The sequence below is a fragment of the Serratia sp. CY52157 genome (assembly GCF_052168495.1).
GTDB lineage: Bacteria > Pseudomonadota > Gammaproteobacteria > Enterobacterales > Enterobacteriaceae > Serratia > Serratia ureilytica.
Window position 1 is genome coordinate 226,854 of record NZ_JBJNMO010000006.1, and the last position, 55,110, is coordinate 281,963.

Sequence of the window (55,110 nt, forward strand, 5' to 3'; positions counted from 1 at the left end):
TGCACGCCGACATAAGGCCGCCCGGTGGCCAGCACCACGTGCACCCCTTTGCGCCGCGCCGCCGCGATAGCCTGCTTTACCGCCGGCGTGATTTGATGCTGCGGATCCAGCAACGTGCCGTCCATGTCGATCGCAATCAGTTCAATAGCCATTCAACGCTTCTCCCAGTGGTTTTTATTCATGCTAACGCGTTTCAGCCTCGGCTGTCAGCGCCAAAAAAGGCCAAAAAAAATCCGCGCGGGTCGCCCGGCGCGGATTTTCACAGCCATTAACGCATCAGATATCGATGTTCGCCGCTTTCAGGGCGTTTTCTTCGATAAAGGCGCGACGCGGTTCAACCGCATCGCCCATCAGCGTGGTGAACAGCTGATCGGCAGCGATGGCGTCCTTGACGGTCACGCGCAGCATGCGGCGGCTTTCCGGATCCATGGTGGTTTCCCACAGCTGCTCCGGGTTCATCTCGCCCAGACCTTTATAACGCTGTACCGACAGGCCGCGGCGCGACTCTTTCACCAGCCACTCCAGCGCCTGTTCGAAGCTGTCTACCGGCTGACGGCGTTCGCCGCGCTCGATGAACGCGCCCTCTTCGATCAGCCCGCGCAGCTGCTCGCCCAGCTGGCAGATCTTGCGGTATTCACCGCCGTGGATGAAGTCGAAGTCCAGCTTATAGTCGGTATCCACGCCGTGGGTACGGATGCGCAACGCCGGCTCGAACATCTGGCGCTCGCGATTCTCGAAGATCACGAAGTCATAGCTGCTGCCGTGTTGCTCTTTGTCGTTCAGCGCCTGCACCAGCGACGCGATCCAGGTTTTCACCTTGGCTTCATCGCTGAGATCGCCTTCGTTCAGCGTCGGCTGATAGATCAGGCTGTTCAGCAGCGCGCGCGGGTAGCGGCGCTCCATGCGGCCAATCAGCTTCTGCACGCCGTAGTGCTCGGCCACCAGTTTCTCCAACTGCTCGCCGCCGAGCGCCGGTGCGCTGGCATTGGTGTGCAGCGTAGCGCCGTCCATCGCGATGGCGATCTGGTACTGATCCATCGCCTCGTCATCTTTGATGTACTGCTCCTGCTTGCCTTTCTTCACCTTGTACAGCGGCGGCTGTGCGATGAACACGTGGCCACGCTCGATGATTTCCGGCATCTGGCGGTAGAAGAAGGTCAACAGCAGCGTACGGATGTGCGAACCGTCGACGTCGGCATCGGTCATGATGATGATGCTGTGGTAACGCAACTTGTCCGGGCTGTACTCGTCGCGGCCGATGCCGCAACCCAGCGCGGTGATCAGCGTCGCCACTTCCTGCGAAGAAAGCATTTTGTCGAAACGCGCTTTCTCGACGTTGAGGATTTTCCCCTTCAGCGGCAAGATAGCCTGATTCTTGCGGTTGCGCCCCTGCTTGGCAGAGCCGCCCGCGGAGTCCCCTTCCACCAGGTACAGTTCTGACAGCGCCGGATCGCGTTCCTGGCAGTCCGCCAGTTTGCCCGGCAGGCCGGCCAGATCCAGCGCGCCTTTGCGGCGGGTCATCTCACGCGCTTTACGCGCCGCTTCGCGCGCGCGCGCCGCGTCGATGATTTTGCCGACCACGATTTTCGCGTCGCCCGGATTCTCCATCAGGTAATCCACCAGCTTCTCGTTCATCAGCGTTTCAACCGCGGTTTTCACCTCGGAAGAGACCAGCTTGTCCTTAGTCTGAGAAGAGAACTTCGGATCCGGCACCTTCACCGACACCACGGCGATCAGGCCTTCACGCGCGTCATCGCCGGTGGCGCTGACTTTGGCCTTCTTGCTGTAGCCTTCCTTCTCCATGTAGCTGTTCAGCGTACGGGTCATCGCGGTACGGAAACCGACCAGGTGCGTGCCGCCGTCGCGCTGCGGAATGTTGTTGGTGAAGCAGTAGATGTTTTCCTGGAAACCGTCGTTCCACTGCAGCGCCACTTCCACGCCGATGTCGTCTTTCACGGTGGAGAAGTAGAACACGTTCGGGTGGATCGGGGTTTTGTTCTTGTTCAGGTACTCGACAAACGCCTTGATGCCGCCTTCGTAATGGAAGTGGTCTTCACGGTCGGTGCGCTTGTCCTTCAGGCGAATAGACACGCCGGAGTTGAGGAAGGACAGCTCGCGCAGACGCTTGGCCAGAATGTCGTACTCGAATTCGGTCACATTGGTGAAGGTCTGGTGACTCGGCCAGAAGCGCACCATGGTGCCGGTCTGCTCGGTTTCGCCCACCACGTTCAGCGGCGCCTGCGGCTCGCCGTGGCTGTAAGTTTGTTCGTGCACTTTGCCTTCGCGGCGGATCACCAGCTCCAGTTTCTCCGACAGGGCGTTAACCACCGAGACGCCCACGCCGTGCAGGCCGCCGGAAACTTTATAGGAGTTGTCGTCGAATTTACCGCCGGCGTGCAGCACGGTCATGATGACCTCTGCGGCTGAAACCCCTTCTTCCGGGTGAATGCCGGTCGGAATGCCGCGGCCGTCATCCTGCACCGATACCGAGTTGTCGGCATGGATGGTGACCTGAATGTCACTACAGTGGCCCGCGAGCGCTTCGTCGATAGCGTTGTCCACAACCTCGAATACCATGTGGTGCAGACCGGTGCCGTCATCGGTATCGCCGATATACATGCCCGGGCGCTTGCGCACCGCATCCAGCCCTTTTAATACCTTGATACTTGAGGAGTCATAAGAATTCGACATCAACGTTTCTCGCTCATTTTAGTCCTGTGGTTGAACCTCTATTTTACCCTGTTCCACGCGGAACATCTTGCCCTTTTCACCGGCCATGTCGGTCACTTGTTCAGCGCTGACCGCGCTGACAAAAACCTGGGCCTGGGTGGCTTTCAGGCGATCGGCCAGCAACCGGCGACGGCCGGTGTCCAGCTCGGAGGCAAAATCATCAATCAGATACAGGCAACGCCGCCCGCTCTGCCGGGTGAGAAACTCACCCTGCGCCAAGCGCAACGCGCACATCAGCAGCTTAAGCTGACCGCGCGATAACAAATCCTCTACCGGCGTGCCGTCGGCACGAATGCGAAAGTCCGCTTTATGCGGCCCCACCGCGGTATAGGTCAACGCCCTGTCGCGCTCAAACTGGCGCTCCAGCAGCTCGCCGTAGTCGCTCTCTTTGTCCCAGCCGCGCTGGAAGGAGAAGCTCAGGGCGAATTCAGGCAGAAACTGCGCACAGGTCGCGGTGATATCCGCGGCGATCGCGTCGCTGTATTCCGCCCGCCATTCGCTGATGCGCTCCGCGAGCGGGATCAGTTCCTGATCCCAGGCGCGGATCTGCGCATAGCGACTCACCTGGCGCAGCGCGGCATTGCGCTGCTTCAGTAACCGTTTCAGGTTGCTCCAGGCGGTGAAAAAACCGGGTTCGTTATGAAAACAGCCCCAGTCCAGGAAAGCGCGCCGGAATTTCGGCCCGCCGTTCAGCAGGGTAAAACCTTCGGGGGTGATCAGCTGCATGGGCAGCAGCTGCGCCAGCTCGGCCACCTTGTGGCCGTCGCTGCCATCGATGCGTACTTTGCTGTCACCCTGACGGCTCTTGCTCAATCCTACCGACAGCTCGCGCTCCGCGCCGTCGATGCGGCCATGCAGCACGAACTCCGGTTGGTCGTGGCGGATCACCCGACCGGCCTGCAGACTGCGAAAGGCGCGGCCATGGCCGAGCGTATACACCGCCTCCAGCACGCTGGTCTTGCCGCTGCCGTTAGCGCCGACCAGGAAGTTGAATCCCGGCGCCAGCGCCAAATCCGCCGCCTCGATATTGCGGAAATCTTTAATCAATAAACGCGTCAGAGCCATGCAATCTCTTTACCGATGACGGTGCTGTAATTCAAGGTAACGAGACTACAACCGCATTGGCATGACAACGTAGGCCGCCGCCTGGCTGGCGCCGTCTTCGATCTGCACGCTGGAGACCGAGTCGGTCAACAGCAGGCGCACGTCTTCACACTTGAGCGCGTTCAACACGTCCAGCACGTAGCTGACGTTGAAGCCGATCTCCATCTCCGCGCCGTCGTAGCTGACGTCGAGGATCTCTTCCGCCTCTTCCTGTTCCGGGTTGTTGGCGGTGATCTTCAGCTGATTCTGGCTGACGTACAGTCGCACGCCGCGGAATTTCTCGTTCGAGAGAATGGCCGCGCGGGCGAACGCCTGCTTGAGCAGATCGCAGCCGGCTTCCAGCGTTTTGTCCGGGTTCTTCGGCAAGACGCGGCGATAGTCCGGGAAACGGCCGTCAACCAACTTGGACGTGAAGATGAAATCGCCGACGTGGGCGCGAATGTTGTTGCTGCCGATCTGCAGCTGCAGCAGCGAATCGCCGCCGTCTAGCAAGCGCACCAGCTCCATCACCCCTTTACGCGGCACGATCACCGAATGCGACGGCAGCTGCTGGCCGATCGGCATCGAGCACACCGCCAGGCGGTGGCCGTCGGTCGCGACGGTGCGCAGCTCTTCGCCTTCGGTTTCAAACAGCATGCCGTTCAGGTAGTAACGCACGTCCTGATGGGCCATCGAGAACTGAGTGGCTTCGATCAGGCGCTTCAGCGTCGCCTGCGGCAAGGTGAATTCCACCTCGCTCTGCCAGTCGTCCAGGTTCGGGAAGTCCGCCGCGGGCAGCGTGGACAGCGAGAAACGGCTGCGGCCGGATCGCACCAGCATGCGCTCGCTCTCCAGCGTGACGGCGATCTCCGCCCCTTCCGGCAGGCCACGGCAGATATCAAAGAATTTGCGCGCGGGCACGGTGGTCGCGCCCGGCTCGTGCGGCTGGGACAGGGCGACGCGCGCCACCATCTCCATCTCCAGATCGGTGCCGGTCAGCAGCAGGGAGCCTTCCGTCACCTGCAACAGCAGGTTGCCCAGGATCGGCAAGGTCGGGCGGCCGCCCAGCGGGCTGCTCACCTGTTGCAGCGGTTTTAGCAGATGCTCACGTTCAACGATAAATTTCATAGCGCTATGAAGATAATGTTCTGATTAAATTGGAGAAATCTTCTTTGATGTCGTGACTTTCCTCACGCAGCTGCTCGATCTTCCGGCAGGCGTGCAACACCGTGGTATGGTCGCGGCCACCAAACGCATCGCCGATTTCCGGCAGGCTGTGGTTGGTGAGTTCCTTCGCCAGCGCCATCGCCATCTGGCGCGGGCGGGCAACGGATCGCGAACGCCGCTTGGACAGCAAATCCGCGACTTTAATCTTGTAATACTCCGCCACCGTCTTTTGGATATTGTCGATGGTGACCAGCTTTTCCTGCAGCGCCAGCAGATCGCGCAGCGCTTCGCGCACGAAATCGATGGTGATGGCCCGGCCGGTAAAGTTGGCGTTGGCGATCACGCGGTTCAGCGCCCCTTCGAGCTCACGCACGTTGGAACGCAGGCGCTTGGCGATGAAGAACGCCACTTCGCCCGGCAGGCGAATGTCGTTTTCGTCGGCCTTTTTCATCAGGATCGCCACGCGGGTTTCCAGCTCCGGCGGCTCGATCGCCACCGTCAGCCCCCAGCCGAAGCGGGACTTCAGACGATCTTCCACCCCGTTGATCTCTTTAGGGTAGCGATCCGAAGTCAGGATGATCTGCTGATTGCCTTCCAACAGGGCGTTAAAGGTATGGAAGAACTCTTCCTGCGAACGCTCCTTGTTGGCGAAGAATTGGATGTCATCGATCAGCAACGCGTCGACCGAACGGTAGTAGCGCTTAAACTCTTCGATGGCATTGTTCTGCAACGCTTTGACCATGTCTTGTACGAAGCGTTCCGAGTGCATGTAGACCACTTTGGCGTTGGCCTTGCGCGCCATGATGCCGTTGCCGACCGCGTGCAGCAGGTGAGTTTTACCCAGGCCGGTGCCGCCATACAGGAACAAAGGGTTGTAGGCGCCGCCCGGATTGTCCGCCACCTGGCGAGCCGCCGCGCGCGCCAGCTGGTTTGACTTACCCTCGACGAAGTTGTCGAAGGTGTGTTTGGGGTTGACGTTGGAGCGGTAAGAGAGCTCGGGCTGCGCCGCCGCGTTGTCCCAGCTCGGGCGCGAAGGCGCGGCCGTGCGCGCCGCCGGGGCCGCAGGGGCGCTGCTGACGCTGGCGGTCACGGTCTGGCTGATCACCTGCGTGATCGGCTTGCTGCCGACTTCAAAACGCAGCAAAGGCGCATCCGTGCCGCAGAAATCATTCAGCAGACCATTGATATTGTTTAAGTACTTATCGCGAACCCAATCCAGCACAAAACGGTTAGGCGCGTACAGCGCCAGGGTGTTGTCACTCAGTTCCGCCTGCAATGGGCGAATCCACATACTAAATTCTGTGGCAGGTAACTCATCCTGCAATCGGGCAAGACACTGCTGCCAAAGCGAAAGTGACACGGCGGACTCCACTCGAACAAGATCAATAAAGAAAAGAAACGGGCAACTTTTTTATAACTCATGATTTTTGACACATACCCGGCATCGGCTGTTTGCCTGTGGGGGATGCGAACCGCCTTTCACGGTTTGTGTCCCTCACGATCCCGGCATGAGGGATCGCGATCGGAATGACGGATCATAGCGCAATCCGCGCAAGAGATCCTCCCCTTCCTCACAGATTAGATCCATTTTATCCACAGGCCGCGGCCGGCGGCGATCTTTTCGCCGCCGGCGCCGCATGACCACGCAGATCCCGGCCTCTGCGCCGCGTTTTTTACATTGTCAACCGGTTATACCCTGTTATCCACGTCGGATCCTGGGATCGCGCGCAAAGGATCTCACGGGGATCCTTGCGATTTCACCCCGAGTCCGTATAATCTTCGCCCTACGTGTGATACCTGGTTCCTTATGGTGCGTCATTAGCCAGACAGGATTCTGCGGTGACCACGGGCCAAGACCGGATTTTGTTCCGTTATTGGCAGACAACCAGGTAGGCTGGCGCGATGCGAATTGACTCAGGACTGTACAATTATTACAATCCCGCTTCTTTATGTATTGCGATTGAGGCGTCGGTCATCTTCACGCCGAGTAGCCAAACGCGTTTACTGATCAGTAATTATTTTAAGTTTAGGTAGAAATCGCTATGAAACGCACTTTCCAACCGTCCGTATTGAAGCGCAACCGTAGCCACGGTTTCCGTGCTCGTATGGCCACCAAAAATGGTCGTCAAGTTCTGGCCCGCCGTCGTGCGAAAGGCCGTGCTCGTCTGACTGTTTCTAAGTAATAAAGCTAACCCGCTGAGTGGTTAAGCTCGCTTTTCCCAGGGAGTTACGTTTGTTAACTCCCACTCATTTCACTTTCGTCTTCCAGCAGCCACAACGGGCTGGCACGCCGCAAATCACCATCCTCGGCCGCCTGAACCAGCTGGGGCATCCCCGCATCGGTCTTACCGTCGCCAAAAAACACGTCAAACGCGCGCACGAGCGTAATCGGATCAAACGCCTAACCCGCGAAAGCTTCCGCCTGCGCCAGCACGAATTACCGGCGATGGATTTTGTCGTGGTGGCCAAAAAGGGGATAGCGGATTTGGATAACCGCGCGCTGACGGAAGCTTTGGATAAATTATGGCGTCGCCACTGTCGCCAGGCTCCCGCATCCTGATCGGGCTGGTGCGGGCCTATCAGCTCGTCATCAGTCCGCTGCTAGGGCCTCGTTGTCGCTTCCAGCCGACATGCTCTCATTACGCAATTGAGGCATTAAGCAGGTTTGGCATGATAAAAGGCAGTTGGTTAGCATTGAAACGCGTATTAAAATGCCACCCTTTGAACCCAGGTGGCGATGATCCGGTGCCGCCAAAAACCGACGATAACAGAGAACACTAACGATGGATTCGCAACGCAATCTTCTCCTCATCGCTCTGCTGTTCGTGTCTTTCATGATCTGGCAGGCATGGCAAACGGACAACGCTCCGCAGCCGGCCGCACAGACCACGCAACAGACTTCGAACGCAGTAGCCGGTGATGCCGCCAGCCAGGCCGTGCCAGCCAGTGGTCAGGGTAAGCTGATTACCGTGAACACCGACGTGCTGTCACTGACCATCAACACCCGTGGTGGCGATATCGAGCAGGCTAAACTGTTGGCCTACCCGGAAACTCTGGGTTCATCGACTCCGTTCCAACTGCTGGAAACCACTCCGTCGTTCGTCTATCAGGCGCAAAGCGGCCTGACCGGTAAAAACGGCCCGGACAACCCGGCCAACGGCGAACGCCCGCTGTACCAAGCGGCGCAGGACAGCTACACCCTGCCGGAAGGCCAGGACGAGCTGCGCATCCCGCTGACCTACACCGATAAAGACGGCGCGGTCTACACCAAGACCTTCGTGCTCAAACGCAACCACTATGCGGTCGGCGTAGATTACAGCATCGACAACAAAGGCGCGGCGCCGCTGGAGCTGACCCTGTTCGGCCAGCTGAAGCAGACCACCGAATTGCCTAAGCACCGCGATACCGGCAGCAGCAACTTCGCGCTGCACACCTTCCGCGGCGCGGCGTACTCGTCCAGCGAGGACAAGTACCAGAAATACGCGTTCGACAAAGACGAAAACCTGAGCGTCACCACCAAAGACGGTTGGGTCGCCATGCTGCAGCAGTACTTCGCCACCGCGTGGGTACCGGCGACCAAGGGTGACAACACCTTCTACACCGCCAAACCGGGTGACAACCTGTCCACCATCGGCTTCAAATCTACGCCGGTCGTGGTGCAGCCTGGCGCTCAGCAGCAGCTGAACGCGACCCTGTGGGTCGGCCCGGAGCTGCAGGACCAGATGGCCCAACTGGCGCCGCACCTGGATCTGACCGTGGATTACGGCTGGCTGTGGTTCATCTCCCAGCCGCTGTTCAAACTGCTGAAGTTCATCCACGGCTTTATCGGCAACTGGGGCTTCTCCATCATCATCATCACCTTCATCGTGCGCGGCATCATGTACCCGCTGACCAAGGCGCAGTACACCTCGATGGCGAAAATGCGCATGCTGCAGCCGAAGCTGCAGGCGATGCGCGAACGCATCGGCGATGACAAGCAGCGCATGAGCCAAGAGATGATGGCGCTGTACAAGGCGGAGAAAGTGAACCCGCTCGGCGGCTGCCTGCCGCTGATCATTCAGATGCCGATCTTCCTGGCGCTGTACTACATGCTGATGGGTTCGGTCGAGCTGCGCCACGCGCCGTTCGCCCTGTGGATCCATGACCTGTCGGCGCAAGACCCGTACTACATCCTGCCAATCCTGATGGGCGTGACGATGTTCTTCATTCAGAAGATGTCGCCGACCACCGTGACTGACCCGATGCAGCAGAAAATCATGACCTTCATGCCGGTGATCTTCACAGTGTTCTTCCTGTGGTTCCCGTCCGGTCTGGTGCTGTACTACATCGTCAGCAACCTGGTGACCATCCTGCAGCAGCAGCTGATTTACCGTGGTCTGGAAAAACGCGGTCTGCACAGCCGCGACAAGAAAAAAAGCTAAGCGTATTGTAGGGGTTCGGCGCGCCGACCCTTGCAGTCACCCCAAAGGCGGTCATTAGACCGCCTTTTTGCATCTTAATCGTCAGAGAGAACCGTTATGAGCACCACCGATACCATCGTAGCCCAAGCCACCCCGCCGGGACGCGGCGGCGTCGGCATTCTGCGCATTTCCGGAAGCAAGGCCAAAGACGTCGCCCTGGCGTTGCTCGGCAAGCTGCCGAAGCCGCGCTACGCTGACTATCTGCCGTTCCGCGACGCCACGGGCGCCACCCTCGATCAGGGCATCGCGCTGTGGTTCCCGGGGCCGAACTCCTTTACCGGCGAAGACGTGCTGGAACTGCAGGGCCACGGCGGGCCGGTGATCCTCGATCTGCTGCTCAAGCGCGTGCTGGCGCTGCCCGACGTGCGCATCGCGCGGCCGGGCGAGTTCTCCGAGCGCGCGTTTCTCAACGACAAACTCGATCTGGCGCAGGCCGAAGCGATTGCCGATCTGATCGACGCCAGCTCCGAGCAGGCGGCGCGTTCGGCGATGAACTCGCTGCAAGGCGCGTTCTCCACCCGCATCCACCAGCTCGTGGAAGCGCTCACTCACCTGCGAATCTATGTGGAAGCGGCGATCGACTTCCCGGACGAGGAAATCGACTTCCTGTCCGACGGTAAAATCGAGGCGCAGCTCAACGACGTGATGGCGGATCTGGACAACGTGCGCGGTGAAGCGCGCCAGGGCAGCCTGCTGCGCGAAGGGATGAAGGTGGTGATCGCCGGGCGCCCCAATGCCGGCAAATCGAGCCTGCTCAATGCGCTGGCAGGACGCGAGGCGGCGATCGTCACCGATATCGCCGGCACTACCCGCGACGTTCTGCGCGAACACATCCATATCGACGGCATGCCGCTGCACATCATCGACACCGCCGGCCTGCGCGACGCCAGCGACGAAGTGGAACGCATCGGCATCGAACGTGCATGGAACGAGATCGAACAGGCCGACAGAGTGCTGTTTATGGTTGACGGCACCACCACCGCCGCCACCGAGCCGGCGGAGATCTGGCCGGAATTTATGGCGCGCCTGCCGGACACGCTGCCGATCACCGTGGTGCGCAACAAAGCCGACATCACCGGTGAAACGCTGGGTATGACGGAAGTGAATAACCACTCACTTATTCGCCTGTCGGCCCGCACCGGCGAAGGCGTCGATGTGCTGCGCGATCATCTTAAACAGAGCATGGGCTTCACCAGCAACATGGAAGGCGGCTTCCTGGCGCGCCGTCGCCACCTGCAGGCGCTGGAACTGGCGGCGCAGCATCTGGTACAGGGCAAAGAACAGTTAGTGAGCGCTTACGCGGGGGAGCTGCTGGCCGAGGAACTGCGCCAGGCGCAGCTGGCCCTGAGCGAAATCACCGGCGAATTCACCTCCGACGATCTGCTGGGCCGCATCTTCTCCAGCTTCTGTATCGGGAAATAATCGACTGCGAGCGCCGTATCCTACTCGGCGCCCGCATGTTACTTCTCCCGGCGGCATCAAAACTCACCTAAGCTTATCTCATCAATTTTGATGCTTGAGAGATAAGCTTACATGAACGAACCTTTAGACTTGATCGGCGTGGGATTGGGGCCTTTCAATCTCAGTCTGGCCGCTCTGGCCGCCGAAAGCAACGCCGTCAATTATACCTTTCTCGATCGTAACGCCAGCTTCCGCTGGCATCCCGGTATGCTGTTGCCCTCAGCTTATATGCAAACCTATGTACTGCAGGATCTGGTTACCGCCGTCAGCCCACGCAGCCAATTTTCATTTATTAATTACTTGGTCGAAAAGAAAAAAATTTATCGTTTTTTAATCACCGAGCAGCAAATTATCAGCCGGGAAGAATTTTCCGACTACCTGAGTTGGGCCTGCGAAAGGTTAGACGGACTACAGTTTTCACAGTCCGTAGAGTGTATTGATTTTGACGATGAAAAGGGTTTGTTCAAGGTAAGTACCCACAACCAGACTCTGTGGGCGAAAAATATCTGTCTGGGTACCGGACATGACCCTTGGTTGCCGGAAGCATTTTACCCGGCGCTGGGTGAAAACTGCATGCATGCCGCTGAAATAGCCCTGCGCAATCCAGACTTCAGCGGCAAGCGGGTTATGGTAGTGGGCGGCGGCCAAAGCGGCGCCGATGTTTTTTTGAACGCGTTGCAGGGACACTGGGGCGAGCCGGCACAGCTGGATTGGCTCTCGCGCCGTCCCAATTTTCAGCCGCTGGATGAGTCCCCCTTCACCAACGAATATTTCACTCCTGAGTACGTCGACTATTTCTATACGCTGCCGGCCGAGATCCGCGCACGTGAAATCAAAACACAGAAATTGCCGGCAGACGGCATCAGCAATCATACGCTGCGAACCTTGTACCGTGAGCTTTATATGCGTTTTGACGTGATGCGCCAGACACGCAATGTGCGTTTACTGCCCCATCGCACTCTACTGACCGTAGAATCAAAGGATGGGGCTTTTCATCTGCGCACGCTTCACGGTCTGGAAAATCGCCAGGAAAGTTTCAGAGCCGATATCGTCATTCTGGCCACCGGCTATCGCGCCACTCTGCCCGCTTATCTGAAACCCCTGGTGCCACGCATCCCGCTCGATTCGAAGCAGCATCTACCGCTGCTGCCAAATTTTAATCTTGAATGGCTCGGCCCGGAACAAAATCGAATTTATGCGGTAAATGCCGGGATACACAGCCATGGCAGCGCAGAAGGCGGACTGAGCCTGATGGCCTGGCGTTCAGCGCGCATCCTCAATCACTTGCTGGGCAAGCCATACTTTGATTTGGCACCGAACACATCAATGATCCAATGGTGGAGCGATGCCGCGTCGGACGATATCTCTTCCATCGTTAATAAATAGGATAATCCGCATAGTGTTTTTTGATGATAAATCCTCAACTTAGCCTTAATCTAACACCCCTGCGTTCTTAGCGACCCTCTGTCATGGAGTGAACAATGGCGTGTCATTTTGCCCGATGGACCCCGGCCTCCGCTGTCCTGGATACCCAGAGACTCTCCGACGAAGTTATAGCCGCCACCCGCACCTTTTCCGTTAAGCGCCGCACGCGTTACCTGCAAGGGCGCATTCTGCTCGCCGAAATGATGTTTTACCTGTACGGCCTGCCGACGCTTCCCCCTATAGCCACCACCCCGACCGGCCGCCCCTGCTTCGCCGATCATCAGCTGCCCGATTTTAGCCTCGCCTACGCCAGCAACACCGTGGGCGTGCTGCTCAGCGACGAAGGCAAAGTCGGACTGGATATCGAAGTGATGCGGGCGCGCGGTACCCGGCAAAGCGCGCTGCAACACGCGCATCAGACGCCGGCGGAAAGTGCCTGGATCGGCGCGCAGGACGATCGGCTGGAGGCGGAAACTCAGCTGTGGAGCATCCGGCAAAGCGTGCTGAAAATTTCCGGCCTGGGCAACAGCGGCCAGTCTACGCTGCGTCTGCATCCGTTCTCAGGGCACCTGCGCTCCAGCGCCACGCCGGACGTTCAGGTGATGAGCGACGCCGATGAATACCTGAGCTGGGCCTGCGCCGGCAGCCCCGGGCTGGATCGCCTGCTGTGCTGGCGCTACGAAGAGCGCCGCGGCCTGCACAAAGACGGGGAAATCTCGCCCCGCAGCCCGGCGGCGTCCTCGCGCTTCGTCAAACTGACGGGTCTGAAGACGCCCGGTTAACGTGGCGCAAGGCGGATAAAGCCGTTTTTACCGCACGAATTTCTGCCGTAATTTGTAAAAACAGCTAAATGTTGAGCAATCGCCTATTCTCGACCCGAGCTTTAGCCTACTATTCGCCCATGTTGTCCGCTGAATCTGCTCATTCGAAAGGGAGAATCATCATGTCAGACCAAGCCTTAAAAATCGTCACTCTGCTCGGCAGCCTGCGCAAAGGCTCCTACAACGCCATGGTGGCCCGCGCTCTGCCAGGCCTGGCTCCGCAGGGCGTCACCATTGAAGCGCTGCCTTCCATCCGCGATATCCCGCTGTACGACGCCGACATGCAACAGGGTGAGGGTTTCCCTGCCGCGGTCGAAGCGATAGCAGAGCAGATCCGCCAGGCCGACGGCGTGATCATCGTCACCCCCGAATACAACTATTCCGTGCCCGGCGGGTTGAAAAACGCCATCGATTGGTTGTCTCGCTTGCCGAATCAACCGCTGGCCGGCAAGCCGGTGGCCATTCAAACCAGCTCGATGGGGCCCATCGGCGGCGCGCGCTGCCAGTACCACCTGCGCCAGATCCTGGTGTTCCTGGATGCGATGGTGATGAACAAGCCCGAGTTTATGGGCGGCGTGATCCAGAACAAGGTCGATGAACAGGCCGGCGAACTGAGCGATCAGGGAACGTTGGATTTCCTGACCGGCCAGCTGTCCGCGTTCAGCGATTTCATTCGCCGCGTGGAATGACGGTCTCGCGGCGCCCGCAGGGCGCCGCAACAGGACATGAAGTCCGCCAATTTATTGAAATTAAAGCCATAGCATCATGTATTTTTTCATTTTAGCGTTATTTTTCGTTTCCATCACCAGTCCCGCTTTCGCCGCAGACATGCGTTATCCCGCCGGTGAAGAGCCGCTGGAGCTGCCTGCGCACAGTGCGCTTAACGCCCAACTGTCGCGATCCGCGCAAAACCAGGAAGATAAAAAGCTGGGCGCCATGTCGCTGTACCTGACGCTGATGCGCGAAGACGGCCGCAACGTCTGGGCCCCCTACCAGCTGGCGGTATCGTCGGCGGAGAAAGGGCAAACCGAGCTGGCGGAGCGCTATCTGCAGCTGAGCGCCGATCGCGGCCTGTGGTACTACTACAATCTGCTGGAGGACGACGCCTTCAACAGCATCCAGCACTCCGCCACCTACCAATCCATTCTGGCCGCCACCAAAGCGCGCTATCTGCAGCACGCCCGCCGCTATGAAGGCAAAGCCAGCTACGCGATACCGGACGGCGAAGCGCCGCCCGAAGGTTGGCCAACGGTGATCTTCCTGCATACCTACGGCAAGGCCGCCGCCATCAGCCCCGAGGAACGGCTGCTGTTCGGCGAAATGGGCGTGGCCTATATCGAGATCAACGGCACGCAGATGTTGTCGGAAAACAGCTTCCGCTGGTCGAATTACAGCGACGAGAGCACCCAGGCCGCCCTTCAGCGTACGGTGCAACAGCTGGCTCCACAGTTAAAGCTGAACCCCCAACGGATTTATCTCAGCGCTCGCGGCCAGGGTGCGCTGCACGCCGCCAATCTGATCGCGAAGTACCCGCAGTTTTACGCCGGCGCGCTATTGATCGCCCCCAACGGCGAGATCAAGCCGGCCCAGCAGTCGCTGGCGGCGAAAAAGAAAATCGTGATGGCGTATTACGATCGGCAGAACTTCAGCGAGCAGGCGCTGGCATTGCACTTCGCCAATCTGTTCGGAGAGGATAATCAGGTTCAGACGCTGCACTTCGCCCAAGGGGAGGATGCCGCCGGCAGTTGGCAGGCGCGCTTCAGGCGGCCATTGCAATGGGTGCTGGATCGGGCGCCGGATGCAACGCCGGGAGTCTAGGGTTTCAGGGCCGACGGACGTCGGCCCTTTGGCTGTCAATGGCCGTCGACGAAAACGATCTTCAGCACGAACAGCAGCGCCACGACCACCACGCACGGGCTGATTTCACGCCAGCGGCCGGTGCCGAGCTTCATCACGCAGTAGGAGATAAAGCCGAGCGCAATGCCTTCGGTGATCGAGAAGCTGAACGGCATCATCACCGCGGTGACAAACGCCGGTACCGCTTCGGTCAGATCGTCCCATTTCACCCGCGCCAGGCTGGAGGTCATCAGCACGCCGACGTAGATCAGCGCGCCGGCAGCGGCATACGCCGGCACCATACCCGCCAGCGGCGACAGGAAGATCACCAGCAGGAACAGCAGGCCGGTGACCACCGCCGTCAAACCGGTGCGGCCGCCCACGGCGACGCCGGATGAGCTTTCGATGTAAGCGGTTACGGAAGAAGTGCCCGCCAGCGAGCCGGCCACCGAGCTGATGCTGTCAACGTACAGCGCCTGCTTCATGCGCGGGAACTTGCCCTGATTGTCGGTCAAACCGGCTTTATCGGTAACGCCGATCAGGGTGCCGGAGGAGTCGAACAGGTTCACCAGCATAAACGAGAAGATGACCCCGGCCAGCCCGATGTTCAGCGCGCCGGCCACGTCGACCTGGCCCACTACCGAGGTGATGCTCGGCGGCAAGGAGAACAGGCCGCCGTATTTCACGTCGCCCAGCATCCAGCCGATCAGGGTAGTGACCACGATCGATACCAGCACCGCCGCGTGGAAGTTGCGCGAAGAGAGCACGGCGATGATGAAGAAGCCAAGCGCCCCCAGCAGCACATTGTGCGAGGTCAGGCTGCCAATGGTCACCAGCGTGTCCGGGTTGGCCACCACGATGCCGGCGTTTTTCAGCCCCATCATGCCGATGAACAGACCGATGCCGCTGGTGATGCCGACCCGCAGGCTGACCGGAATGTTGGCGATCATCCAGTAGCGAATGCGGAAAATGGTCAGCAGCAGCAGGCCGACCGCGCCCCAGAAGATGGCGCCCATGCCCACCTGCCAGGAGATGCCCATCGCGCCGACCACCACGAAGGCGAAGAAGGCGTTCAGGCCCATCGCCGGCGCCAACGCCACCGGCAGGTTCGCCAGCAGGCCCATAAGGATGCTGCCGAAGGCGGCGATCAAACAGGTGGTGACAAATACCGCCTGGGTATCCATGCCCGCCGCGCCCAAAATTTGCGGGTTAACGAACACGATATACACCATGGTGAGGAAAGTGGTGATACCGGCAATCGTTTCCGTACGCGCCGTCGTGCCATGTTGCTTGAGTTTAAACACGCGCCCAAGCAAGCCTTGCTCAGCGTCAAGGCCAGATACTGGTTTGGTCATTATCAGAATTCCGAAAATGGGAATGGACAGTCGCCGGCTATCCTATAACAAAAAATGGGGCTTTTGACGCCGGTCACAGGTTTTTTTCGCCGTCTTTACGGCTAAACGCGTCAACGGCTTGTATTTACAGGCATTCATTCTCCATCACAGCCCGCCGCGTTGCCGTTTGCCGACACGGCCGATAAAATGGCCTATCGCATCTCTTACCCTACCCGCTAAAAAAACAGGAACCCGCATGTCTTCGACCTTTATCGATAAGCTCGCGTTGATCGCGCTGAAAGATGACAAAGTGGCGCTGGTGCGCTCGCACAACAAGACGCTGTTTTATGTACCGGGCGGAAAGCGTGAAGCGGGTGAAACCGATGAGCAGGCGCTGTGCCGCGAAATCGACGAAGAGCTGACCGTTGCGCTGCAGCCGCAATCCATCGCGTTTTACGGCGAGTTCACCGGCCCGGCGGACGGCAAGCAGGACGGCACTCAGGTGCGCATTCGTTGCTACCAGGCCGACTTTACCGGGCAGTTGCAGCCGGCCGCCGAAATCGCCGAGCTGAAGTGGTGCGACAGCCGCGATCTGCCGCAGTGTTCACACGTCGCCGCGCTGATTTTGCACGATCTCAAGGCGCGTAGCCTGATCAAGTGATCGCTGAGCGGCCTCAGCGGCGTTAACCCGAAGGAACCTGTCCCGCATGAATCAGATTGACTGCATTTTGTTCGACTGCGACGGCACGCTGGTGGACAGCGAAGTGCTGTGCAGCAAAGCCTATGTCCATATGTTCGCCCGCTACGGCATTCATCTGTCGCTGGAAGAGGTATTCAAGAAATACAAAGGGGTGAAGCTGTACGAGATCATCGATCGGGTCAACGCCGAGCAGGGCACTGACCTGGCAAAAGAGACGCTGGAGCCGCTGTATCGGCAAGAAGTGGCGCGGCTGTTCGACAGCGAACTGCAACAGATTGCCGGCGCCCGCGAGCTGCTGGCGCAGGTGACGGTGCCAGTCTGCACCGTCTCCAACGGGCCGGTCAGCAAGATGCAGCACTCGCTCGGCCTGACCGGCATGCTGCCTTATTTTGATGACCGGTTGTTCAGCGGCTATGACATTCAGCGCTGGAAGCCGGACCCGGCGATCGTGTTTCACGCCGCCGAACAGATGCAGGTGCCGGTGACGCGCTGCATCCTGGTGGACGATTCGCCCGCCGGCGCGCAGGCCGGCATCAATGCCGGCATCCCGGTCTTTTACTTCTGCGCCGATCCGCATAACCCGCCGATCGACCACCCGCTGGTGACAACGTTTGACGACCTGGCTCAATTGCCCGCGCTGTGGCGCGAACGCGGCTGGCGGCTGACGGCCGATTAACTGGCCGGCAACGGCGGCTTGTTGCGCCACCAGCGCCAGGAGCGCTTCAGGCCGCGGGTTTGCGCGCCGAAACGGCGGTTGACCGCGTTGGCCAGCAGATCGAGCGCCAGGCAGAACACGAAATAGACCAGCGCCACGAACAGGAAGACTTCCATCGGGTAGACCATGCTGCGGTTGTTGACCTGGGTCGCCAGGAAGGTCAGTTCGCCAACGCCGACGATATAAGCCAACGAGGTGTCTTTGATCAGAGAAATCCACTGGTTGATGAACGACGGCACCATCATGCGCAGCGCCTGCGGCAGCACGATCATGCGCAGCGTCTGCCAGCGGGTCAGCCCCAGAGAAAGCCCGGCCTGCCACTGGCCGGGGCCGATCGCGGCGATGCCGGCTTTCACCGCATGGGCCAGATAGGCCGAGGCGATCAGCGCCAGCGCGCACACGACGGTGGTGATTTCCGGGATCTCGACGCCAAACACCATCGGCAACAGGAAATAGGTCCAGAAGATCAGCATGATGACCGGAATGGCGCGGAAAAAGCCCAACACCGCCGCCAGCAGCCCGGCGGCGATGCCACGCGACATCGCCAGCGCCACGCCGAGCAGGGTGCCGAGCACCGCCGAGGCGACTCCGGCCATCAGACTGATCGCCAACGTCAGCGCCGCGCCGCCCAGCGGCCCATCCGGCCAGGTGCCCCACAGCAGGTAGCCCAGGTTGTCGTGAATCACGCTGAAATCCATCTCAATGCCCTCCCAGCGGTTTACGCTGTTGTCGCCACATGCCCCAGCCTTCCAGCAGCGCGATGATGGCGATATACAGTACCGTCGCCACGCCGAACGCCTGGAAAGTGCGCAGGGTTTCGGTTTCGACCTGACGCGAGGCGTAAGAGAGTTCGGCCACGCCGATCGCCATGGTCAACGACGAGTTCTTGATCACGTTCATGTATTGGCCCAGCAGCGGCGGCAGCGCGATTTTCAGCGCCTGCGGCAGCACCACATAGCGCATCGCCTGCCAGCCGGTCAGCCCCAGCGCCTGAGCGGCATATTTCTGCCCGCCGGCGACGCCGCGAATGCCGGAGCGGATCTCTTCGGCGATAAAGGCGGTGGAGTACAGCGTCAGGCCGAAGAAACCGGCGAGAAACTCGAATGACGGCCACTCAAGCGGGCCAACCTGATGGGCGCTGTTCAGCCACTGCATGGCGGCGGACGGCAGGATCTGCCCGGCGGCGAAGTACCAGAAGAACAGCTGCACCAGCAGCGGCGTATTGCGAAACAGCGAACTGTACCCCATCGCCAGCCAGCGCAACGGCCGCAGGCTGCTGTCGCGCATCGCCGCCAGCACAAAGCCCAGCAGCGTAGCCGCCAGCCCCGCGCAGGCGGAAAGCCACAGCGTCAGCAGAAAACCGTGCCACAGCCAGCTCAGGTATTGCGGCGCCAGCAGCCAGTCCAGGTTCATGTTCAATCCTTGTCTTGCAGAATGCATCAGGGGCGCAGCAAGCTGCGCCCCTCCGTGCCTATCTCACCGCAAGCGGTTAAGTCAGGCTTTTGGTTGCTGATCCAAAGGCGCGATTTTGAAATCGCCGCGCGGTTGAGCGGATTTGGTTTCCGGCCCGAACCAGCGATCGTAAATCTTAACCGCTTCGCCGTCTTTTTCCAGCTTGATCAGCGTCTCGTTCACCGCGGCGGTCAGGCGATCTTCACCCTTGGGAATGCCCACGCCCTGATACTCTTTGGTCAGGCTGAACGGCGAAATTTCAAACTCCGCCTTTTGCGCCGCCGGCAGGTTGCCGAGCAGGCCGACCAGCTTGGCGTCGTCCTGAGTGATCGCCTGCACGTTGCCGTTACGCAGCGCCACGAACGCCAGCGGGGTATCATCGTAGGAGATCACTTTCGCCGTTGGGAAACGCTCGCGCAGGGTGATTTCCTGCACCGTGCCCTTATCCGCGCCGATGCGCAGCTTCTTGATGTCTTCCGGCGTTTTCAACACGCCTTTGCGGGCGATGAATTTCTGGCCAGTGGCGAAGTACGGCACGCTGAAGTTCACTTCCTTGGCGCGCTCGTCGGTAATGGTGAAGTTGGCGGCAATCAGGTCAACCTTCTTCGACACCAGCAGCGGAATGCGGTTGGCCGGGTTGGTGGCGCGCAGCTCCACTTTCACCCCCAGCGCTTTGCCGATCGCGTCGGCGACATCCACATCGTAGCCCACCAGCTTCTTGCTCTGCGGATCGATGTAGCCGAACGGCGGGTTGCTGTCGAACACCGCGATGCGCACCACGCCGGCTTGCTTGATATCGTCAAGTTTGTCCGCGTGCGCGGCGCCGGCGGCGAAACCGGTCAGACTGGCTAACAACGTTAAGGCCAAAGCGCGATGTTTCATAGAAAGCTCCTAAGTGGTTGATGTCCTGCTGGCGGATAAGCTAGCAAGCGCCACATAGGTCAGGAAATAATATAAAAAGCTATATTTATAACCTTTTTATATTTACGCGCTTAAGATGGAATAAAGGCGCGGGAAACCGCGCCTTGGAAGGATATTACCCGGAAAGGGTTAGTCGTCTTTTTCGTCTTTACCGCCCGGAGACAGCAGCTTTTCCAGGGCGTCGCCGCCCAAATGACGGAAATCCTGTCCTTTGACGAAATAGAAGATAAATTCGCAGATGTTCTGGCAGCGATCGCCGATACGCTCGATAGAACGGGCGCAGAACAACGCGGTCAGCACGCTCGGAATGGTGCGCGAATCTTCCATCATGTAGGTCATCAGCTGACGCACGATGCCTTCGTATTCCTGGTCGACCTTTTTATCTTCACGGTAAATACGGATCGCCTCGTCCAGATCCATGCGCGCGAACGCGTCCAGCACGTCGTGCAGCATCTGCACGGTGTGGCGCCCCAGCGACTCCAGGCTGACCAGCAGCGGCTGGTGCTGGTGCGAGAACTTCTCCAGCGCGGTGCGGCAGATCTTGTCCGCCACGTCGCCGATGCGTTCCAGCTCGGAAATGGTTTTGATGATCGCCATCACCAGACGCAGATCGCTGGCGGTCGGCTGGCGCTTGGCGATAATGCGCACGCAGGCTTCGTCGATCGCCACTTCCATCATGTTGACCTTGGCGTCGCCTTCGATCACGCGCTTGGCCAGCTCGCCATCCTGATTGTGCATCGCGGTGATGGCGTCGGTCAGCTGCTGCTCCACCAGCCCGCCCATGGTCAGCACCTGGGTGCGGATATGCTCGAGCTCTGCGTTGAACTGGCCGGAAATGTGTTTGTTTAAATTCAGGTTATCCATGATGCTTCCTATCAACCATAACGGCCAGTGATGTAGTCTTCAGTCTGCTTTTTCTGCGGCGCAGTGAACAGGTTATCAGTATCACTGAACTCGATCAGCTCGCCCAGATACATAAATGCAGTAGAGTCGGAGCAGCGCGCCGCCTGCTGCATGTTGTGCGTCACGATCACCACGGTGTAATCAGCCTTCAGCTCGCTGATCAGCTCTTCAATCTTGCCGGTGGAGATCGGATCCAGCGCCGAGCAAGGCTCATCCAGCAACAGCACTTCCGGACGAATGGCGATGCCGCGGGCGATGCACAGACGCTGCTGCTGGCCGCCGGAGAGGCTGTAGCCGCTCTGGTGCAGCTTGTCCTTGGTTTCGTTCCACAGCGCCGCTTTGGTCAGCGCCCACTGCACGCGCTCGTCCATATCGGCGCGCGACAGCTTTTCAAACAGGCGAACGCCGAAGGCGATGTTGTCGTAAATCGACATCGGGAACGGCGTCGGCTTTTGGAACACCATGCCGACCTTGGCGCGCAGCAGCGCGATATCCGAGTTGTCGGTCAGGATGTTCTGGCCGTCCAGCAGGATGCCGCCTTCCGCACGCTGTTCCGGGTACAGCTGGTACATCTTGTTGAAGGTGCGCAGCAGGGTGGACTTGCCACAGCCGGATGGGCCGATAAACGCGGTGACCTTGTTCTTGGCGATATCCAGCGTGATGTTCTTCAGCGCATGGAATTTGCCGTAGTAGAAGTTCAGATCGCGTACCTGAATTTTGCTGCTGGAAGCGTCAGTAACCATACTCATCAAGACTTCTCTCTTTTCATCAGCGCCGCCAAAGCGGCGCTCAAAATTTTATGAATGCTTTTTCTTGGCGAAAATCACGCGCGCCAGGATATTCAGTAACAGTACGCACAGGGTGATTAACAGCACCCCGGCCCAGGCCAGCTGTTGCCATTCGGCGAACGGGCTCATGGCGAATTTGAAGATGGTCACCGGCAGGTTGGCGATCGGCTGCATCAGGTCGGTGCTCCAGAACTGGTTCGACAGCGAGGTGAACAGCAGCGGCGCCGTTTCCCCCGCAATGCGCGCAATCGCCAGCAGCACGCCGGTGATGATACCGGACACCGACGCCTTCAGCGTGATGGCGGAAATCATGCGCCATTTCGGCGTGCCCAGCGCATAAGCGGCCTCGCGCAGCGTATCCGGCACCAGCTTCAGCATGTTCTCGGTGGTGCGAATGACGATCGGCACCTGCAGCAGCGCCAGTGCCACGATGCCGGCCCAACCGGAGAAGTGTTCCATCTTCGCCACCACAATGGTGTAAACGAACAGGCCCACCACGATCGACGGTGCGGACAACAGAATATCGTTGATAAAGCGGATCACTTCCGCCAACCAGGATTTACGTCCGTATTCCGCCAGGTAAATACCGGCCATGATGCCCAGCGGCGTGCCGAAAATGGTCGCCCACAGGATCAACAGGCCGCTGCCGGCGATGGCGTTGGCCAAGCCGCCGCCCGCGGTGTTCGGCGGCGGGGTCATCTCGGTGAACAGCGCCAGCGACATGCCGTCGAAGCCTTTGGTCACGGTGGCGATAAGGATCCAGATCAGCCAGAACAGCCCGAACGCCATGGTCGCCATCGACAAGAACAGCGCGAGGCGGTTTTTCTGCCGGCGCCAGGCCTGCATTTTGCGGCGGCTTTCCGCCAGAACGACTGCGTTTTGCATATCCATCGTCGCCATGTTAACGCCCCTCATTCTTGGCCAGACGCATGATCATCAGTTTCGACAGCGCCAGCACGATAAAGGTGATAACAAACAGAATCAGGCCCAGCTCCATCAGTGCGGCGGTGTGCACGCCGGACTCGGCTTCGGCGAATTCGTTGGCCAGCGCCGAGGTGATGCTGTTGCCCGGCATATACAGCGAAGCGCTGTCGAGCTGGTAGGTGTTGCCGATGATAAAGGTTACCGCCATGGTCTCCCCCAGCGCTCGGCCCAGACCCAGCATCACGCCGCCGATGACGCCGTTTTTGGTGAACGGCAGCACGATGCGCCAGATGACTTCCCAGGTGGTGCAGCCGATGCCGTAGGCCGACTCTTTCATCATTACCGGCGTCTGTTCGAACACGTCGCGCATCACCGCGGCGATGTAAGGAATGATCATGATAGCCAGGATAACCCCGGCGGCCAGAATGCCGATGCCGAAGGCCGGGCCGGAGAACAGCTCGCCGACGATAGGAATGCCCGACAGCACGTCGCCCACCGGCGTCTGGAAATATTCGGCGAACAGCGGGGCGAACACGAACAGGCCCCACATGCCGTAGACGATGCTCGGGATGGCCGCCAGCAGCTCAATGGCGATGCCCAGCGGCCGCTTCAACCAGTTCGGCGCCAGTTCGGTCAGGAACAGCGCGATGCCGAAACTCACCGGCACGGCGATAATCAGCGCGATGAGTGAGGTGACCACGGTGCCGTAGATAGGCACCAGCGCGCCGAACTGCTCCGCCGGCGCATCCCACTCTTTGGTCCACAGGAAGGCGAAGCCGAATTTCTGCATGCTTGGCCAGGAGGCGAAGATCAGCGAAACGATGATGCCGCCCAGCAACAATAGGGTAATCAGCGCAGCCAGTCTCACCAGCGCGCTGAAAATGATGTCACCGTTTTTGCCCGGTGCTTTGATGGTCGGCTTGTACTCAGCCATAGATTACTCTCTGTTTGAACCCTGGCAGCCCCAACCGGGATCGGAGCCTGAAGAACTGTGTGGGGCGCGGCGAACCCGCGCCCCTGCGTTGTTAGTACAGCGCTTTACCTGAACTGTCTTTTACGTTGGTTTTCCAGGCCGCACGCACCTGCTCAACCACTTCTTTCGGCAGGGTGGCGTAATCCAGTTCGTTAGCCTGCTTGCCGCCGGTTTTGTAGGCCCAGTCGAAGAACTTCAGCACTTCGGCGCCCTGAGCAGGGTTTTTCTGCTCTTTATGCACCAGGATGAAGGTGGTGGAGGTGATTGGCCACACGTTGTCGCCTTTCTGGTCAGTCAGATCCTGAGCGAAGGTTTTGCTCCAATCCGCACCCTTGGCGGCGTTGCTGAAGCTCTCTTCGGTCGGGCTGACCGGTTTGCCGTCGGCGGACACCAGCTTGGTGTAAGCCAGGTTGTTCTGCTTGGCGTAAGCGTATTCTACGTAGCCGATAGAGCCAGGCAGACGCTGAACGAAGGCGGCGATGCCGTCGTTGCCTTTGCCGCCCAGACCGGTCGGCCAGTTAACGGTAGAACCGGCGCCGATCTTCTCTTTCCACTGCGCGTTCACCTTGGACAGGTAGCTGGTAAACACGAACGAGGTGCCGGAACCGTCGGCGCGGCGCACCACGGCAATGTTCTGGTCAGGCAGTTTCACGCCTGGGTTCAGCTTGGTGATAGCCGGATCGTTCCACTTTTTGACGTTGCCCAGGTAGATATCGCCCAGGGTTTTACCGTCCAGCGTCAGTTCGCCGGATTTGATGCCCGGGATATTCACAGCCAGCACCACGCCGCCGATCACGGTCGGGAACTGGAACAGGCCATCGGCCGCCAGTTTGTCGTCAGACAGCGGGGCGTCGGAAGCGCCAAAGTCAACGGTGTTGGCCACGATTTGCTTCACGCCGCCAGAGGAGCCGATGCCCTGATAGTTAACTTTGTTGCCGGTTTCTTTCTGATAAGAATCTGCCCACTTGGCGTAAACCGGAGCGGGGAATGTCGCACCTGCACCGGTCAGGCTGGCAGCAGCGAACGCGGACACGGCGGTCAGGGAGAAGGTCGCTGCCACAATACTGGCGACGGTGGTACGCATCAGTTTCATAATCCCTCCTAATGGGATACTTAAAATCGACGTCGAGTCGTTTTAATCAGAGTAAGTATTGCTGCAGGAGGGAAAATAGGACAGTTTGGTGACAGAAAAATGTACGCAATATGACAGTTATATTACAGTGCATTTGAATGGGGTTTGTTTATTTAAAAATCAATAAATTAAATCAAAAATAGCGCAATTGCCAAACAACAAAAAAACCGTTTGGGCACGGCCTATCCGCTTGAATATGACAATGTTTATCGCCGAATCGGTCGCGCTGTCATCTTTAAGGTCACTCATGAAAAAAGCCGGCGCGAAGGCCGGCTTTTGCAGTTTACCTGCGGCAAATTACTCTACGGTGACAGACTTCGCCAGGTTGCGCGGCTGGTCAACGTCGGTGCCCTTGATCAGCGCCACATGGTAAGACAGCAGCTGCAACGGCACGGTGTAGAAGATCGGCGCCACGATTTCCTCAACGTGCGGCAGAGGAATGATGGTCATGCCTTCGCTGCTGACGAAGCCGGCGTCCTGATCGGCGAACACGTACAGCTGACCGCCGCGCGCGCGCACTTCTTCAATGTTGGACTTCAGCTTTTCCAGCAGTTCGTTGTTCGGCGCCACCACGATCACTGGCATATCGGCGTCGATCAGCGCCAGCGGGCCGTGTTTCAACTCACCCGCCGCATAGGCTTCAGCGTGAATATAGGAGATCTCTTTCAGCTTCAGTGCCCCTTCCATGGCGATCGGGTACTGATCGCCGCGGCCGAGGAACAGCGCATGATGTTTGTCCGAGAAACCTTCCGCCAGCGCTTCGATTTCTTTATCCATCGACAGCATCTGCTCAATACGCGCCGGCAGCGCCTGCAGGCCGTGCACAATCTCCTGCTCCACGCTTTCCGCCATGCCTTTCAGACGGCCCAGGCGCGCCACCAGCATCAACAACACGGTGAGCTGCGTGGTAAAGGCTTTGGTCGAAGCAACGCCGATTTCCGTGCCCGCTTTGGTCATCAACGCCAAATCGGATTCGCGCACCAGCGAAGACCCCGCAACGTTACAAACGGCCAGCGAACCGAGATAACCCAGCTCTTTGGACAGACGCAGCGCCGCTAACGTGTCGGCGGTTTCGCCGGACTGCGACAGGGTGATGATCAGGCTGCCCGGACGCACCGCCGATTTGCGGTAACGGAATTCGGACGCGATCTCGACATCGCACGGCACGCCGGCCAGCGCTTCGAACCAGTAACGCGCCACCATCCCGGAGTGGTAAGACGTCCCGCAGGCGATGATCTGCACGTGCTGCACCTTGGCCAGCAGCTCGTCGGCGTGCGGGCCCAGCTCGCTCAGGTTGATTTGGCCATGACTGAAACGCCCTTCCAGGGTGTTTTTCAGCGCCAGCGGCTGTTCGTAAATCTCTTTTTGCATGTAGTGGCGGTAAGCGCCCTTGTCGCCGGCGTCATACTGCACCTGGGACTCGATCTCAGGGCGCTCGATGGCGTTACCCTGTTTGTCGAAGATGTTGACGGTGCGGCGAGTCACCTCCACCACATCGCCTTCTTCCAGGAAGATGAAGCGGCGGGTGACCGGCAGCAACGCCAGCTGATCGGAAGCGATGAAGTTTTCCCCGACGCCGCGGCCGATAACCAGCGGGCTGCCGGAGCGCGCCGCGACCAATACGCTCGGATCGCGGCTGTCCATCACCACGGTGCCGTAAGCGCCGCGCAGCTGTGGGATCACGCGCTGAACCACGTCGAGCAGCGTACCGCCCTGCAGCTGTTCCCAGTGCACCAGGTGCGCGATCACTTCGGTGTCGGTTTCAGAGTTGAAGCGGTAACCGCGTTCGATCAGCAGTTCGCGCAGCGGCTCGTGGTTTTCGATGATGCCGTTATGCACCACGGTAATGTAGTCGGAAACATGCGGGTGCGCGTTCGCCTCGGTCGGTTCACCGTGCGTTGCCCAACGGGTGTGAGCGATGCCGGTGCCGCCGTGCAGATCGGTCTGCTCCGCCGCTTCGGCCAGTTTTTGCACCTTGCCTACGCGGCGCAGGCGACTGACGTTACCCTGCGAGTCGACCACCGCCAGACCGGCGGAGTCATAACCGCGGTACTCGAGACGGCGTAAACCTTCCAACAGAATTTCTGCGATATCACGTTGCGCTACTGCGCCTACAATTCCACACATCAGTTGTATTCCTAATGAACGTCCTTCGTGGACGTTTTCGATGCCTTGACCTGATTTTTGCCGGTTTTACCGTGCGTCCCCGAGCCTGTAGATGGTGGGGTTATTATGTTTTGTATTGGGCTCGTGAATAGAGCCCAACGCAAAACACACTATGGCTTCTTCTTCACCGGGCGCTGCCAGCCCTGAATGTGCACCTGCTTGACGCGGCTCAGGACCAGTTCGTTTTCGGCGATATCTCGCGTCACCGTGGTACCGGCGGCAATGGTGGAGCCTTTGCCGACCGACACCGGCGCCACCAGCTGAGTATCGGAACCGACGAACACGCCATCACCGATCAGCGTCTTGTGCTTGTTGGCGCCATCGTAATTGCAGGTGATTGTGCCGGCGCCGATATTCACGTCATCGCCAATGTCGGCATCGCCCAGGTAGCTGAGGTGACCGGCCTTGGAGCCTTTGCCCAAACGCGCCTTTTTCATTTCCACGAAGTTACCGACGTGGGCCCCTGTTGCCAGCTCCGCGCCAGGGCGCAGGCGGGCGAACGGCCCCACGGTGCAGTCGGCTTCCAGCACGCTGTCTTCCAGTACGCTGTAAGGGCTGATCTCGCAGTCATCACCGATCACGCAGTTTTTCAGCACGCAGCCGGCGCCGATTTTCACCCGGTCGCCCAGCTTGACGTGACCTTCGATAATCACATTCGCATCAATAGTGATGTCGCGGCCGTGAACAAGTTCACCGCGCAGGTCGAAACGCGCCGGATCCAACAGCATTACGCCGGCCAGCAGCAGTTTTTCAGACTGTTCCGACTGGAACACGCGCTCCAGGGTCGCCAGCTGCAGACGGTTGTTCACGCCTTCCACTTCGCTCAAACGCGACGGGTGCACGGCTTCGATTTTCTTGCCGTCGGCATGCGCCAACGCAATGATATCGGTGATGTAAAACTCGCCCTGAGCGTTGTCGTTGTTCAACATCCCCAGCCAGCGCTTCAGATCGCGCCCATTCGCCACCAGGATGCCGGTATTGATCTCATTGATCTGACGCTGCGCTTCGCTGGCGTCCTTGTGTTCGACGATGCCCACCACGTCACCCTGCTCGCGCACGATGCGGCCATAGCCGCTCGGGTCGTCCAGCTTGACCGTCAGCAGGCCGATGCCGCCCTGCGGCTTGGCCGCCAACAGGCGCTGCAGCGTATCCACGGAGATCAACGGCACGTCGCCATACAGCATCAATACGTCTTCATCGTCGGCAAAATGCGGCGCCGCCTGCTGCATCGCATGGCCAGTGCCCAGTTGCTCGGCCTGCAGCACCCAGTTCAGCGCGCCCTCGGTCAACGTGCTTTTCAGCAGATCGCCGCCGTGGCCGTATACCAGGTGTACATGTTGCGCGCCCAGTTTCATCGCGGCATCAATGACGTGTTGCACCATCGGCTTGCCGGCCAACGGATGTAAGACCTTGGGAAGATCGGAATACATGCGTGTTCCCTTGCCCGCGGCGAGGATAACCACGCTCATTGCGCTGTTCGACATAAGCAACCTGATAACTCCATTTTGATAGACGAAAGTAAAACCGTTTAGCGGCGATATTACTACATATTTCTCTGCACGAACCCGGCGCAGGCCGCGTGGGCCTTGGCCTGCCGCTATCGCGGCCAATTCGACGCTGGGACGAAAAAACTGTCGGCGATCGGCGACGTTTCTTTCCCGATATCAGGGGTTATACACCACTCTGTACGCCGGGCTGAAATGCTTATTTTAAAGTAAAAAAAAAGCGACCCTATAGGCCGCTTTCTTAAAGTTGGGTGCTCTGCACCCAAACATTACATCGCTTTTCTGGTGAGCTCGATAACGCGCAGTTTTGCGATCGCTTTCGCCAGTTCAGCGGATGCCTGAGCATAGTCGACATCGCCATGAGAGCTGCGAATGTGTTCTTCAGCTTTACGCTTAGCTTCCAACGCTCTCGCTTCGTCGAGGTCAGTACCACGGATAGCAGTGTCCGCCAGCACGGTAACCACGCTCGGCTGCACCTCGAGGATGCCGCCGGACAGGTAGATGAACTCTTCTTCACCGTGCTGCTTAACAATACGCACCATGCCAGGCTTGATGGCAGTCAGCAGCGGCGCATGGCCAGGGAAGATCCCCAGTTCACCTTCGCTGCCTGTCACCTGGATCTTCTGCACCAGGCCGGAAAACATCTGTTTTTCCGCGCTGACTACATCCAGATGGTAAGTCATAGCCATATCACCCTCCTCTCAAGGCGTTACAGTTTCTTGGCTTTTTCCACTGCTTCTTCAATGGTGCCAACCATGTAGAACGCCTGCTCCGGCAGGTGGTCATAGTCGCCGTCCATAATGCCTTTGAAACCACGGATGGTGTCTTTCAGCGATACGAACTTGCCCGGAGAACCGGTGAAGACTTCTGCCACGAAGAACGGCTGAGACAGGAAGCGTTGGATCTTACGCGCACGGGATACGACCAGTTTGTCTTCTTCAGACAGCTCGTCCATACCCAGGATCGCGATGATATCTTTCAGTTCCTGGTAGCGTTGCAGAATGGACTGCACGCCACGCGCTACGTCGTAGTGCTCCTGGCCAACAACCAGCGGATCCAGCTGACGGCTGGTAGAATCCAGCGGGTCAACGGCCGGGTAGATACCCAGAGAAGCGATGTTACGGCTCAGTACCACGGTTGCGTCCAAGTGCGCAAAGGTGGTGGCTGGAGACGGGTCAGTCAAGTCATCCGCAGGAACGTAAACGGCCTGTACGGAAGTGATGGAACCGGTCTTGGTCGAGGTGATACGTTCTTGCAGAACGCCCATCTCTTCCGCCAGCGTCGGCTGATAACCTACCGCGGATGGCATACGGCCCAGAAGTGCGGACACTTCGGTACCGGCCAGGGTATAACGGTAGATGTTGTCAACGAACAGCAGAACGTCACGGCCTTCGTCACGGAATTTCTCCGCCATGGTCAGACCGGTCAGCGCAACGCGCAGACGGTTACCTGGTGGCTCGTTCATCTGGCCGTAAACCAGGGATACTTTGTCCAGAACGTTGGAGTCGGTCATTTCGTGGTAGAAGTCGTTACCCTCACGAGTACGCTCGCCCACGCCCGCAAACACGGAATAACCGGAGTGCTCGATCGCGATGTTACGGATCAGCTCCATCATGTTTACGGTTTTACCTACGCCCGCACCGCCGAACAGACCGACTTTACCGCCCTTGGCGAATGGACAAATCAGGTCCATTACCTTGATACCGGTTTCCAGCAGTTCCTGGGAGCTGGACAGCTCTTCGTAGCTTGGCGCCGCGCGGTGAATCGCCCAACGCTCTTCTTCGCCGATGTCGCCTTTCATGTCGATGGGCTGACCCAATACGTTCATGATACGGCCCAGGGTAGCTTTACCCACCGGCACTTCAATCGGGTGGTCCAGGTTGTTCACTTTCAGACCGCGACGCAGACCGTCGGAGGTCCCCATTGCGATACAGCGAACCACGCCACCGCCCAGCTGTTGCTGAACTTCCAACACCAGTTTTTCGGTGCCGTTTTCTACCTCAAGGGCGTCGTACACTTTTGGTACGGCATCCTGAGGGAACTCGACGTCCACCACGGCGCCGATTACCTGGATAATCTTTCCAGTAGCCATCTTGAATCCTCTACGTAATTCGTAAACCTAGCTTAAACCGCGGAGGCTCCCGAAACGATCTCGGTGAGTTCCTGAGTGATGCTGGCCTGACGCGCCTTGTTGTATACCAACTGCAGCTCTTTGATCAGGCTACCGCCGTTATCGGTTGCGGCTTTCATCGCGACCATTCGTGCGGCCTGCTCGCTGGCCAGGTTTTCCACGACGCCCTGATAAACCTGCGACTCCACATAGCGGCGCAGCAAGGTATCAAGCAGCACTTTTGGATCCGGTTCATACAGGTAATCCCAAGGCGTTTTCTTCAGCTCTTCGTCATCGGCTGGCGGTAACGGCAGCAGCTGAAGCACCTGCGGCTCTTGGGACATCGTATTAACAAATTTGTTGCTGACAATGTACAGCTTGTCCAAACGACCTTCGTCGTAGGCCTGCAGCATCACTTTCACCGGCCCGATCAGATCCGACAGGGAAGGTTTATCCCCCATGCCGGTCACCTGGGCAACCACGTTGCCGCCCACGGAACCAAAGAAAGAGGCCGCTTTAGAGCCAATCAGCGCCAAATCGGTTTCGACGCCTTTTTCGGACCAGGCTTTCATCTCCGCCAGCAGCTTTTTGAACAGGTTGATGTTCAAGCCGCCGCAGAGACCACGGTCAGTAGACACCACCAGATACCCAACGCGCTTAACGTCACGCTCATCCAGGTACGGGTGCTTGTACTCCAGATTCCCTAACGCAAGGTGACCAATCACTTTGCGCATGGTCTCTGCATAAGGACGGCTGGCCGCCATGCGATCCTGCGATTTACGCATTTTGGAGGCGGCGACCATTTCCATCGCTTTAGTGATCTTTTGCGTGTTTTGCACGCTAGCGATCTTACTACGTATCTCTTTTGCGCCGGCCATCTCTGCTTCTCCTCAGTGCCAGACGGCCTGCTGTCTTTCAACAGCAGGACCGCTCGGCGTTACCAGGACTGGGTTTTCTTGAAGGTCTCGAGGACGTTTTTCAACTTGCCCTCGATCTCATCATTGAAGTTGCCAGTTTGGTTGATGTGGTTCAGCAGTTCGGCGTGCTCGCGGTCCGCATAGGCCACCAGCGCGGCTTCGAAGCTCACCACTTTGGCGACTTCGACGTCGTTCAGGTAACCGCGTTCTGCGGCAAACAGCACCAGAGACTGTTGTGCAACCGACATCGGCGCATACTGTTTCTGTTTCAGCAGCTCGGTCACTTTCTGACCGTGGCTCAGCTGTTTGCGGGTCGCGTCGTCCAGATCGGAGGCGAACTGGGAGAACGCAGCCAGTTCACGATACTGCGCCAGCGCGGTACGGATACCACCGGACAGTTTCTTCATGATCTTGGTCTGCGCGGCGCCACCAACACGGGATACGGAGATACCCGGGTTAACTGCCGGACGAATACCGGAGTTGAACAGGTTGGATTCCAGGAAGATCTGACCATCGGTAATCGAGATTACGTTGGTCGGAACGAACGCGGAAACGTCACCCGCCTGGGTTTCAATGATCGGCAGAGCGGTCAGTGAACCGGTTTTACCTTTAACTTCACCTTTGGTGAAGGCTTCAACGTACTCGGCGTTAACGCGCGCTGCACGCTCCAGCAAGCGGGAGTGCAGGTAGAATACGTCGCCTGGGTAAGCTTCACGACCTGGCGGACGACGAAGCAGCAGGGAAATCTGGCGGTAAGCAACGGCCTGCTTGGACAGGTCATCGTACACGATCAGCGCATCTTCACCGCGGTCACGGAAGTATTCGCCCATTGCGCAACCGGCGTATGGCGCCAGGTATTGCAGTGCAGCGGATTCGGAAGCGGTCGCCACCACCACGATGGTGTTGGCCAGTGCGCCGTGCTCTTCCAGTTTGCGCACCACGTTAGCGATGGTGGACGCTTTCTGGCCGATAGCCACGTAAACACATTTGATGCCGGAGTCGCGTTGGTTGATGATCGCATCGATCGCCAGCGCGGTTTTACCGGTCTGACGGTCACCGATCACCAGCTCACGCTGGCCGCGGCCGATTGGAATCATGGCGTCAACGGATTTGTAGCCAGTCTGAACCGGCTGATCAACGGACTGACGCTCGATAACGCCTGGGGCGATAGCTTCTACCGGAGAGAAACCGTCGTTTTCAATCGGGCCTTTGCCGTCGATTGGCGCGCCCAGGGTGTTAACGACGCGGCCCAGCAGACCACGACCGACTGGAACTTCCAGGATACGGCCGGTGCATTTAACCTTCATGCCTTCGGCCAGATCCGCGTACGGACCCATGACCACGGCACCAACGGAGTCGCGCTCCAGGTTCAATGCGATTGCGTAACGGTTGCCAGGCAGCGCGATCATTTCGCCCTGCATAACTTCGGCCAGGCCGTGTACGCGGATGATCCCGTCGCTGACGGAAACGATAGTACCTTCATTGTGAGCTTCGCTCACTACATTGAACTGAGCAATGCGCTGCTTGATCAGTTCGCTGATTTCGGTGGAATTCAGTTGCATGCTCCAGTCCCCTTAAGACTGCAAGACGTCTGTCAGGCGTTCAAGACGACCGCGAACGCTGCCATCAATCACCATATCGCCGGCGCGAACAACGATGCCGGCCAGTACAGACTTGTCAATTTTGCAATTCAGCTTAACTTTGCGTGACAGACGTTTTTCCATCGCAGCGGCGATTTTCGCCTGCTGTTCGTCGCTCAGCGCGCTCGCAGAGAGCACTTCGACTTCGACGGTGGATTCCAGCGAGGCGCGCAGTTCGATGAACTGCTGCAGCACGGCAGGAAGAACCAGTAAACGTCCATTTTCGGCCATTACACGGATAAAGTTCTGGCCATGTTCGTCGAGCCGATCGCCACAAACCGCGATGAACGTCTTGGACAGCGTTTCTGGCGCAACCGCGCCAGACAGCAGTTCAGAAATCTGTTCATTGCGAGTGACTTCAGCCGCAAACGCCAGCATGTCCTGCCAGCGCTCTACGCTTTGGTGCTCAACGGCAAAGTCAAAAGCTGCTTTGGCGTAGGGGCGAGCTACAGTTACAAATTCAGACATCAGCCCCTCCCTCCTTACAGTTCAGCGACCAGTTTATCAACGATGTCGCTGTTAGCAGCTTCATCCACGGAACGTTCGATGATCTTCTCGGCGCCGGCAATTGCCAGCATCGCGACTTGCTTACGCAACTCTTCACGAGCGCGCTTACGTTCGGCTTCGATCTCAGCCTGAGCCTGCGCCACGATTTTGTTACGTTCCTGCTCGGCTTCGGCTTTCGCTTCATCCATGATCTGAGCTTTGCGTTTGTTCGCTTGCTCGATGATCACCTGAGCTTCTGCTTTGGCAGTTTTCAGCTGGTCGGTCGCATTGGCTTGCGCTAAGTCCAGATCTTTTTTGGCACGCTCTGCAGAAGCGAGGCCGTCAGCGATTTCTTTCTGACGTTTCTCGATGGCAGCCATGATCGGCGGCCATACGTACTTCATGCAGAACCAGACAAACAGAACGAACGCGATGGCCTGGCCGAGGATTGTTGCGTTAAGATTCACAGCACAATGCCTCTTTAAAAGTTAATAGTTTGGTTACGTCGTAGAGGGTTGCTCTACTTACGCGACGGCGAACATCACGTACAGACCCAGACCTACAGCGATCATCGGGATGGCGTCGACCAGACCCATAACGATAAAGAACTGTGTACGCAGCAGAGGAATCAGGTCAGGCTGACGAGCAGCGCCTTCCAAGAATTTACCACCCAGGATGCCGATACCGATCGCAGCACCGATTGCCGCTAAACCCATCATCACAGCGGCAGCCATGTACAGCAGATCCATACTCAGGTTTTCCATGACAGTCTCCAGTTTGTTTCAGTTTAAAAGTGCAAGTGTTTTAAGAAAATCAGTGCTCTTCAGATGCCATCGACAGATAGACGATCGTCAGAACCATGAAAATAAAGGCTTGAAGCGTAATGATCAGGATGTGGAAGATAGCCCAAGGCAAGCTCAGGACCCACTGTGACCACCACGGCAACAGGCCGGCAATCAGGATGAAGATCAACTCACCCGCATACATGTTGCCGAACAGTCGCAGACCCAGTGAAACAGGTTTGGACAGCAGGCTGACACCTTCAAGAATCAGGTTGATAGGAATGAATACAGGGTGGTTGAACGGCTGCATGGTCAACTCTTTAACGAACCCGCCAACGCCTTTCATTTTGATGCTATAGAACAGAATCAGGATAAACACGCCCAGCGCCATCGACAGTGTGACGTTCACATCGGCGGTAGGCACGACGCGCAGCGCAGGCAGGCCGAGGATGTGTTCGCCAACGTAAGGCAGGAAGTCGATGGGCAGCAAGTCCATCAGGTTCATCAGGAACACCCAGACGAACACGGTCAGCGCCAGCGGCGCAATCACCTTGCTCTTGCCGTGGTACATGTCGCGCACGCTGCTGTCGACGAAACCGACTACCAGCTCCACGGCGGTTTGCAGTTTACCCGGCACGCCGCTGGTGGCGTTTTTGGCCACTTTGCGGAAGATCACCAGGAAAAGCGCCCCGAGGACGACGGAGAAAAACATCGAGTCGATGTTGATCGACCAGAACCCAGTCCCGACCTGAAGCTGCGTCAGGTGGTGACCGATATACTCCTGTGGAGTCAAGACTTCTCCTGCAGACATGATGCCTCTTACCCTTATTTAGTTAAGTTCGGTAACTGTTAATCACGGCCGGTGCCACTATCTGCACCACTAACACCGCTAAATAGGTCAGGCCAAGCGGTATAAACTCCGCCTTGAACACCCCCAGCGCCACGATCAGCAAAACGATGGTGATCACGACCTTTAGCCCCTCGCCGATGGCGAACGACCAGGCAACCCTACCGGGCGCCGGCGTTTGCGCCTGATGGCGCAAGGCAAACAGCATAAACATTGCACTCGGCAACCAGGCGGCGAGACCGCCTGCCAACGCCGAAGCGCTCCATTCCGGGCTTTTCAGCCAGAAAGCAACGCTGATCAGAACAAAAGTCATTAACTGCAAAAACAGCAGTTTGCGTGCGACTTTCCCGCTGTATAGGGACACAGACATGACGTTTGTTCTCTCCGTACCCCAGAGGGGGTATGCTGAGTGACGTATACAACTGTTTTTGCTGTCCTGAGTCAAGCAGCAAAAAACGAGCAAATTATACGGGGCATACCAACGAATTCAATCGATAAGTAGCGAAAAGGTGAACAATTATTTAAATTTCCCTATTCCAGCCTATTTTCACAAGAAAACGGTCGGAATAATAGGGCGCATTTAATTGTCTGATTATTCCAGCGTTGCGTTTAGAAACGCGAAGCCGATCACAATAATGCCCTTCACTGATTTATAGCCGATGGACAATCAAACCGTCTTTAGCAATTTGAGCGATCAAAAGATTATATAAATCAAAACATTATCAGTTAACTGTTCAAAAACAATCCGTATACCCGATGAAAACCTTTTATTGACAAGCAACGGGGCAATATTCCAACAGCCAATTAACATTAGCAGCAAAGGCCAATCTTTCGCACATGATTGCTAACGTGACTATTTCTAATTGCAATTACTCTATTGTCGCTAATTAGCCGCGTTTTTTGTGTTAATAGAAAGTAAATTAACTAAAAAAAGCGACCAACTAATTAGCCTGCTTACCTTTACACGCCTTACTACCGTTAATTCACGCTTGTTTGATCAAAAACAAACTCAGTTTGCCTTAAGCACCACCAGATGGCGTTCGCCTTCCAGTTCAGGCACCTGCAACCGCACGATAGACTCCAGGCTAACGCCCTCCGGCAGGTGCGCCAATTCTTCATCCGGGCGCATGCCTTTCAATGCGTAAAAACGCCCCTGCCCTTTCGCCGGCAGGTGATGGCACCAGGACAGCATATCCTGCAGCGAAGCGAACGCCCGGCTGATCACGCCGTCGAACGGCGGCTCGGCCGGAAACGCTTCAACGCGGCTCTGAACCGGCTCGATATTGTTCAGGCCCAGTTCATGCTGCACCTGGCGCAGGAAACGCACGCGCTTGCCCAGGCTGTCGAGCAGCGTGAAATGCGCATCCGGACGCACGATCGCCAGCGGAATGCCCGGTAAACCGGGGCCGGTGCCGACATCGATAAAACGCGATCCCTGCAGATGCGGGTTGACCACGATGCTGTCGAGGATGTGGCGCACCAGCATTTGCTGCGGATCGCGCACCGACGTGAGGTTATAAGCCTTGTTCCACTTATCCAGCATGCCGACATAGCCCAGCAGCTGCTGTTTCTGCTGATCGGGCAGCTCAATGCCTGCTGCCGCGAGCAGCGAGTCTAATTTTTTTTGCACAACGGATCCTCTGGCAGGCGCTGAACGACCAGCGGATGGTTAGCTGGCGAATGAGGCGCCTATGATAATTCAGCGCGCAAGTGATGTCAGCGGCCGTTTGGCTACGGGTTGAGCAAACGGCCGCCTGGATGCGGGATTTATGCGCTGCGGCGCAGCAGCCCCTGCTTTTTCAGCCAAATCAGCAAAATCGAGATCGCCGCCGGCGTAATGCCGGAGATGCGTGAAGCCTGGCCGATGGAGTTCGGTTTGTGATCGTTCAGTTTGGCGATCACTTCGTTCGACAACCCCGAAACCTGACGGTAGTCGAGGTCCAACGGCAACACGGTGTTCTCGTTGCGCTGCTGTTTTTCGATCTCTTCCTGCTGACGAGCGATGTAGCCTTCGTATTTGACCTGGATCTCAACCTGCTCGGCGGCTTGTACATCGTCCAACGGCGGCGCGAAGGCCTCGGTGGCGGTCAATTGCGCGTAGTCCATTTCCGGACGGCGCAGCAGCTCTTCGCCGTTTGCTTCGCGTGACAACGGCGCTTTCAGCAACGCATTGACCTGTTCGACGTTCTCGGCGTGCGGGTGCATCCAGATGTCGCGCAGGCGCTGACGTTCACGTTCGATCCGCTCCAGCTTCTCGCTGTAGCGCGCCCAACGCACGTCGTCCACCAGGCCAAGTTCACGGCCTTTTTCCGTCAGGCGGAGATCGGCGTTGTCTTCGCGCAGCATCAGACGATACTCGGCGCGTGAGGTAAACATGCGGTACGGTTCTTTGGTGCCGAGGGTGCTGAGGTCGTCCACCAGCACGCCGAGATAAGCCTGATCGCGACGTGGCGCCCAGCCTTCTTGCTCGGCGGCGAAGCGACCGGCGTTCAGACCGGCCAGCAGCCCCTGTGCGGCGGCTTCTTCATACCCGGTGGTGCCGTTGATTTGACCGGCAAAGAACAGCCCCTGAATGAATTTGCTTTCCAGCGTCGGTTTCAGGTCGCGCGGATCGAAGAAATCGTACTCGATAGCATAACCAGGGCGAATAATACGCGCGTTTTGCATTCCTTCCATCGAACGGACGATCTGCATCTGCACATCGAACGGCAGGCTGGTGGAGATCCCGTTAGGGTAAATCTCATTGCTGGTCAGGCCTTCCGGCTCGAGGAAGATCTGGTGCGCGTTGCGATCGGCAAAGCGCATGACCTTGTCTTCGATCGACGGACAGTAACGTGGGCCGATCCCTTCGATGATCCCGGCATACATCGGGCTGCGATCGAGGTTATTGCGGATCACGTCATGGGTTTTTTCATTGGTATGGGTGATATAGCACGCCATTTGTTCCGGATGCTGGCTGGCATCGCCCAGGAACGAGAATACCGGCACCGGCGTATCGCCGTGTTGCGGCGCCAGTACGCTGAAATCGATAGTGCGGGCGTCGATGCGCGGCGGTGTCCCGGTTTTCAAGCGGTTGACGCGCAGCGGCAGTTCACGCAAACGCTGAGACAGCGAGATCGAAGGCGGATCCCCGGCGCGGCCGCCGCTGTAATTTTCCAGGCCGATATGGATCTTGCCGTCCAGGAAGGTGCCTACGGTCAATACCACCGCTTTGGCGCGGAATTTCAGGCCCATTTGGGTGACGGCGCCCACGACGCGATCGTTTTCGACGATCAGATCCTCAACCGGCTGTTGGAAGATCATCAGATTGGGCTGGTTCTCCAACGCGGTACGGATAGCCTGGCGATACAACACGCGATCCGCCTGAGCGCGTGTGGCGCGAACGGCTGGGCCTTTGCTGGCGTTTAGTATCCTAAACTGGATGCCGGCGTGGTCGATCGCTGTCGCCATCAAGCCGCCGAGCGCATCAATTTCCTTAACCAGATGCCCTTTACCAATACCGCCAATCGCCGGGTTACAGGACATCTGCCCCAGCGTATCGATATTGTGTGTCAATAATAAAGTCTGACGTCCCATGCGCGCCGCGGCCATGGCGGCCTCGGTACCTGCATGGCCACCACCGATGATGATGACGTCAAATTGATCTGGATAAAACATGGAACTGCACCTCGCCGTATTGCGAACGATCGTATTTGCCCTGGGGTCGGGGATTCTACTCAAGTTTAGACGATCGACCAAGTGGTCAGGATCGTCGGTAATTAAAAGAAGATCTTTTTTATTTAAAGATCTCTTTATTAGATCTCTTATTAGGATCGCGATCCTCTGTGGATAAGTGACTATTCACGATGAAGATCAGCAGATTAAGGAGGATCGTTTGCTGTGAATGATCGGTGATCCCGACGCAGATAAGCTGGGATCTAAAAGGCTTGTTATACACAGGACAAAAAGCGCACTACGGTTGTTATTGGGATAACTACGGCTTTTACCCTGCTTTTAAGCTTAGTTATCCACAATCGTTCGCGCGATCTTTAGACGAATTAGAGTAAATTAATCCAGTTTTTTACCCATTCCTCGGCCGGATCCTCGGGAATTTCATGCTCGGTCACGTCGATCTCGAGACGATCGCCGATCCTTTTAGCGCCTCTGGCGATCAATAGATCGTCGATCTGTTTGATCGCACCGCAGAAGGTGTCGTATTCCGAACTGCCTAAACCGACGGCGCCGAACTGCACCTCGGAAAGATCCGGCTGCTGCTCAGCGATCTGTTCCAACAGCGGCTGAAGGTTATCCGGCAGTTCGCCGGCACCGTGCGTGGAAGAGACCACCAGCCAGCGGCCGTTCAACGGCAGTTCATCCAGTTCAGGGCCGTGCAGCATCTCGGTAGAGAAGCCGGCGTCTTCCAGCTTTTCAGCCAAATGTTCAGCCACGTATTCGGCGCTGCCAAGCGTACTGCCACTGATCAGAGTAATGTCTGCCATGAACCAACGATCCCAACCTTCTCACTCAAAGTGGCTGCATTGTACGCTGTGAATCGGCTGGGATCTACCTGTGGATAATGTGGGTATGCAATTTGGCGGGTTACGGCACGATGGTGCGCATAATGGGGTTCTGCAGCGAGATCAGCGTTTCGGTGGACTGGATCTCGTCGATGGTCTGGATCTTGTTGATAAGTACCTGTTGCAACGCGTCGATCGAGCGGCACATCACTTTAATAAAGACGCTGTAATGGCCGGTGGTGTAATAGGCTTCCACCACTTCCTCCAGGCTTTCCAGCTTCTTCAGTGCCGAAGGGTAGTCCTTGGCGCTCTTTAATATGATGCCGATAAAGCAGCACACGTCGTAGCCCAGCTGTTTGGGACTGACGTCGATACGCGCGCCGGTGATGATCCCGGCCTGTTTCATCTTCTCCACCCGCACGTGAATGGTGCCGGGGCTGACGGCGAAGTTTTTCGCCAGTTCGGCGTACGGTGTGCGCGCATTGTCCATCAGGGCGTTGAGGATGCCGCGATCGAGATTATCGATCTGATAAATTTCCGCCATTTAATCCCCCATTAATTAACGATTGTTGAATTCAGTCCGGGTAAAAATGAACGATTAAAAGTGAAAAGGCAATATTGATTAACGGATATTGAATTGGCGTATCGTTTTGTTGCTTAATCGATGGCAACAGAGACAGGTTTACAAGAGATACGGCAATGAAAAAACAGTTTATCCAAAAACAACAACAAATCAGCCAGGTCAAATCCTTCTTCTCCCGCCAGCTGGAACAGCAGCTCGGTCTGATCGAAGTGCAGGCCCCGATCCTTAGCCGCCTGGGCGACGGCACGCAGGATAACCTCTCCGGCAGCGAGAAAGCGGTGCAGGTCAAAGTCAAAACTTTGCCGGACGCCACCTTCGAAGTGGTGCACTCACTGGCGAAATGGAAACGCAAAACCCTGGGCAGCTACGATTTCGGTGCCGGCGAAGGCCTGTATACCCATATGAAGGCGCTGCGCCCGGATGAAGACCGCCTGACGCCAATCCACTCGGTGTACGTCGATCAGTGGGACTGGGAGCGGGTGATGGGCGACGGTGAGCGCGGTCTGGACTATCTGAAAAGTACCGTGCGCAGCATTTACGCCGCGATCAAGGCGACGGAAGCGGAAGTCAGCCGTGAGCATGGCCTGACCCCGTTCCTGCCGGAACAGATCCACTTCGTGCACAGCGAAACCCTGCTGCAGCGCTATCCGGATCTGGACGCCAAAGGGCGTGAGCGGGCGATCGCCAAAGAATTGGGCGCGGTGTTCCTGATCGGCATCGGCGGCAAGCTGTCGCACGGCAAATCGCACGATGTGCGTGCGCCGGATTATGATGACTGGACCACGCCGACGGCGGATGGCCTGGCGGGCCTGAATGGCGATATCGTGGTGTGGAACCCGGTGCTGCAGGACGCTTTCGAGCTTTCTTCCATGGGCATCCGCGTCGACGCCACGGCGCTGAAACATCAGTTGGCGCTGACCGGCGATGAAGATCGCATGAAGCTGGAATGGCATCAGTCGTTGCTGCGCGGCGATATGCCGCAGACCATCGGCGGCGGCATCGGTCAGTCGCGTTTGGTGATGTTGCTGTTGCAGCTGTCGCATATCGGCCAGGTGCAGTGCGGCGTGTGGTCACCGGAAGTGCGCGGCGCGGTTGAAGGCCTGCTCTGATTCCGCCTAGCGCCGCCAGCGGCGCATCAACCGGCTTTTCAACCCGGTATCGAAGCGCCAGATGTGATCGAAGATGCGCATGATGCCGGGTTTGCCGTAGGCGGACATCGCCACCGCGTGGAAACGCTGCTGGTGGCTTTGCTGCTGCTGTTTCACCTTCTTTATTACCTCCTCCGGCAACCGCTGGGCGATAAAATCAGAAATGATCACCGCATCGGCATCGAACCAGCCGCTCTCCGCCATTTTGGTGACGGTGGCGTTCAGGCAGGCCGCCAGATCGGTGCCGCCGCGAAACTGCTGGCCGAGAAAACGCACTGCCTGCTCAATGCCGCTGGCGGCGGTGAGTTCGTAATGTACGATCTGGTTGGCGAACAGCATGATGTAGCAGCGGCGGTTGTCCGCCAGCGCAATGCGCAGCAGCGCCAGACAGAACGCCTTGGCGCACTGTTCGTTGAAGCCGCCCATCGATCCTGAGGTGTCCACGCAGACGATAAACGGCCCGCGCGGCTGCTGATCCTGCTGCTGGTGGGTGACCTGACGGATCAGGATCTGTTCCTGCCAGACGTCGCCCTGCAGGCGGTAGCTCAGCAGTCGCTTTTCCAGCAGGCGGCGATAAAACTCGAATTCCAGCTCTTCAATCCCCAGCGTCGCCAGCTCCGGCGGCAGCAGGCGCAGAATGTCGTCGCTTTGATGAATGCCGCTCACTTCTTCCGGCAGCGTGGCCGGCACCTGCACCATAACCCTGAACGGCTCCGGCTGCGCGTCCTGTTGCTGCACCGCTTTGGCCTGATAGCTGCGGCCCAGCTGTTGCGCCAGCTTTTTCAGCTCCGGCTGCTGCTGCAAAAAGTTGCCGTACTCCACCAGCCGCTGGTAATCGCCGCGCTGCAGCTGGCCTTTGCTCATGTCCCACAGCCTGCCGGCGGCGGTGTCGTTTTCCGACAGCAGCGGTTCCAGCGCGCCGCTCAGCGCCAGGCGTTCCTGCAGTTCCGCCATCAGCTGCTCACGCTCTTGTTCCAGCAACTGGTGGTGCAGCATGGTGGCCTGCAGCGTTAGGCTGATGCGCCAGCGCTGCAGAAACAGCGTTTGAAAACTGTCGTCCAACGGATGATTGGGCAGATCGGCGGCGTCCACCAGCGCGCGCGCCTGTTCATAAAACGGGGAAACCAGCTGGCGCAGCAGCTCCATCGTGTCGTTGAGGTTGTGATAGAACTGGGTATTGTTCTCCAGCTGGCACTGTTGGTAGCGGTAAAATTCCTGCGCCAACGCCGGCGGCACCATGGCCTCCTGCAAACGCTCCTTTAGCTGCAGCTTCCAGCGCGGCAGATCGCGATCCAGCGCCCGCCGTAGGGCCGGAAACTTTTTAAAGAATACCGACAGCTGCGGCGCGGCCAGCATGCCGACGATCATCTCCTCGATCATCTCGCCTTCGGTGATCGCCAGCAGCAGATCGAGCGTCTCCAGACTGAGCATGGTTACTGGCCGCGCATTTGCTGCTGTTGCTGTTTAACCTGTTCCGCGACCTGCAGCAAACTGGCTTCGATCTTGGCCAGACCGGCGGCGGACGTGAACAGGCAGGGCTGATGTTGGCTGAAGGCGCGGCGCTGTTCCGCCAGGCGCTGGGCCAATGCGTCCATTTCATCCAGCAGCGCCTGCGGCGTAGCGGTAGCCTGTTTGCCCGGCAGCGCCAGCAGCGACGGCTGGCGGCTGACGTCCAACACCGTCAGGTGCAGTTGGTCATCGACGTCTAAATCGATCGGCTGCGCGAAGCCGATGCCGTTCAGCTTGGCGCGCACGTCGCCGCCTTTTTGCAGCCAGGTGTCCAGCGCGCTGCTTTCGATGCTCAGATGATTGACCTGAATGTCATGCAGCTGCAGCGGTTTTTGCAGCAGCAGGGTGAGGGTGCCGCCGGCGAACGGTGTGGCCGGTGCGTATTGCGGTTTGCGGCTGAACATCCCGCCTTTTTTCACCAGGCTGATGGCCTGTCGGTCGCTTTGTTGCTGCTGGTCCTGCATCCAGCGGGTATGGATCTGTTGCAGTTGGATCAACATCGACTGCTGCTGATAGGCCGATTCGGTCAGCAGTTGATCGATCTGCTGTTGCAGCAGCTTCAGCGAGGTGAGATCGTGCCACAGGCAGTCTTTCAACAGCATCAGATCGAGCGGGGCGATGGCGTCGCGCCCGCTGAAGAAGGCGCAGGCCTGCAGCAGGCGCAGGGCTTTCTTCCAGCGCCGATCGGAGACGTACGGCGCCTGTTCCAGCGCGTCCAGCCGCTGGCGCAGTTGGAAAATCAGCTCAAAGCAGGCTTCCGGCAGCGCCACCTTATCGATCTGCGGCTGCCACTGCAGAAACTCTTCGTCGCTGACGCTCAGCGCCGCCGGCACCGGGTTTTGGCTTTCGCTCTGGCGGTTGACCAGCAGCGAGCGGAAATTCTGTTTATCCTGCACCTTGTCCAGCCACAGGCGAATCAGCATGCGGTCATACAGGGCTTCGAGGCTGTTGTCCGCTTCGGGCAGTTCGTTGGAAGCGGTGACCAGCAGGCGCAGCGGGATCGGTTCTTCGCTGTTGCCGTTGCGAAAACGCCGTTCATTGATCGCCGTCAGCAGGGTGTTGAGGATCGCCGGGCCGGCCTTCCAGATCTCGTCCAGAAACACGATCTCCGCTTCTGGCAGATAGCCGGCGGTCAGGCGTTGATAGCGCCCTTCATCTTTCAGCGCCTGAATCGAGAGCGGGCCGAAGACCTCTTCCGGCGTGGAAAAGCGCGTCATCAGGTATTCAAAAGAGCGAGCGTTGCGGAAGGCAAACTTCAGCCGGCGCGCGATCAGGCTCTTGGCGATGCCGGGCGGGCCGAGCAAGAATACGCTTTCGCCGCTCAGCGCCGCCAGCAGGCACAGGCGGATCGCCTCTTGCCGCTCATAAAGGCCGCTCTCCAGCGCGCTGCTGAGGCGGGAAATTCGTTCTGCCAGAAGGGATGATGGCGTCATATAATCGTCGTATTGTCCGAGAGTTAGCCAATCTTGGTCGATAATTCGATGATAAACCACCATTATTTTTAATGGTATAGCTTATTGATTAGTAAAAATTTTCTCAGTTGAGTCGGATATCCGGTTCACATTTTGTTTATTTTTCGGCTCTGATATAAGGGTAGGCAAGCCGTATAAATGGTGCATACTGTGCGGCTTTCTGGTGGGCGTGACGGATCTTTGAGCCCGTATTTTGCCTGATGCGGATGCATCGCTAACGGATGTTCTGATAAAGAAACGAATTATGAGCGCAGAGCATAAGCAGTCCCTATCGGCGGTAACCCTGGCTGCCATCGGCGTGGTCTACGGTGATATCGGCACCAGTCCTCTCTATACGTTGAGAGAGTGTTTCTCCGGCCATTACGGCTTCGATGTTCGTCCAGACGTGGTTTTCGGCTTCCTGTCGCTGATTTTCTGGATGCTGATCGTGATAGTTTCCCTCAAATATCTCACCTACGTGATGCGGGCGGACAACGCCGGCGAAGGCGGCATTTTGACGCTGATGTCGCTGGCCGGGCGCAATACCTCGGCGCGCACCACCGCAGTGCTGGTGATACTGGGCCTGATCGGCGGCAGCTTCTTCTATGGCGAGGTGGTGATCACCCCGGCGATCTCGGTGATGTCGGCGATAGAGGGGTTGGAAATCGCCGCGCCTGCGCTCGACGCCTATATCGTGCCGCTCTCGATTCTGGTGCTGACCCTGCTGTTCGTTATCCAAAAACACGGCACCGGCAGCGTCGGCAAGCTGTTCGCCCCGGTAATGCTGTTGTGGTTCATCGTGTTGGCGGTGCTGGGCGCGCGCAGCATCATTTCGAACCCGGAAGTGCTGCAGGCGCTGAATCCCAAATGGGCGCTCAACTTCTTTATGGAATATAAGAAGGTGTCTTTCTTCGCGCTGGGGGCGGTGGTGCTGTCGATCACCGGCGTTGAGGCGCTGTATGCCGACATGGGGCACTTCGGCAAGTTCCCGATCCGCCTGGCCTGGTTCACCGTGGTGCTGCCTTCGCTGGTGCTCAACTACTTCGGCCAGGGGGCGTTGCTGCTGAAAAACCCTGAAGCGATCAAAAACCCATTCTTCCTGCTGGCGCCCGACTGGGCGCTGATCCCGCTGCTGATTCTGGCAACCCTGGCAACGGTCATCGCCTCGCAGGCGGTGATTTCCGGCGTCTTCTCGCTGACTCGCCAGGCGGTGCGCCTGGGGTATTTGTCGCCGATGCGCATCATTCACACCTCGGAAATGGAATCCGGCCAGATCTACATTCCGGTGATCAACTGGACGCTGTATATCTCGGTGGTGCTGGTGATCATCGGCTTCGAACACTCCAGCAACCTGGCGGCGGCGTACGGCATCGCCGTTACCGGCACCATGGTGCTGACCAGCATACTGGTCACTTCGGTGGCGATTAATAACTGGCACTGGAACCGCTTCCTGGCGATCGGCATCGTAACCATCTTGCTGATCATCGACGTGCCGATGTTCTCCGCCAACGCCCTGAAGCTGTTCTCCGGCGGCTGGCTGCCGCTGACCCTGGCGCTGGTGATGTTCATCATTATGACTACCTGGAAGAGCGAGCGTTTCCGCCTGTTGCGCCGTCTGCATGAGCACGGCAACTCGCTGGAGGCGATGATCGCCTCGCTGGAGAAATCGCCGCCGGTGCGGGTGCCGGGTACCGCGGTCTTCCTGTCGCGCGCCACCAACGTCATTCCTTTTGCGCTGCTGCATAACCTGAAGCACAACAAAGTGCTGCATGAACGCGTGGTGCTGCTGACGCTGCGCACCGAGGATGCGCCTTACGTGCACAACGTGCGCCGGGTGACCATCGAGCAGCTGTCGCCGACCTTCTGGCGGGTGGTGGCCAGCTACGGCTGGCGCGAAACGCCGAATGTGGAGGAAGTGTTCCACCGCTGCGGGCTGGAAGGGTTGCCGTGCCGCATGTCGGAGACGTCGTTCTTCATGTCCCATGAATCGCTGATCCTCACCAAGCGGCCATGGTACCTCTACCTGCGCGGCAAACTGTTCGTTGCTCTGAGCCGCAATGCGCTGCGCGCGCCGGATCAGTTCGAAATCCCGCCGAACCGGGTCATCGAGCTCGGCACGCAGGTCGAGATCTAACCCGCCTGACAGGGGCTCAGCTAGGCTGAGCCCCTTTTGTTTGCGCTTTCTCCGTGCGCGAACGAAACGTTTCGATGACGATCACACTTCTGCATTGTCCGGGTTGCCTTCCCCTGCCGTTTTTTTACACTCCTCCAGAGAGCGAAACGTTTCGCTAGCGGAGTGAGAAGATGAAAAAAGGCGTATTACTGAATTCCGACGTGTCTGCCGTGATTGCCCGGCTGGGGCATACCGATCAGCTCACCTTGTGCGATGCGGGTTTGCCGATACCGGCGGCGACGCAGCGCATCGATCTGGCGCTGACGCAGGGCGTGCCGACCTTCATGCAGGTGTTCGCGGCGGTCACGCAAGAGATGCAGGTAGAAAGCGCCATCCTGGCGGAAGAAATCGTGAAACAAAATCCGTCGCTCCACGAGGCATTGTTGGCTGAACTGACCGCACTGGGCCAACGCCAGGGCAATACCATCGGCGTGCGTTATATCAGCCATCAGGCGTTTAAAGCGCAAACCGAGCACAGCCGGGCGGTGATCCGCAGCGGGGAGTGTTCGCCTTACGCGAACGTGATCCTGTGCGCCGGCGTAACTTTCTGAGGCGTTTATGCAACCTTTACTGCAACTGAAAGGGATTGATAAAGCCTTTCCCGGCGTGAAGGCGCTTTCCGGCGCCGCTCTCAGCGTTTATCCCGGCAAGGTGATGGCGCTGGTGGGGGAAAACGGCGCCGGGAAGTCCACCATGATGAAAGTGCTGACCGGCATCTATCAGAAAGACGCCGGCAGTCAGTATTTTCTCGGTAAAGAGGTGGCGTTCAACGGGCCTAAAGATTCGCAGGAAGCGGGCATCGGCATTATCCATCAGGAGCTGAACCTGATCCCGCAGCTGACGATTGCGGAAAACATCTTCCTCGGCCGCGAGTTCGTCAACCGTTTCGGCCGCATTGACTGGAAGCGCATGTACGCCGAGGCCGATCGCTTGCTGGCGCGCCTCAACCTGCGCTACAGCAGCCACCGGCTGGTGGGCGAACTGTCGATTGGCGATCAGCAGATGGTGGAGATTGCCAAGGTGCTGAGCTTCGAATCGAAAGTGATCATCATGGACGAACCGACCGATGCGCTGACCGACACCGAAACCGCCTCGCTGTTCAAGGTGATCAACGAGCTGAAGGCCGAAGGGCGCGGCATCGTCTATATCTCGCACCGTCTGAAAGAGATCTTTGAAATCTGCGACGACGTGACGGTATTTCGCGACGGGCAGTTCATCGCCGAGCGGCCGGTGAGCGAGCTGCAGGAAGATTCGCTGATTGAAATGATGGTCGGTCGCAAGCTGGAAGAACAATACCCGCGCCTTGATTTACCGCGCGGGGAAAAGCGGCTGGAAGTCAGTCATCTTTCCGGACCCGGCGTTGAAGACGTCAGCTTTACGCTGTATCGCGGTGAGATCCTCGGCGTGGCCGGCTTGATGGGCGCCGGGCGCACCGAATTGATGAAGATTCTGTACGGCGCCGCGCCGCGCAAGGCCGGCACCGTCAACCTCGACGGCCGCGAGGTAGTCACCCATTCGCCGCAGGATGGATTGGCGAACGGCATCGTCTATATCTCGGAAGACCGTAAGCGCGACGGCCTGGTGCTGGGCATGTCGGTAAAGGAAAACATGTCTCTGACCGCGCTGCGCTACTTCAGCCGCGCCGACGGCAGCCTGAAACAGGCCGACGAGCGGCAGGCGGTGGGGGACTTCATCCGCCTGTTCAATATCAAAACGCCGTCGATGGAGCAGCCGATAGGTCTGCTTTCCGGCGGTAATCAGCAGAAAGTGGCGATCGCCCGCGGCCTGATGACCCGGCCGAAGGTGCTGATCCTCGATGAGCCGACGCGCGGCGTCGATGTCGGGGCGAAAAAAGAGATCTATCAGTTAATCAACCAGTTCAAGCAGGAAGGGCTGAGCATCATTTTGGTGTCTTCGGAAATGCCGGAGGTGATGGGCATGAGCGATCGCATTCTGGTGATGCACGAAGGGCATCTCAGCGGCGAGTTCCCGATTGAACAGGCCACCCAGGAAGCGTTGATGGCGGCAGCCGTCGGCAAGCAATACGGCGTAAAGCAGGAGTAATCAGATATGAGTTCCCAGACTATCGCAGCTAAGCGCTGGTTCAGTAAAGAGTGGCTGTTAGAGCAGAAGTCGTTGATTGCGCTGCTGGTGCTGATCGCCGTGGTCTCTTCCATGAGCCCGAACTTCTTCACCCTGAACAACCTGTTCAATATTCTGCAGCAGACCTCGGTCAACGCCATCATGGCGGTGGGGATGACGCTGGTGATCCTCACTTCCGGCATCGATCTGTCGGTGGGATCGCTGCTGGCCCTGACCGGCGCGGTGGCGGCGTCGATCGTCGGCTTTGAAGTCAACGCGCTGGTGGCGGTGGCGGCGGCCTTGGCGCTGGGCGCCGCGATTGGCGCCTGCACCGGGGTGATCGTCGCCAAAGGCAAGGTGCAAGCCTTTATCGCTACGCTGGTGATGATGCTGCTGCTGCGCGGCGTCACCATGGTGTACACCAACGGCAGCCCGATCAATACCGGTTTCACCGACGTGGCCGACACCTTCGGTTGGTTCGGCATCGGCCGTCCGCTGGGTGTGCCTACGCCGATCTGGATCATGGCGATCGTGTTCATCGCCGCCTGGTATATGCTGCACCATACGCGCCTGGGCCGCTATATTTATGCCCTGGGCGGCAATGAAGCGGCGACACGCCTGTCCGGTATCAGCGTCGATAAAGTGAAAATTATCGTCTATTCGCTGTGCGGCCTGCTGGCGGCGCTGGCGGGGGTGATCGAAGTGGCGCGCCTCTCGTCGGCGCAGCCGACCGCCGGCACCGGCTATGAGCTGGACGCCATCGCCGCCGTGGTGCTGGGCGGCACCAGCCTGGCCGGCGGCAAGGGACGCATCGTCGGCACGCTGATCGGGGCGCTGATCCTCGGTTTTCTGAACAACGGCCTGAATTTACTGGGTGTTTCTTCCTACTACCAAATGATCGTGAAGGCAGTGGTGATACTGCTGGCGGTTCTGGTAGATAACAAAAGCAACAAGTAACCTCCCCCTACAGGAATCACGATGATGAAAATGAAAAAACTGGCAACCTTAGCTTCCGCCATCGCGTTGAGCGCCACCCTGAGCGCCAATGCCATGGCCAAAGACACCATCGCGCTGGTGGTGTCCACCCTCAACAACCCGTTCTTCGTCTCGATGAAGGATGGGGCGCAGCAAGAGGCCAACAAGCTGGGTTATAACCTGGTGGTGCTGGATTCCCAAAACAACCCGGCGAAAGAGCTGGCCAACGTGCAGGATCTGATGGTGCGGGCGCCTAAGCTGCTGTTGATCAACCCGACCGACTCCGATGCGGTGGGCAACGCCATCAAGATGGCCAACCAGGCTAAGATCCCGGTCATCACGCTGGACCGCGTGGCGAGCAAGGGTGACGTGGTGAGCCATATCGCTTCGGATAACCGCGTGGGCGGCAAAATGGCCGGCGACTTCATCGCCAAGAAAGCGGGCGCCGACGCCAAGGTGATTCAGCTGGAAGGCATTGCCGGCACCTCCGCCGCGCGTGAACGCGGCGAAGGCTTCAAACAGTCGCTGGATCAGAATAAATTCAAGCTGCTGGCCAGCCAGCCGGCCGATTTCGACCGCACCAAGGGCCTGAACGTGATGCAGAACCTGCTGACCGCTCACCCGGATGTGCAGGCGGTATTTGCCCAGAACGATGAAATGGCGCTGGGCGCGCTGCGTGCGCTGCAAACCGCCGGTAAAACCGACGTGATCGTGGTAGGCTTCGACGGCACCGCCGACGGCGTGAAAGCGGTTGAAGGCGGCAAGCTGGCGGCGACCGTGGCGCAGCGTCCCGATCAGATTGGCGTGATAGGCGTGGAAACCGCCGATAAAGTGCTGAAAGGCGAAAAAGTGCCGGCGACCATTCCGGTCGATTTGAAACTGGTCACTCAGTAAGTCATACCAGCGCCATCGGGACGGGGCGTTTACGATGGCGCGCAATTCAGGAATCAATGCGATGGAAACAGGTAAGCTGGTGGTTCTGGGCAGCATCAATGCCGACCATATCCTCAATATTGAACAATTCCCCCACCCGGGCGAAACGGTGATCGGGAAGCAGTATAAGGTGGCGTTTGGCGGCAAGGGCGCGAATCAGGCGGTGGCGGCCGGGCGCAGTGGGGCGGAGATCGCCTTTATCGCCTGCGTGGGCGCCGACGATATCGGCGAGCGTGTCCGCCGGCAGCTGGCGAGCGATCGCATTGATACCCAACCGATTGAAGCCATCGCCGACAGCACCACCGGCGTGGCGCTGATCTTCGTCAACGCCGAAGGCGAGAACGTGATCGGCATCAATGCCGGCGCCAACGCCGCGGTGACGCCGGATTACCTGGCGCGCTACCGGCAAAAAGTCATCGACGCCGACGCCCTGCTGATGCAGCTGGAGTCGCCGCTGGAGACGGTGATCGCCGCCGCCCGCTTGGCCAAGCAACATCAAACGCAGGTGATCCTCAACCCGGCCCCGGCGCGCGAGCTGCCGGACGAGCTGCTGGGGATGATTGATATGATCACCCCGAATGAAACCGAAGCGCAGCGCCTGACCGGCATCGCTGTGGACAGCGACGCCGATGCGGCGCGCGCGGCGCAGGCGCTGCACGACAAAGGCATCGCGACGGTGATCATCACCCTCGGCAGCCGCGGCGTGTGGCTGAGCGAAAACGGCAACGGCAACGGCAAACGGGTGCCCGGCTTCAAAGTGCAAGCGGTGGATACCATCGCCGCCGGCGATACCTTTAACGGCGCGCTGGTCACTGCTCTGTTGGAAGGTAAGATCATGGCCGACGCGGTGCGTTTCGCCCATGCGGCGGCGGCGATCGCCGTCACCCGCCCCGGCGCGCAGCCTTCGGTGCCGTGGCGTGAAGAGATCGACGCTTTCTTGCAGCAACAGGGGTGATCCTTTGGCCACCATGAAAGATGTCGCCCGCCTGGCGGGCGTTTCAACCTCTACCGTTTCGCATGTGGTCAACAACAATCGCTTTGTCAGCGACAGCGTGCGCGACAAGGTCATGGCGGCCGTGGAACAGTTGAACTATGCGCCTTCTGCGCTGGCGCGCAGCCTGAAGCTCAATCAGACCCGCACCATCGGCATGCTGGTGACCGCCAGCAACAACCCGTTTTATGCTGAAGTGGTGCGCGGCGTGGAGCGCAGCTGCTATGAACGCGGCTACAGTCTGATCCTGTGCAATACCGAAGAAGACGCCGCGCGCATGAACCGCAGTATGGAGACGCTGCTGCAAAAGCGCGTCGACGGTTTGCTGTTGATGTGCACCGAAAATCACCGGCCATCTCAGGATGCCCTGAGTCGCTACCCGTCATTGCCGATCGTGATGATGGACTGGGCGCCGTTCGAGGGCGCGAACGACATTATTCAGGATAACTCGCTGCTGGGCGGCGAGATGGCGACCGATCATCTGATCGCTCGCGGCTACCGCAAGATCGCCTGCATCGCCGGCCCGCAGGATAAAACCACCGCTCGTCACCGGCTGGAAGGCTATCGCAATGCGATGCGGCGCGCCGGATTACCGATCCCGCCAGGGTATGAAGTGCATTGCGACTTTGAGTTTGAAGGCGGCGTGACCGCCATGCGCCAACTGCTGGCGCTGGAAGAGCCGCCGCATGCGGTGTTCGCCGGCAACGACGCGGTGGCGGTAGGCGTTTATCAGGCGCTGTATCAGGCCGGGCTTTCCGTGCCGCAGGATATGGCGGTGATGGGGTACGATGACATTGAACTGGCGCGTTATCTGGCGCCGCCGCTGAGCACCATTCATCAACCGAAGGATTCGCTGGGCGAGCTGGCGATCGATGCGCTGATCAACCGCCTGCAAAACCCGGAGCGCGCGCCCCAGGTGCTGGTGCTGACGCCCGAGCTGGTGGAACGCGCCTCGGTGGGCCGCCGTTAACTGGCCGCCTTCGCTTCTTTCTTGCTTTCCTGGCCGCTGATCAAGTTGCGGCCATCTTTCCTTCTCAGCAACATAAATACCAGCGCCGACGCCACGGTGACGATCCCCATGGTGATAAAGGTGTAATGGAAGTGGTCGATCATCGTGCCTAACGACAGGGATTCGTAAAAACGCAGCACCGCCGCGCTGATCGCTACGCCGAAACTGATGGACAGCTGTTGGGTGACCGCCAGGACGCTGTTGCCGGCGCTGGCGTTGGCGTCGTTCAAATCCGCCAGGCTGATGGTATTCATGGCGGTGAACTGGGTGGACATCGCCATGCCCAGTACGAACAGCGGCAGGATCATCAGCCACAGCGGCATGCCTGGGCTCTGCAGGGCGAACTGCGCGATCAGCGCTCCGATGATAACGGTGATGCCGACCAGCGTTTTACGGTAGCCGAACCAGCGCAACACCTGAGTGACGGTGGATTTCGCCATCAGCGAGCCAATGGCGGTCGGCGCCATCATGCAGCCGGCGACGATCGCCGTGTAGCCGAATCCCACCTGCAGCATGAGCGGCATCAAAAACGGCACGCAGCCGGTGCCCAATCTGGACGCGACGTTGCCGGCGATGCCGACCGAGAAGGTGCGGGTTTTGAACAGGTCGAGGCCGATCAGCGGCTGAGGATGACGGCGGGCGTGCGCGATGTAGCCGAACAGCATCACGAAGCCGCTGAGCAGAATGCCCAGCGAAACGTAGCTCGCCAGCACCCGCTCGCCAAACAGTTCCAGCCCGGTGGAGATCAGCACCAGGCTCAGCCCGAATAGCATAAAACCCAGAAAATCGAAGCGGCGCTTGGGCGTGGTGAAGTCCGGCATGTATTTGCGCGCATAGAAGATGCCGAGCAGGCCGATAGGGATATTGATCAGGAAAATCCAATGCCAGGTGGCGTAGGTCACCAGCCAGCCGCCCAGCAGCGGCCCCAGAATCGGCCCGACCAGGCCGGGCATGGTGACGAAGTTCAGCACCGGCAGCAGTTCGCTGCGCGGGTAGGCGCGCAGCAGCGCCAGTCGCGCGACCGGCATCATCATCGCGCCGCCGATGCCCTGCAGCACGCGAGAGGCAACCAGTACGCTCAACGTGGGGGAGAGGGCGCACAACAGCGAACCGAGGGTGAATAACGTGACGGCGAAGATGAACACGCGGCGGGTGCCGAAGCGGTCCGCCAGCCAACCGCTGACCGGGATCAGCATCGCCACCGTCAGCGTATAGCTGATGACGGCAGATTGCATCGCCAGCGGCGAGTGCCCCAGGCTGTGGGCGATCGCCGGCAGCGCCGTGTTGAGGATGGTGGCGTCCAGCGCCTGCATAAAGAACGCCATTGCGGCGATCCACGGGAGTCCTGCCATACTGCGCGCGGATTGGGTCATGGTCGGTCCTGGTTAAATGGTCGTCTCTCCCTCATCTCTTTCTTCTATCTATAAGCGGGGAGCGTGTCTAGTCTTTCTCTTTCAGCAAAACTTGGCAGGCGACGAGAGCACCTGCGCTGTCTCCGGCGAGTATCGCATCGACGATAGCCTGATGGTGGCGCAGCTTGATCACTTCATTGCCTGTAATGGCGCGGAAGTAACTCTGATACACCGAACTGAACAGGTTAGCGAACGAGGTCAGGAACGGATTACCGCTGGCCTCGTAGATGAGCTGGTGGAATTGGGTATCGACCTGGATCCAGCGCTCGCGATCAAACTGGGTATGCAGCGCGCGCATCTCCGCCATCAGTTCCGCCAGCAGTTTGGTTTGCTGTGGGCTGGCGTGGTCTGCCGCCAACGCGCAGGCCTGCGGTTCCAACGAAGTGCGCAATATAAGGAAGTGTTGCATCACCTGATCGAAGTTTTCCCGCGTCATCCACCAGGTCAGTAAATCCTGATCGAGGAAATTCCATTGGCTTTGCGGCATCACGCGGGTGCCAATGCGCGGGCGCGGCAACAACATGCCTTTGGCGGCTAACATCTTTACCGCTTCGCGCACCGCGGTGCGGCTGACGCCGAATTGCTCGCCCAGTTCCATTTCACCGGGCAGGATGCTGCCGGCCTGATAATCGCCTGCCAGAATTTGTTGGCCGAGTTTCTCTGCAAGCAGATAAGAAAGATTGCGTTGGGCGGCCTGTTGTTGTGCATTTAATGGCATGGCTGCGGATCCTTACTGACTTCGTTTCTTCTATTTTACTCCAGTGATCGCCAGCTTTTATGGCTGTTTGCCTGAAAAAGTGACATAAATTCGCCGCTTTTTCGCTCTTTTGCCGAAAAAATCCGCGCTTGAAAAGTTTTTTGCATTTAGGGGTTGCGGCCTGCCGAGAACTCCCTATAATGCGCCTCCACTGACCGGGAACAACGACTGACAAGCCGCCGGGTCAGCGAGAAGAAAGCGAAATAAACGCTTGACTCTCCGGGTGAAAAGCGTAATATACGCAGCCCGCGCCGATGAGTTTCTCGGCACTGCTCTTTAACAATTTATCAGACAATCTGTGTGGGCACTCCAC

The 55,110-nt window shown here is 58.4% G+C and carries 52 protein-coding genes (1 of these 52 cut by a window edge); 19 read left to right on the forward strand and 33 right to left on the reverse strand.

The features are described 5' to 3' along the window. The 5 genes from yidA to dnaA form a co-directional block, all read right to left on the reverse strand. On the reverse strand, positions 1-152 hold the 5' end (the start) of the coding sequence (gene yidA, locus ACJ8IP_RS19680) for a sugar-phosphatase (RefSeq protein ID WP_172755522.1). The gene continues 664 nt to the left of window position 1, outside the view; only the first 152 of its 816 coding nucleotides appear in the window; it begins with the start codon at positions 150-152; its stop codon lies off the left edge, out of view. Positions 153-276: 124 nt separating this feature from the next. Next, positions 277-2,691, reverse strand: a complete 2,415-nt coding sequence (gene gyrB, locus ACJ8IP_RS19685; protein WP_004933898.1) for a DNA topoisomerase (ATP-hydrolyzing) subunit B — start codon at positions 2,689-2,691, stop codon at positions 277-279. An 18-nt stretch (positions 2,692-2,709) separates the two neighbouring features. Next, positions 2,710-3,795 carry a DNA replication/repair protein RecF gene (recF, locus tag ACJ8IP_RS19690; protein WP_042783382.1) on the reverse strand — a complete coding sequence of 362 codons (1,086 nt, stop codon included), beginning with the start codon at positions 3,793-3,795 and terminating at the stop codon, positions 2,710-2,712. A gap of 45 nt (positions 3,796-3,840) precedes the next feature. Continuing rightward, positions 3,841-4,941 carry a DNA polymerase III subunit beta gene (dnaN, locus tag ACJ8IP_RS19695; RefSeq protein ID WP_004933892.1) on the reverse strand — a complete coding sequence of 367 codons (1,101 nt, stop codon included), beginning with the start codon at positions 4,939-4,941 and terminating at the stop codon, positions 3,841-3,843. Between the two features lie 4 nt (positions 4,942-4,945). Then, on the reverse strand, positions 4,946-6,340 hold the full coding sequence (gene dnaA / locus ACJ8IP_RS19700; protein WP_004933889.1) for a chromosomal replication initiator protein DnaA: 1,395 nt from the start codon (positions 6,338-6,340) through the stop codon (positions 4,946-4,948). A gap of 682 nt (positions 6,341-7,022) precedes the next feature. Here dnaA and rpmH point away from each other — a divergent pair. From rpmH to ACJ8IP_RS19745, 9 genes are all read left to right on the forward strand, one after another. Next, entirely contained in the window at positions 7,023-7,163 is a 141-nt protein-coding gene (gene rpmH, locus ACJ8IP_RS19705; protein WP_000831330.1) for a 50S ribosomal protein L34, read from the forward strand. Positions 7,164-7,180: 17 nt separating this feature from the next. Then, the gene (rnpA, locus tag ACJ8IP_RS19710) at positions 7,181-7,540 is read left to right on the forward strand and encodes a ribonuclease P protein component (protein ID WP_004933883.1); all 360 of its coding nucleotides are present in this window, start codon (positions 7,181-7,183) and stop codon (positions 7,538-7,540) included. Then, entirely contained in the window at positions 7,504-7,761 is a 258-nt protein-coding gene (gene yidD / locus ACJ8IP_RS19715; protein ID WP_004933881.1) for a membrane protein insertion efficiency factor YidD, read from the forward strand. The genes rnpA and yidD overlap by 37 nt, the downstream gene beginning before the upstream one ends. 2 nt (positions 7,762-7,763) lie before the next feature. Beyond that, positions 7,764-9,401 (forward strand): membrane protein insertase YidC, encoded by a 1,638-nt coding sequence (gene yidC / locus ACJ8IP_RS19720; RefSeq protein ID WP_033645144.1) that lies wholly within the window; start codon positions 7,764-7,766, stop codon positions 9,399-9,401. A 96-nt stretch (positions 9,402-9,497) separates the two neighbouring features. Then, on the forward strand, positions 9,498-10,862 hold the full coding sequence (gene mnmE / locus ACJ8IP_RS19725; RefSeq protein WP_042783380.1) for a tRNA uridine-5-carboxymethylaminomethyl(34) synthesis GTPase MnmE: 1,365 nt from the start codon (positions 9,498-9,500) through the stop codon (positions 10,860-10,862). A gap of 111 nt (positions 10,863-10,973) precedes the next feature. Continuing rightward, entirely contained in the window at positions 10,974-12,287 is a 1,314-nt protein-coding gene (locus ACJ8IP_RS19730; RefSeq protein ID WP_089192388.1) for a lysine N(6)-hydroxylase/L-ornithine N(5)-oxygenase family protein, read from the forward strand. 95 nt (positions 12,288-12,382) lie between these two features. Continuing rightward, a complete protein-coding gene (locus ACJ8IP_RS19735) occupies positions 12,383-13,108 on the forward strand; it encodes a 4'-phosphopantetheinyl transferase family protein (RefSeq protein ID WP_033645147.1) in 726 nt (241 codons plus the stop codon). Positions 13,109-13,269: 161 nt separating this feature from the next. Further along, complete coding sequence (locus tag ACJ8IP_RS19740) at positions 13,270-13,836, forward strand: NADPH-dependent FMN reductase (protein ID WP_033645148.1); 567 nt, start codon at positions 13,270-13,272, stop codon at positions 13,834-13,836. 76 nt (positions 13,837-13,912) lie between these two features. Next, on the forward strand, positions 13,913-14,965 hold the full coding sequence (locus ACJ8IP_RS19745; protein WP_033645149.1) for a hypothetical protein: 1,053 nt from the start codon (positions 13,913-13,915) through the stop codon (positions 14,963-14,965). Positions 14,966-15,000: 35 nt separating this feature from the next. Here the strand turns inward: ACJ8IP_RS19745 and ACJ8IP_RS19750 are convergent, their stop codons facing one another. Next, positions 15,001-16,338, reverse strand: a complete 1,338-nt coding sequence (locus ACJ8IP_RS19750; RefSeq protein ID WP_033652325.1) for an NCS2 family permease — start codon at positions 16,336-16,338, stop codon at positions 15,001-15,003. Between the two features lie 235 nt (positions 16,339-16,573). Here ACJ8IP_RS19750 and ACJ8IP_RS19755 point away from each other — a divergent pair, with 235 nt between their 5' ends. Together ACJ8IP_RS19755 and yieH are read left to right on the forward strand one after the other, a co-directional pair. After that, positions 16,574-16,978: an NUDIX hydrolase gene (locus tag ACJ8IP_RS19755; protein WP_033645151.1), complete on the forward strand. Its 405-nt coding sequence runs from the start codon at positions 16,574-16,576 to the stop codon at positions 16,976-16,978. A 46-nt stretch (positions 16,979-17,024) separates the two neighbouring features. Beyond that, positions 17,025-17,693, forward strand: coding sequence for a 6-phosphogluconate phosphatase (gene yieH / locus ACJ8IP_RS19760; protein ID WP_004933845.1), 669 nt, complete (start codon positions 17,025-17,027; stop codon positions 17,691-17,693). Here the strand turns inward: yieH and ACJ8IP_RS19765 are convergent. The 23 genes from ACJ8IP_RS19765 to asnC form a co-directional block, all read right to left on the reverse strand. Continuing rightward, positions 17,690-18,430, reverse strand: a complete 741-nt coding sequence (locus ACJ8IP_RS19765) for an amino acid ABC transporter permease (protein WP_033645153.1) — start codon at positions 18,428-18,430, stop codon at positions 17,690-17,692. The genes yieH and ACJ8IP_RS19765 overlap by 4 nt on opposite strands. A gap of 1 nt (position 18,431) precedes the next feature. Then, positions 18,432-19,145, reverse strand: a complete 714-nt coding sequence (locus ACJ8IP_RS19770; RefSeq protein ID WP_033645154.1) for an amino acid ABC transporter permease — start codon at positions 19,143-19,145, stop codon at positions 18,432-18,434. Between the two features lie 81 nt (positions 19,146-19,226). Next, the gene (locus tag ACJ8IP_RS19775; protein WP_025304747.1) at positions 19,227-20,066 is read right to left on the reverse strand and encodes an ABC transporter substrate-binding protein; all 840 of its coding nucleotides are present in this window, start codon (positions 20,064-20,066) and stop codon (positions 19,227-19,229) included. A gap of 168 nt (positions 20,067-20,234) precedes the next feature. Further along, the gene (phoU, locus tag ACJ8IP_RS19780; RefSeq protein ID WP_004933833.1) at positions 20,235-20,969 is read right to left on the reverse strand and encodes a phosphate signaling complex protein PhoU; all 735 of its coding nucleotides are present in this window, start codon (positions 20,967-20,969) and stop codon (positions 20,235-20,237) included. 11 nt (positions 20,970-20,980) lie between these two features. After that, positions 20,981-21,751, reverse strand: a complete 771-nt coding sequence (gene pstB / locus ACJ8IP_RS19785) for a phosphate ABC transporter ATP-binding protein PstB (RefSeq protein ID WP_016929614.1) — start codon at positions 21,749-21,751, stop codon at positions 20,981-20,983. A gap of 54 nt (positions 21,752-21,805) precedes the next feature. Further along, positions 21,806-22,696 (reverse strand): phosphate ABC transporter permease PstA, encoded by an 891-nt coding sequence (gene pstA / locus ACJ8IP_RS19790; protein ID WP_019455481.1) that lies wholly within the window; start codon positions 22,694-22,696, stop codon positions 21,806-21,808. Between the two features lies 1 nt (position 22,697). Continuing rightward, entirely contained in the window at positions 22,698-23,654 is a 957-nt protein-coding gene (pstC, locus tag ACJ8IP_RS19795; protein ID WP_016929615.1) for a phosphate ABC transporter permease PstC, read from the reverse strand. Positions 23,655-23,745: 91 nt separating this feature from the next. Next, on the reverse strand, positions 23,746-24,786 hold the full coding sequence (gene pstS / locus ACJ8IP_RS19800) for a phosphate ABC transporter substrate-binding protein PstS (RefSeq protein WP_033645155.1): 1,041 nt from the start codon (positions 24,784-24,786) through the stop codon (positions 23,746-23,748). A gap of 336 nt (positions 24,787-25,122) precedes the next feature. Beyond that, a complete protein-coding gene (gene glmS, locus ACJ8IP_RS19805) occupies positions 25,123-26,952 on the reverse strand; it encodes a glutamine--fructose-6-phosphate transaminase (isomerizing) (protein ID WP_117188760.1) in 1,830 nt (609 codons plus the stop codon). A 149-nt stretch (positions 26,953-27,101) separates the two neighbouring features. Next, positions 27,102-28,475 (reverse strand): bifunctional UDP-N-acetylglucosamine diphosphorylase/glucosamine-1-phosphate N-acetyltransferase GlmU, encoded by a 1,374-nt coding sequence (glmU, locus tag ACJ8IP_RS19810; RefSeq protein ID WP_033652327.1) that lies wholly within the window; start codon positions 28,473-28,475, stop codon positions 27,102-27,104. Positions 28,476-28,765: 290 nt separating this feature from the next. Continuing rightward, positions 28,766-29,185, reverse strand: coding sequence for a F0F1 ATP synthase subunit epsilon (locus ACJ8IP_RS19815; RefSeq protein ID WP_004933814.1), 420 nt, complete (start codon positions 29,183-29,185; stop codon positions 28,766-28,768). A 20-nt stretch (positions 29,186-29,205) separates the two neighbouring features. After that, a complete protein-coding gene (atpD, locus tag ACJ8IP_RS19820; RefSeq protein WP_004933813.1) occupies positions 29,206-30,588 on the reverse strand; it encodes a F0F1 ATP synthase subunit beta in 1,383 nt (460 codons plus the stop codon). 32 nt (positions 30,589-30,620) lie between these two features. Continuing rightward, positions 30,621-31,484: a F0F1 ATP synthase subunit gamma gene (atpG, locus tag ACJ8IP_RS19825; RefSeq protein WP_004933811.1), complete on the reverse strand. Its 864-nt coding sequence runs from the start codon at positions 31,482-31,484 to the stop codon at positions 30,621-30,623. Positions 31,485-31,543: 59 nt separating this feature from the next. Beyond that, the gene (gene atpA / locus ACJ8IP_RS19830) at positions 31,544-33,085 is read right to left on the reverse strand and encodes a F0F1 ATP synthase subunit alpha (RefSeq protein ID WP_046687988.1); all 1,542 of its coding nucleotides are present in this window, start codon (positions 33,083-33,085) and stop codon (positions 31,544-31,546) included. Between the two features lie 12 nt (positions 33,086-33,097). Continuing rightward, positions 33,098-33,631: a F0F1 ATP synthase subunit delta gene (atpH, locus tag ACJ8IP_RS19835; RefSeq protein ID WP_025160298.1), complete on the reverse strand. Its 534-nt coding sequence runs from the start codon at positions 33,629-33,631 to the stop codon at positions 33,098-33,100. Positions 33,632-33,645: 14 nt separating this feature from the next. Then, entirely contained in the window at positions 33,646-34,116 is a 471-nt protein-coding gene (atpF, locus tag ACJ8IP_RS19840; protein WP_004933804.1) for a F0F1 ATP synthase subunit B, read from the reverse strand. 57 nt (positions 34,117-34,173) lie between these two features. Next, positions 34,174-34,413 carry a F0F1 ATP synthase subunit C gene (gene atpE, locus ACJ8IP_RS19845; protein WP_004093904.1) on the reverse strand — a complete coding sequence of 80 codons (240 nt, stop codon included), beginning with the start codon at positions 34,411-34,413 and terminating at the stop codon, positions 34,174-34,176. A gap of 49 nt (positions 34,414-34,462) precedes the next feature. Continuing rightward, positions 34,463-35,242, reverse strand: coding sequence for a F0F1 ATP synthase subunit A (atpB, locus tag ACJ8IP_RS19850; protein WP_015376132.1), 780 nt, complete (start codon positions 35,240-35,242; stop codon positions 34,463-34,465). A 22-nt stretch (positions 35,243-35,264) separates the two neighbouring features. Continuing rightward, positions 35,265-35,648, reverse strand: coding sequence for a F0F1 ATP synthase subunit I (gene atpI, locus ACJ8IP_RS19855; RefSeq protein WP_004933796.1), 384 nt, complete (start codon positions 35,646-35,648; stop codon positions 35,265-35,267). Between the two features lie 639 nt (positions 35,649-36,287). Further along, positions 36,288-36,908 (reverse strand): 16S rRNA (guanine(527)-N(7))-methyltransferase RsmG, encoded by a 621-nt coding sequence (gene rsmG, locus ACJ8IP_RS19860; RefSeq protein ID WP_060660120.1) that lies wholly within the window; start codon positions 36,906-36,908, stop codon positions 36,288-36,290. A gap of 137 nt (positions 36,909-37,045) precedes the next feature. Then, positions 37,046-38,935 (reverse strand): tRNA uridine-5-carboxymethylaminomethyl(34) synthesis enzyme MnmG, encoded by a 1,890-nt coding sequence (mnmG, locus tag ACJ8IP_RS19865; RefSeq protein ID WP_033645158.1) that lies wholly within the window; start codon positions 38,933-38,935, stop codon positions 37,046-37,048. Between the two features lie 380 nt (positions 38,936-39,315). Continuing rightward, on the reverse strand, positions 39,316-39,756 hold the full coding sequence (mioC, locus tag ACJ8IP_RS19870; protein WP_015379470.1) for an FMN-binding protein MioC: 441 nt from the start codon (positions 39,754-39,756) through the stop codon (positions 39,316-39,318). Positions 39,757-39,856: 100 nt separating this feature from the next. Further along, positions 39,857-40,318 carry a transcriptional regulator AsnC gene (gene asnC / locus ACJ8IP_RS19875; protein ID WP_004933786.1) on the reverse strand — a complete coding sequence of 154 codons (462 nt, stop codon included), beginning with the start codon at positions 40,316-40,318 and terminating at the stop codon, positions 39,857-39,859. Between the two features lie 155 nt (positions 40,319-40,473). On the opposite strand from asnC, the gene asnA reads away from it, so the two are divergent. Next, positions 40,474-41,466, forward strand: a complete 993-nt coding sequence (gene asnA, locus ACJ8IP_RS19880) for an aspartate--ammonia ligase (RefSeq protein WP_033652329.1) — start codon at positions 40,474-40,476, stop codon at positions 41,464-41,466. Positions 41,467-41,472: 6 nt separating this feature from the next. On the opposite strand, the gene viaA is transcribed toward asnA, so the two are convergent. Together viaA and ravA are read right to left on the reverse strand one after the other, a co-directional pair. Beyond that, positions 41,473-42,936 (reverse strand): ATPase RavA stimulator ViaA, encoded by a 1,464-nt coding sequence (gene viaA / locus ACJ8IP_RS19885; protein ID WP_004933781.1) that lies wholly within the window; start codon positions 42,934-42,936, stop codon positions 41,473-41,475. Positions 42,937-42,938: 2 nt separating this feature from the next. Then, a complete protein-coding gene (ravA, locus tag ACJ8IP_RS19890) occupies positions 42,939-44,447 on the reverse strand; it encodes an ATPase RavA (protein ID WP_122004632.1) in 1,509 nt (502 codons plus the stop codon). A 283-nt stretch (positions 44,448-44,730) separates the two neighbouring features. Here ravA and kup point away from each other — a divergent pair, with 283 nt between their 5' ends. From kup to rbsR, 7 genes are all read left to right on the forward strand, one after another. Continuing rightward, entirely contained in the window at positions 44,731-46,599 is a 1,869-nt protein-coding gene (gene kup, locus ACJ8IP_RS19895) for a low affinity potassium transporter Kup (protein WP_015379467.1), read from the forward strand. 170 nt (positions 46,600-46,769) lie between these two features. Then, positions 46,770-47,189 carry a D-ribose pyranase gene (gene rbsD, locus ACJ8IP_RS19900; protein WP_033645162.1) on the forward strand — a complete coding sequence of 140 codons (420 nt, stop codon included), beginning with the start codon at positions 46,770-46,772 and terminating at the stop codon, positions 47,187-47,189. A gap of 7 nt (positions 47,190-47,196) precedes the next feature. Further along, the gene (gene rbsA, locus ACJ8IP_RS19905) at positions 47,197-48,702 is read left to right on the forward strand and encodes a ribose ABC transporter ATP-binding protein RbsA (RefSeq protein ID WP_033652332.1); all 1,506 of its coding nucleotides are present in this window, start codon (positions 47,197-47,199) and stop codon (positions 48,700-48,702) included. 6 nt (positions 48,703-48,708) lie between these two features. Continuing rightward, entirely contained in the window at positions 48,709-49,677 is a 969-nt protein-coding gene (rbsC, locus tag ACJ8IP_RS19910; protein WP_033652333.1) for a ribose ABC transporter permease, read from the forward strand. Between the two features lie 24 nt (positions 49,678-49,701). Further along, on the forward strand, positions 49,702-50,589 hold the full coding sequence (rbsB, locus tag ACJ8IP_RS19915; protein WP_025304729.1) for a ribose ABC transporter substrate-binding protein RbsB: 888 nt from the start codon (positions 49,702-49,704) through the stop codon (positions 50,587-50,589). Positions 50,590-50,650: 61 nt separating this feature from the next. Continuing rightward, the gene (rbsK, locus tag ACJ8IP_RS19920; RefSeq protein ID WP_442524500.1) at positions 50,651-51,583 is read left to right on the forward strand and encodes a ribokinase; all 933 of its coding nucleotides are present in this window, start codon (positions 50,651-50,653) and stop codon (positions 51,581-51,583) included. Positions 51,584-51,587: 4 nt separating this feature from the next. Continuing rightward, the gene (gene rbsR, locus ACJ8IP_RS19925; RefSeq protein ID WP_042785608.1) at positions 51,588-52,589 is read left to right on the forward strand and encodes a ribose operon transcriptional repressor RbsR; all 1,002 of its coding nucleotides are present in this window, start codon (positions 51,588-51,590) and stop codon (positions 52,587-52,589) included. Here rbsR and mdtD read toward each other — a convergent pair. Further along, complete coding sequence (gene mdtD, locus ACJ8IP_RS19930) at positions 52,586-54,001, reverse strand: multidrug transporter subunit MdtD (protein WP_033645165.1); 1,416 nt, start codon at positions 53,999-54,001, stop codon at positions 52,586-52,588. The two genes, rbsR and mdtD, sit on opposite strands and share 4 nt — an antisense overlap. 67 nt (positions 54,002-54,068) lie before the next feature. Further along, entirely contained in the window at positions 54,069-54,758 is a 690-nt protein-coding gene (locus tag ACJ8IP_RS19935; protein ID WP_033652336.1) for a FadR/GntR family transcriptional regulator, read from the reverse strand. Positions 54,759-55,110: the final 352 nt, after the last annotated feature.

Bases quoted from the DNA above. Each gene is read 5' to 3' on its own strand.
- gyrB (WP_004933898.1), bottom strand. From the start codon at position 2,691: ATGTCGAATTCTTATGACTCCTCAAGTATCAAGGTATTAAAAGGGCTG.
- recF (WP_042783382.1), bottom strand. From the start codon at position 3,795: ATGGCTCTGACGCGTTTATTGATTAAAGATTTCCGCAATATCGAGGCG.
- dnaN (WP_004933892.1), bottom strand. From the start codon at position 4,941: ATGAAATTTATCGTTGAACGTGAGCATCTGCTAAAACCGCTGCAACAG.
- rpmH (WP_000831330.1), top strand. From the start codon at position 7,023: ATGAAACGCACTTTCCAACCGTCCGTATTGAAGCGCAACCGTAGCCAC.
- yidD (WP_004933881.1), top strand. From the start codon at position 7,504: ATGGCGTCGCCACTGTCGCCAGGCTCCCGCATCCTGATCGGGCTGGTG.
- yidC (WP_033645144.1), top strand. From the start codon at position 7,764: ATGGATTCGCAACGCAATCTTCTCCTCATCGCTCTGCTGTTCGTGTCT.
- mnmE (WP_042783380.1), top strand. From the start codon at position 9,498: ATGAGCACCACCGATACCATCGTAGCCCAAGCCACCCCGCCGGGACGC.
- ACJ8IP_RS19730 (WP_089192388.1), top strand. From the start codon at position 10,974: ATGAACGAACCTTTAGACTTGATCGGCGTGGGATTGGGGCCTTTCAAT.
- ACJ8IP_RS19735 (WP_033645147.1), top strand. From the start codon at position 12,383: ATGGCGTGTCATTTTGCCCGATGGACCCCGGCCTCCGCTGTCCTGGAT.
- ACJ8IP_RS19740 (WP_033645148.1), top strand. From the start codon at position 13,270: ATGTCAGACCAAGCCTTAAAAATCGTCACTCTGCTCGGCAGCCTGCGC.
- ACJ8IP_RS19745 (WP_033645149.1), top strand. From the start codon at position 13,913: ATGTATTTTTTCATTTTAGCGTTATTTTTCGTTTCCATCACCAGTCCC.
- ACJ8IP_RS19750 (WP_033652325.1), bottom strand. From the start codon at position 16,338: ATGACCAAACCAGTATCTGGCCTTGACGCTGAGCAAGGCTTGCTTGGG.
- ACJ8IP_RS19755 (WP_033645151.1), top strand. From the start codon at position 16,574: ATGTCTTCGACCTTTATCGATAAGCTCGCGTTGATCGCGCTGAAAGAT.
- yieH (WP_004933845.1), top strand. From the start codon at position 17,025: ATGAATCAGATTGACTGCATTTTGTTCGACTGCGACGGCACGCTGGTG.
- ACJ8IP_RS19765 (WP_033645153.1), bottom strand. From the start codon at position 18,430: ATGGATTTCAGCGTGATTCACGACAACCTGGGCTACCTGCTGTGGGGC.
- ACJ8IP_RS19770 (WP_033645154.1), bottom strand. From the start codon at position 19,145: ATGAACCTGGACTGGCTGCTGGCGCCGCAATACCTGAGCTGGCTGTGG.
- ACJ8IP_RS19775 (WP_025304747.1), bottom strand. From the start codon at position 20,066: ATGAAACATCGCGCTTTGGCCTTAACGTTGTTAGCCAGTCTGACCGGT.
- phoU (WP_004933833.1), bottom strand. From the start codon at position 20,969: ATGGATAACCTGAATTTAAACAAACACATTTCCGGCCAGTTCAACGCA.
- pstB (WP_016929614.1), bottom strand. From the start codon at position 21,751: ATGGTTACTGACGCTTCCAGCAGCAAAATTCAGGTACGCGATCTGAAC.
- pstA (WP_019455481.1), bottom strand. From the start codon at position 22,696: ATGGCGACGATGGATATGCAAAACGCAGTCGTTCTGGCGGAAAGCCGC.
- pstC (WP_016929615.1), bottom strand. From the start codon at position 23,654: ATGGCTGAGTACAAGCCGACCATCAAAGCACCGGGCAAAAACGGTGAC.
- pstS (WP_033645155.1), bottom strand. From the start codon at position 24,786: ATGAAACTGATGCGTACCACCGTCGCCAGTATTGTGGCAGCGACCTTC.
- glmS (WP_117188760.1), bottom strand. From the start codon at position 26,952: ATGTGTGGAATTGTAGGCGCAGTAGCGCAACGTGATATCGCAGAAATT.
- glmU (WP_033652327.1), bottom strand. From the start codon at position 28,475: ATGTCGAACAGCGCAATGAGCGTGGTTATCCTCGCCGCGGGCAAGGGA.
- ACJ8IP_RS19815 (WP_004933814.1), bottom strand. From the start codon at position 29,185: ATGGCTATGACTTACCATCTGGATGTAGTCAGCGCGGAAAAACAGATG.
- atpD (WP_004933813.1), bottom strand. From the start codon at position 30,588: ATGGCTACTGGAAAGATTATCCAGGTAATCGGCGCCGTGGTGGACGTC.
- atpG (WP_004933811.1), bottom strand. From the start codon at position 31,484: ATGGCCGGCGCAAAAGAGATACGTAGTAAGATCGCTAGCGTGCAAAAC.
- atpA (WP_046687988.1), bottom strand. From the start codon at position 33,085: ATGCAACTGAATTCCACCGAAATCAGCGAACTGATCAAGCAGCGCATT.
- atpH (WP_025160298.1), bottom strand. From the start codon at position 33,631: ATGTCTGAATTTGTAACTGTAGCTCGCCCCTACGCCAAAGCAGCTTTT.
- atpE (WP_004093904.1), bottom strand. From the start codon at position 34,413: ATGGAAAACCTGAGTATGGATCTGCTGTACATGGCTGCCGCTGTGATG.
- atpB (WP_015376132.1), bottom strand. From the start codon at position 35,242: ATGTCTGCAGGAGAAGTCTTGACTCCACAGGAGTATATCGGTCACCAC.
- atpI (WP_004933796.1), bottom strand. From the start codon at position 35,648: ATGTCTGTGTCCCTATACAGCGGGAAAGTCGCACGCAAACTGCTGTTT.
- mnmG (WP_033645158.1), bottom strand. From the start codon at position 38,935: ATGTTTTATCCAGATCAATTTGACGTCATCATCATCGGTGGTGGCCAT.
- mioC (WP_015379470.1), bottom strand. From the start codon at position 39,756: ATGGCAGACATTACTCTGATCAGTGGCAGTACGCTTGGCAGCGCCGAA.
- asnC (WP_004933786.1), bottom strand. From the start codon at position 40,318: ATGGCGGAAATTTATCAGATCGATAATCTCGATCGCGGCATCCTCAAC.
- asnA (WP_033652329.1), top strand. From the start codon at position 40,474: ATGAAAAAACAGTTTATCCAAAAACAACAACAAATCAGCCAGGTCAAA.
- viaA (WP_004933781.1), bottom strand. From the start codon at position 42,936: ATGCTCAGTCTGGAGACGCTCGATCTGCTGCTGGCGATCACCGAAGGC.
- ravA (WP_122004632.1), bottom strand. From the start codon at position 44,447: ATGACGCCATCATCCCTTCTGGCAGAACGAATTTCCCGCCTCAGCAGC.
- kup (WP_015379467.1), top strand. From the start codon at position 44,731: ATGAGCGCAGAGCATAAGCAGTCCCTATCGGCGGTAACCCTGGCTGCC.
- rbsD (WP_033645162.1), top strand. From the start codon at position 46,770: ATGAAAAAAGGCGTATTACTGAATTCCGACGTGTCTGCCGTGATTGCC.
- rbsA (WP_033652332.1), top strand. From the start codon at position 47,197: ATGCAACCTTTACTGCAACTGAAAGGGATTGATAAAGCCTTTCCCGGC.
- rbsC (WP_033652333.1), top strand. From the start codon at position 48,709: ATGAGTTCCCAGACTATCGCAGCTAAGCGCTGGTTCAGTAAAGAGTGG.
- rbsB (WP_025304729.1), top strand. From the start codon at position 49,702: ATGAAAATGAAAAAACTGGCAACCTTAGCTTCCGCCATCGCGTTGAGC.
- rbsK (WP_442524500.1), top strand. From the start codon at position 50,651: ATGGAAACAGGTAAGCTGGTGGTTCTGGGCAGCATCAATGCCGACCAT.
- mdtD (WP_033645165.1), bottom strand. From the start codon at position 54,001: ATGACCCAATCCGCGCGCAGTATGGCAGGACTCCCGTGGATCGCCGCA.
- ACJ8IP_RS19935 (WP_033652336.1), bottom strand. From the start codon at position 54,758: ATGCCATTAAATGCACAACAACAGGCCGCCCAACGCAATCTTTCTTAT.